57 protein-coding genes and 1 pseudogene (2 of these 58 running past the window's edge) are annotated in these 56,061 nt (G+C 58.3%); 33 read left to right on the top strand and 25 right to left on the bottom strand.

The genetic code is table 11. The features are described 5' to 3' along the window. From coaBC to ACR0LY_RS13710, 3 genes are all read right to left on the bottom strand, one after another. On the bottom strand, positions 1 to 1,138 hold the 5' portion of the coding sequence (coaBC, locus tag ACR0LY_RS13720) for a bifunctional phosphopantothenoylcysteine decarboxylase/phosphopantothenate--cysteine ligase CoaBC (RefSeq protein ID WP_170350571.1). 59 nt of this gene lie to the left of the window's left edge; the window shows 1,138 of its 1,197 coding nt (coding positions 1-1,138); the start codon lies at positions 1,136 to 1,138; the stop codon falls past the left edge of the window. 63 nt (positions 1,139 to 1,201) lie between these two features. Continuing rightward, positions 1,202 to 2,017: a ChaN family lipoprotein gene (locus ACR0LY_RS13715; RefSeq protein WP_170350572.1), complete on the bottom strand. Its 816-nt coding sequence runs from the start codon at positions 2,015 to 2,017 to the stop codon at positions 1,202 to 1,204. After that, the gene (locus tag ACR0LY_RS13710; protein WP_170350573.1) at positions 2,014 to 2,892 is read right to left on the bottom strand and encodes an RNA polymerase factor sigma-32; all 879 of its coding nucleotides are present in this window, start codon (positions 2,890 to 2,892) and stop codon (positions 2,014 to 2,016) included. Before ACR0LY_RS13710 ends, ACR0LY_RS13715 begins: the two co-directional genes overlap by 4 nt. Before the next feature lie 100 nt (positions 2,893 to 2,992). Between ACR0LY_RS13710 and cobU the strand changes: the two genes are divergently transcribed. Genes cobU through ACR0LY_RS13690 form a run of 4 tightly spaced genes read left to right on the top strand, consistent with a single transcriptional unit; the run spans position 2,993 to position 6,592 of the window. Next, positions 2,993 to 3,514, top strand: coding sequence for a bifunctional adenosylcobinamide kinase/adenosylcobinamide-phosphate guanylyltransferase (gene cobU, locus ACR0LY_RS13705; protein WP_170350574.1), 522 nt, complete (start codon positions 2,993 to 2,995; stop codon positions 3,512 to 3,514). After that, complete coding sequence (locus tag ACR0LY_RS13700; protein ID WP_170350575.1) at positions 3,511 to 4,089, top strand: histidine phosphatase family protein; 579 nt, start codon at positions 3,511 to 3,513, stop codon at positions 4,087 to 4,089. The genes cobU and ACR0LY_RS13700 overlap by 4 nt, the downstream gene beginning before the upstream one ends. Positions 4,090 to 4,147: 58 nt before the next feature. After that, the gene (locus ACR0LY_RS13695; RefSeq protein ID WP_170350576.1) at positions 4,148 to 5,032 is read left to right on the top strand and encodes a glutathione S-transferase; all 885 of its coding nucleotides are present in this window, start codon (positions 4,148 to 4,150) and stop codon (positions 5,030 to 5,032) included. Positions 5,033 to 5,077: 45 nt separating this feature from the next. Then, positions 5,078 to 6,592: a YifB family Mg chelatase-like AAA ATPase gene (locus ACR0LY_RS13690; RefSeq protein WP_170350577.1), complete on the top strand. Its 1,515-nt coding sequence runs from the start codon at positions 5,078 to 5,080 to the stop codon at positions 6,590 to 6,592. Here ACR0LY_RS13690 and gshB read toward each other — a convergent pair. From gshB to rsmI, 3 genes are all read right to left on the bottom strand, one after another. Continuing rightward, positions 6,589 to 7,521, bottom strand: coding sequence for a glutathione synthase (gshB, locus tag ACR0LY_RS13685; RefSeq protein ID WP_170350578.1), 933 nt, complete (start codon positions 7,519 to 7,521; stop codon positions 6,589 to 6,591). The two genes, ACR0LY_RS13690 and gshB, sit on opposite strands and share 4 nt — an antisense overlap. 61 nt (positions 7,522 to 7,582) lie before the next feature. Next, complete coding sequence (locus ACR0LY_RS13680) at positions 7,583 to 7,954, bottom strand: YraN family protein (protein WP_170350579.1); 372 nt, start codon at positions 7,952 to 7,954, stop codon at positions 7,583 to 7,585. Between the two features lies 1 nt (position 7,955). After that, a complete protein-coding gene (gene rsmI, locus ACR0LY_RS13675) occupies positions 7,956 to 8,813 on the bottom strand; it encodes a 16S rRNA (cytidine(1402)-2'-O)-methyltransferase (protein WP_170350580.1) in 858 nt (285 codons plus the stop codon). Between the two features lie 88 nt (positions 8,814 to 8,901). Between rsmI and ACR0LY_RS13670 the strand changes: the two genes are divergently transcribed. From ACR0LY_RS13670 to murJ, 3 genes are read left to right on the top strand one after another with little or no spacing between them, the layout of a single operon-like run. Continuing rightward, the gene (locus tag ACR0LY_RS13670; protein WP_170350581.1) at positions 8,902 to 10,074 is read left to right on the top strand and encodes a penicillin-binding protein activator; all 1,173 of its coding nucleotides are present in this window, start codon (positions 8,902 to 8,904) and stop codon (positions 10,072 to 10,074) included. Further along, a complete protein-coding gene (locus ACR0LY_RS13665) occupies positions 10,034 to 12,853 on the top strand; it encodes a [protein-PII] uridylyltransferase (RefSeq protein ID WP_170350582.1) in 2,820 nt (939 codons plus the stop codon). The genes ACR0LY_RS13670 and ACR0LY_RS13665 overlap by 41 nt, the downstream gene beginning before the upstream one ends. Beyond that, complete coding sequence (gene murJ, locus ACR0LY_RS13660; RefSeq protein ID WP_170350583.1) at positions 12,850 to 14,391, top strand: murein biosynthesis integral membrane protein MurJ; 1,542 nt, start codon at positions 12,850 to 12,852, stop codon at positions 14,389 to 14,391. Before ACR0LY_RS13665 ends, murJ begins: the two co-directional genes overlap by 4 nt. Here the strand turns inward: murJ and ACR0LY_RS13655 are convergent, their stop codons facing one another. Beyond that, positions 14,392 to 15,078 (bottom strand): rhomboid family intramembrane serine protease, encoded by a 687-nt coding sequence (locus tag ACR0LY_RS13655; RefSeq protein WP_170350584.1) that lies wholly within the window; start codon positions 15,076 to 15,078, stop codon positions 14,392 to 14,394. Between the two features lie 86 nt (positions 15,079 to 15,164). Between ACR0LY_RS13655 and trpS the strand changes: the two genes are divergently transcribed. The 13 genes from trpS to ACR0LY_RS13590 all read left to right on the top strand — a co-directional run bounded on the left by trpS (position 15,165) and on the right by ACR0LY_RS13590 (position 26,773). Continuing rightward, positions 15,165 to 16,193 carry a tryptophan--tRNA ligase gene (gene trpS, locus ACR0LY_RS13650; RefSeq protein ID WP_170350585.1) on the top strand — a complete coding sequence of 343 codons (1,029 nt, stop codon included), beginning with the start codon at positions 15,165 to 15,167 and terminating at the stop codon, positions 16,191 to 16,193. A 58-nt stretch (positions 16,194 to 16,251) separates the two neighbouring features. Further along, the gene (locus ACR0LY_RS13645) at positions 16,252 to 17,115 is read left to right on the top strand and encodes a branched-chain amino acid aminotransferase (RefSeq protein WP_170350586.1); all 864 of its coding nucleotides are present in this window, start codon (positions 16,252 to 16,254) and stop codon (positions 17,113 to 17,115) included. Positions 17,116 to 17,180: 65 nt separating this feature from the next. Continuing rightward, complete coding sequence (locus ACR0LY_RS13640; RefSeq protein WP_170350587.1) at positions 17,181 to 17,636, top strand: universal stress protein; 456 nt, start codon at positions 17,181 to 17,183, stop codon at positions 17,634 to 17,636. A 10-nt stretch (positions 17,637 to 17,646) separates the two neighbouring features. Beyond that, positions 17,647 to 18,240: a 2-hydroxychromene-2-carboxylate isomerase gene (locus ACR0LY_RS13635; RefSeq protein WP_170350588.1), complete on the top strand. Its 594-nt coding sequence runs from the start codon at positions 17,647 to 17,649 to the stop codon at positions 18,238 to 18,240. A 69-nt stretch (positions 18,241 to 18,309) separates the two neighbouring features. After that, positions 18,310 to 18,873, top strand: coding sequence for a NifU family protein (locus tag ACR0LY_RS13630; RefSeq protein ID WP_170350589.1), 564 nt, complete (start codon positions 18,310 to 18,312; stop codon positions 18,871 to 18,873). Beyond that, on the top strand, positions 18,863 to 19,447 hold the full coding sequence (gene tsaB / locus ACR0LY_RS13625) for a tRNA (adenosine(37)-N6)-threonylcarbamoyltransferase complex dimerization subunit type 1 TsaB (RefSeq protein WP_170350590.1): 585 nt from the start codon (positions 18,863 to 18,865) through the stop codon (positions 19,445 to 19,447). The genes ACR0LY_RS13630 and tsaB overlap by 11 nt, the downstream gene beginning before the upstream one ends. Further along, complete coding sequence (locus tag ACR0LY_RS13620; RefSeq protein ID WP_170350591.1) at positions 19,444 to 19,857, top strand: GNAT family N-acetyltransferase; 414 nt, start codon at positions 19,444 to 19,446, stop codon at positions 19,855 to 19,857. Before tsaB ends, ACR0LY_RS13620 begins: the two co-directional genes overlap by 4 nt. A gap of 159 nt (positions 19,858 to 20,016) precedes the next feature. Then, positions 20,017 to 21,015, top strand: a complete 999-nt coding sequence (locus ACR0LY_RS13615; RefSeq protein ID WP_058281934.1) for a BMP family lipoprotein — start codon at positions 20,017 to 20,019, stop codon at positions 21,013 to 21,015. Between the two features lie 85 nt (positions 21,016 to 21,100). Then, entirely contained in the window at positions 21,101 to 22,630 is a 1,530-nt protein-coding gene (locus ACR0LY_RS13610; RefSeq protein WP_170350592.1) for an ABC transporter ATP-binding protein, read from the top strand. A gap of 3 nt (positions 22,631 to 22,633) precedes the next feature. Beyond that, positions 22,634 to 23,728 carry an ABC transporter permease gene (locus tag ACR0LY_RS13605; RefSeq protein ID WP_170350593.1) on the top strand — a complete coding sequence of 365 codons (1,095 nt, stop codon included), beginning with the start codon at positions 22,634 to 22,636 and terminating at the stop codon, positions 23,726 to 23,728. After that, positions 23,728 to 24,738 (top strand): ABC transporter permease, encoded by a 1,011-nt coding sequence (locus ACR0LY_RS13600; protein ID WP_170350594.1) that lies wholly within the window; start codon positions 23,728 to 23,730, stop codon positions 24,736 to 24,738. The genes ACR0LY_RS13605 and ACR0LY_RS13600 overlap by 1 nt, the downstream gene beginning before the upstream one ends. A 344-nt stretch (positions 24,739 to 25,082) precedes the next feature. Then, the gene (locus ACR0LY_RS13595) at positions 25,083 to 26,003 is read left to right on the top strand and encodes a sulfite exporter TauE/SafE family protein (protein WP_170350595.1); all 921 of its coding nucleotides are present in this window, start codon (positions 25,083 to 25,085) and stop codon (positions 26,001 to 26,003) included. A gap of 2 nt (positions 26,004 to 26,005) precedes the next feature. Beyond that, positions 26,006 to 26,773, top strand: a complete 768-nt coding sequence (locus ACR0LY_RS13590; protein WP_170350596.1) for a TIGR02186 family protein — start codon at positions 26,006 to 26,008, stop codon at positions 26,771 to 26,773. Between the two features lie 3 nt (positions 26,774 to 26,776). Here ACR0LY_RS13590 and ACR0LY_RS13585 read toward each other — a convergent pair whose 3' ends face one another. The 7 genes from ACR0LY_RS13585 to ACR0LY_RS13555 all read right to left on the bottom strand — a co-directional run bounded on the left by ACR0LY_RS13585 (position 26,777) and on the right by ACR0LY_RS13555 (position 33,686). Then, positions 26,777 to 27,505: an SDR family oxidoreductase gene (locus ACR0LY_RS13585; RefSeq protein ID WP_170350597.1), complete on the bottom strand. Its 729-nt coding sequence runs from the start codon at positions 27,503 to 27,505 to the stop codon at positions 26,777 to 26,779. Next, complete coding sequence (locus tag ACR0LY_RS13580) at positions 27,502 to 29,034, bottom strand: ATP-dependent DNA helicase (protein ID WP_170350598.1); 1,533 nt, start codon at positions 29,032 to 29,034, stop codon at positions 27,502 to 27,504. Before ACR0LY_RS13580 ends, ACR0LY_RS13585 begins: the two co-directional genes overlap by 4 nt. Positions 29,035 to 29,094: 60 nt before the next feature. Further along, complete coding sequence (locus ACR0LY_RS13575; RefSeq protein ID WP_170350599.1) at positions 29,095 to 29,733, bottom strand: acyl-homoserine-lactone synthase; 639 nt, start codon at positions 29,731 to 29,733, stop codon at positions 29,095 to 29,097. An 84-nt stretch (positions 29,734 to 29,817) separates the two neighbouring features. Then, positions 29,818 to 30,537, bottom strand: coding sequence for a helix-turn-helix transcriptional regulator (locus ACR0LY_RS13570; protein WP_170350600.1), 720 nt, complete (start codon positions 30,535 to 30,537; stop codon positions 29,818 to 29,820). Further along, positions 30,476 to 30,694 carry a hypothetical protein gene (locus tag ACR0LY_RS13565; RefSeq protein ID WP_170350439.1) on the bottom strand — a complete coding sequence of 73 codons (219 nt, stop codon included), beginning with the start codon at positions 30,692 to 30,694 and terminating at the stop codon, positions 30,476 to 30,478. The genes ACR0LY_RS13570 and ACR0LY_RS13565 overlap by 62 nt, the downstream gene beginning before the upstream one ends. A gap of 206 nt (positions 30,695 to 30,900) precedes the next feature. Further along, on the bottom strand, positions 30,901 to 32,187 hold the full coding sequence (ccrA, locus tag ACR0LY_RS13560; protein WP_170350601.1) for a crotonyl-CoA carboxylase/reductase: 1,287 nt from the start codon (positions 32,185 to 32,187) through the stop codon (positions 30,901 to 30,903). 110 nt (positions 32,188 to 32,297) lie between these two features. Further along, a complete protein-coding gene (locus ACR0LY_RS13555) occupies positions 32,298 to 33,686 on the bottom strand; it encodes a 1-acyl-sn-glycerol-3-phosphate acyltransferase (RefSeq protein ID WP_170350602.1) in 1,389 nt (462 codons plus the stop codon). A gap of 135 nt (positions 33,687 to 33,821) precedes the next feature. Between ACR0LY_RS13555 and ACR0LY_RS13550 the strand changes: the two are divergent. From ACR0LY_RS13550 to deoD, 3 genes and pseudogenes are all read left to right on the top strand, one after another. Continuing rightward, positions 33,822 to 35,798, top strand: a pseudogene (locus ACR0LY_RS13550) (methylmalonyl-CoA mutase family protein); the annotation flags it as partial. A gap of 123 nt (positions 35,799 to 35,921) precedes the next feature. Further along, entirely contained in the window at positions 35,922 to 36,239 is a 318-nt protein-coding gene (locus ACR0LY_RS13545) for an H-NS histone family protein (RefSeq protein WP_170350763.1), read from the top strand. 17 nt (positions 36,240 to 36,256) lie between these two features. Then, the gene (gene deoD / locus ACR0LY_RS13540) at positions 36,257 to 36,970 is read left to right on the top strand and encodes a purine-nucleoside phosphorylase (protein WP_170350604.1); all 714 of its coding nucleotides are present in this window, start codon (positions 36,257 to 36,259) and stop codon (positions 36,968 to 36,970) included. Between the two features lie 258 nt (positions 36,971 to 37,228). Here the strand turns inward: deoD and ACR0LY_RS13535 are convergent, their stop codons facing one another. The 10 genes from ACR0LY_RS13535 to ACR0LY_RS13490 all read right to left on the bottom strand — a co-directional run bounded on the left by ACR0LY_RS13535 (position 37,229) and on the right by ACR0LY_RS13490 (position 44,850). After that, positions 37,229 to 37,369 carry a hypothetical protein gene (locus ACR0LY_RS13535; protein WP_170350605.1) on the bottom strand — a complete coding sequence of 47 codons (141 nt, stop codon included), beginning with the start codon at positions 37,367 to 37,369 and terminating at the stop codon, positions 37,229 to 37,231. A gap of 492 nt (positions 37,370 to 37,861) precedes the next feature. Continuing rightward, positions 37,862 to 38,641, bottom strand: coding sequence for a succinate dehydrogenase iron-sulfur subunit (locus tag ACR0LY_RS13530; protein ID WP_170350606.1), 780 nt, complete (start codon positions 38,639 to 38,641; stop codon positions 37,862 to 37,864). A gap of 13 nt (positions 38,642 to 38,654) precedes the next feature. After that, positions 38,655 to 40,463 carry a succinate dehydrogenase flavoprotein subunit gene (gene sdhA, locus ACR0LY_RS13525; RefSeq protein WP_170350607.1) on the bottom strand — a complete coding sequence of 603 codons (1,809 nt, stop codon included), beginning with the start codon at positions 40,461 to 40,463 and terminating at the stop codon, positions 38,655 to 38,657. Between the two features lie 22 nt (positions 40,464 to 40,485). Beyond that, positions 40,486 to 40,857, bottom strand: a complete 372-nt coding sequence (locus ACR0LY_RS13520) for a succinate dehydrogenase, hydrophobic membrane anchor protein (RefSeq protein ID WP_170350608.1) — start codon at positions 40,855 to 40,857, stop codon at positions 40,486 to 40,488. Positions 40,858 to 40,868: 11 nt separating this feature from the next. Next, positions 40,869 to 41,252, bottom strand: coding sequence for a succinate dehydrogenase, cytochrome b556 subunit (gene sdhC / locus ACR0LY_RS13515; RefSeq protein ID WP_170350610.1), 384 nt, complete (start codon positions 41,250 to 41,252; stop codon positions 40,869 to 40,871). A 207-nt stretch (positions 41,253 to 41,459) separates the two neighbouring features. After that, positions 41,460 to 42,128: a DUF1194 domain-containing protein gene (locus ACR0LY_RS13510; protein WP_170350611.1), complete on the bottom strand. Its 669-nt coding sequence runs from the start codon at positions 42,126 to 42,128 to the stop codon at positions 41,460 to 41,462. A gap of 55 nt (positions 42,129 to 42,183) precedes the next feature. After that, positions 42,184 to 43,212 (bottom strand): MaoC family dehydratase, encoded by a 1,029-nt coding sequence (locus tag ACR0LY_RS13505; protein ID WP_170350613.1) that lies wholly within the window; start codon positions 43,210 to 43,212, stop codon positions 42,184 to 42,186. Beyond that, a complete protein-coding gene (locus tag ACR0LY_RS13500) occupies positions 43,212 to 43,418 on the bottom strand; it encodes a DUF1737 domain-containing protein (RefSeq protein ID WP_170350615.1) in 207 nt (68 codons plus the stop codon). The genes ACR0LY_RS13505 and ACR0LY_RS13500 overlap by 1 nt, the downstream gene beginning before the upstream one ends. A gap of 12 nt (positions 43,419 to 43,430) precedes the next feature. Next, positions 43,431 to 43,985, bottom strand: a complete 555-nt coding sequence (locus ACR0LY_RS13495) for an NnrU family protein (protein WP_170350617.1) — start codon at positions 43,983 to 43,985, stop codon at positions 43,431 to 43,433. Between the two features lie 7 nt (positions 43,986 to 43,992). After that, on the bottom strand, positions 43,993 to 44,850 hold the full coding sequence (locus tag ACR0LY_RS13490; protein WP_170350619.1) for an HpcH/HpaI aldolase/citrate lyase family protein: 858 nt from the start codon (positions 44,848 to 44,850) through the stop codon (positions 43,993 to 43,995). A gap of 168 nt (positions 44,851 to 45,018) precedes the next feature. Between ACR0LY_RS13490 and ACR0LY_RS13485 the strand changes: the two genes are divergently transcribed. After that, on the top strand, positions 45,019 to 45,318 hold the full coding sequence (locus ACR0LY_RS13485; protein WP_170350620.1) for a hypothetical protein: 300 nt from the start codon (positions 45,019 to 45,021) through the stop codon (positions 45,316 to 45,318). Here the strand turns inward: ACR0LY_RS13485 and ACR0LY_RS13480 are convergent. Then, positions 45,315 to 46,070 carry a sulfite exporter TauE/SafE family protein gene (locus ACR0LY_RS13480; RefSeq protein ID WP_170350622.1) on the bottom strand — a complete coding sequence of 252 codons (756 nt, stop codon included), beginning with the start codon at positions 46,068 to 46,070 and terminating at the stop codon, positions 45,315 to 45,317. The genes ACR0LY_RS13485 and ACR0LY_RS13480 overlap by 4 nt on opposite strands. Positions 46,071 to 46,231: 161 nt before the next feature. Here ACR0LY_RS13480 and mdh point away from each other — a divergent pair, with 161 nt between their 5' ends. The 9 genes from mdh to odhB all read left to right on the top strand — a co-directional run. After that, the gene (gene mdh / locus ACR0LY_RS13475; RefSeq protein ID WP_170350623.1) at positions 46,232 to 47,194 is read left to right on the top strand and encodes a malate dehydrogenase; all 963 of its coding nucleotides are present in this window, start codon (positions 46,232 to 46,234) and stop codon (positions 47,192 to 47,194) included. Positions 47,195 to 47,514: 320 nt separating this feature from the next. Next, positions 47,515 to 48,708 carry an ADP-forming succinate--CoA ligase subunit beta gene (sucC, locus tag ACR0LY_RS13470; protein ID WP_170350625.1) on the top strand — a complete coding sequence of 398 codons (1,194 nt, stop codon included), beginning with the start codon at positions 47,515 to 47,517 and terminating at the stop codon, positions 48,706 to 48,708. A 42-nt stretch (positions 48,709 to 48,750) separates the two neighbouring features. Further along, positions 48,751 to 49,458 (top strand): class I SAM-dependent methyltransferase, encoded by a 708-nt coding sequence (locus ACR0LY_RS13465; protein ID WP_170350626.1) that lies wholly within the window; start codon positions 48,751 to 48,753, stop codon positions 49,456 to 49,458. A gap of 33 nt (positions 49,459 to 49,491) precedes the next feature. Then, complete coding sequence (sucD, locus tag ACR0LY_RS13460) at positions 49,492 to 50,373, top strand: succinate--CoA ligase subunit alpha (protein ID WP_170350627.1); 882 nt, start codon at positions 49,492 to 49,494, stop codon at positions 50,371 to 50,373. A gap of 3 nt (positions 50,374 to 50,376) precedes the next feature. Further along, on the top strand, positions 50,377 to 51,063 hold the full coding sequence (locus ACR0LY_RS13455; protein ID WP_170350629.1) for a hypothetical protein: 687 nt from the start codon (positions 50,377 to 50,379) through the stop codon (positions 51,061 to 51,063). After that, positions 51,060 to 51,602, top strand: a complete 543-nt coding sequence (locus ACR0LY_RS13450) for a DUF805 domain-containing protein (RefSeq protein WP_170350630.1) — start codon at positions 51,060 to 51,062, stop codon at positions 51,600 to 51,602. Before ACR0LY_RS13455 ends, ACR0LY_RS13450 begins: the two co-directional genes overlap by 4 nt. Before the next feature lie 57 nt (positions 51,603 to 51,659). Beyond that, positions 51,660 to 52,364: a sulfotransferase family 2 domain-containing protein gene (locus ACR0LY_RS13445; RefSeq protein WP_170350632.1), complete on the top strand. Its 705-nt coding sequence runs from the start codon at positions 51,660 to 51,662 to the stop codon at positions 52,362 to 52,364. 39 nt (positions 52,365 to 52,403) lie between these two features. Further along, positions 52,404 to 55,361, top strand: coding sequence for a 2-oxoglutarate dehydrogenase E1 component (locus ACR0LY_RS13440; RefSeq protein ID WP_170350633.1), 2,958 nt, complete (start codon positions 52,404 to 52,406; stop codon positions 55,359 to 55,361). A gap of 3 nt (positions 55,362 to 55,364) precedes the next feature. Next, positions 55,365 to 56,061, top strand: partial view of a 2-oxoglutarate dehydrogenase complex dihydrolipoyllysine-residue succinyltransferase gene (odhB, locus tag ACR0LY_RS13435; RefSeq protein WP_170350635.1) — the beginning only. 809 nt of this gene lie beyond the right edge of the window; only the first 697 of its 1,506 coding nucleotides appear in the window; the start codon lies at positions 55,365 to 55,367; the stop codon falls past the right edge of the window.

Genomic DNA, 56,061 nt, shown 5'->3' with positions numbered 1-56,061 from the left:
CCATGCGCGGCCATTCCTCGGCCCCGTCATCCGAGATCAGGATCACCGCATTCTCGGACCCGCCCATGATCCCGGTTGCCGGGCTGACATCATTGGCCACGATCCAGTCACAGCCCTTACGCCCCAGTTTGGCGGTGGCATGTTCGATCACATTGTCCGTCTCGGCGGCAAATCCGACAACCAGCGCCGGGCGACCGGTTTTCATATGCGATACGCGTTTTAGGATGTCGGGATTTTCGGCAAACTCCAGCGCTGGCATCCCATCGCGGCTTTTCTTCAGCTTTTTGTCCGAGGCACTGGCGACCCGCCAATCCGCGACAGCTGCAGCGAACACGCCCGCATCCACCGGCAGTGCGGCATTGACGGCGTCCGACATTTGCAGCGCGGTTTCGACCTGCACGACCTGCACCCCTGGGGGCGGCGGAACATCCGCTGGGCCGGTGACAAAGACCACGTCAGCGCCCAGTGCAGCAAGCGCCCGGGCCACCGCCGTACCCTGCGCCCCAGACGAGCGATTGGCGATATAACGCACCGGGTCAATCGGTTCATGCGTCGGCCCCGAGGTCACAAGCACGCGCTTACCGCTAAGCGGACCCTGACCCAGTTCCGCCTCAATCGCTGCGACGATCTCAAGCGGTTCGGACATACGGCCGGGGCCGTATTCACCGCATGCCATATCACCCTCGTTTGGGCCGACAAAACGGACGCCGTCCGCCTGTAATTGCTTCAAATTGCGCTGCGTCGCCGGATGGTCCCACATGCGCACATTCATCGCAGGTGCACACAGAACCGGCGTGTCGGTGGCCATCAACAGGGTCGAGGCCAGATCGTTCGCCAGCCCGGTAGCCATCTTTCCCATCAAATCCGCCGTCGCGGGGGCCACAACGATCAAATCCGCCGAGCGCGACAATTGGATATGCCCCATCTCGGCCTCATCTGTTAGATCGAACAGATCGCGATAGGCTTTCTCTCCGGCCAGAGCCGCCACGGACAGGGGTGTCACGAATTCCTCAGCCGCGCGCGTCAACACGGGCGTCACGGCCGCGCCGCGTTCTTGTAGGCGCCGGATCAGGTCCAGCGACTTATAGGCCGCGATCCCACCGCCGATAATCAGCAGAATGCGTTTCGATGCCAGCATGTTGAGCCTTTCCTGTCCCGGTCGGCCCCGACATTAGGCAAGGGGGCCTAACAGTTCCAGCCGTTAATTCGGCTTTTGAAACGCCAGACATGGGTCTTCACGTTCAACGCTGGGGCTGTCGATCACTGCGTCGAAGGTGCCGTTTACCACGCCATCCTCGGATTGACCCAGCACAAAGACCTTCAGCCCCGGGCGCAGTCGGGACAAATAGGTAGGAATGCCACGATCCTTACGCGCATGGCCATTCCCGGTAATCACCGCCACCGGTCCGCCGGTTTCATCGGTGGCGCGCAAGATGGCGCGCGTCAGCACCGCATCGCGCAGGCGCTGAATGGCCACCAGTTGCGGCAAGGCACTTTCTGGGATCGCATCGCAATGGGCGGCCAGTTGATCGGCCTCGCGCGCGGCCTGTTCGTCGGCTGGCAAAGGCACGGTCAGTCCATAACGTGCCGCATCCGCGCCCAAAGCGGTGGCTGCCCCTCGCTCCATCGCCGCACGGGCTGCGGCACGTGGAACCATCGCCCCGTAGACGGGCGCGTCTGACGCTTGAAACACCGGGTAATACATGCTGAGCGGCGGCCAGCCCGATTCAAGCCATTCCAGAATGCGCGCAAGCTCTTCGGGGTTGGATACAGCCTTATCCGCCAGTCGCTGCGCACCTTCTTCGGTTACCATCTCCCACACAACAGCCGAGGGGGTGATGGCCTTCAATGCTTCGGCCTGAATGACATGGTGTTGCGGGTTGTCGTGTATCTCGCCCAAAATGACTACATCCGCCGAGGTCATCGCGGCCAGAATATCATCGGGGATCAAATCTTCGGCCTGGCCGGGCGCGGCCATAACCATCAGTGTACAAACAAGAATCGCAAGCTGTCTCATGCGATGAAGTGTTGCACCTCGCGCGACTGGGCTTCAAGGTTCTTACGCATTTTCACAAAAGCCGCAGCCTCAAGCTGACGCACGCGTTCCTTCGACAGGCCAAGCTCTTGCCCCAGACTTTCCAGCGTGCGGGCAGGATCGCGCAGCTTGCGTTCGCGCACGATAAAGCGTTCGCGGTCGTTCAACGCCTGCATCGCCGTCACCAGCCATTCGCGCAGCTGTTCAGTATCGTGGCTGTTTTCAACCGTCTCGGCAGCCTGCTCGCGTTCATCCTCTAGTGCATCGATCCACTCCCGACCGTCTTCATCGCTCGATTGCACCGCGTTCAGTGAGAAATCCGAGCCCGAAAGGCGCCCTTCCATCATCTCAACATCACGCAAGGGCACGCCGATTTCAGCTGCAATCATCTGGTGCAACTGATGACGGTCCAGATCCATCCCTTCGGTTGCGGCCTCGCGTTCCAAACGCGCCTGAACCCGCCGCATGTTGAAAAACAGGGATTTCTGCGATGAGGTCGACCCAGTGCGCACCATCGACCAGTTGCGCATCACGTAGTCCTGAATGCTCGCCTTGATCCACCAGACCGCATAGGTTGAAAAGCGCACGCCTCGATCGGGATCAAATTTGTCGGCCGCTTTCATAAGGCCCAATCCGGCCTCTTGAATCAGATCATTCATCGGCGCGCCGTATCGTTTGAACTTGGCCGCCATCGAAATCGCCAGCCGCATATAGGCCGTGATCAACCGATGCAACGCTTGTTCGTCACGGTCGTCACGCCACGCATAAGCCAGCTTTAATTCAGTTTCTGCGTCCAGCAATTCGGCTTTCATCGCCTGCCGGGACATCGAAAAATCGGTTCCATTATCCAGTGCCATGGAAATCTCCCCTTTTCACAGGCGCGGGCCGGGCTTGCCTTACCGACCTAGGGTCGATACGCAGAACAAAACCGGGTGGATCACCAGAAAGGTAATAATAGTGTATCCGGATTTAACCTTTGTGTTGGGTGGCGCGGCCTCTGGTAAATCCGTTTTTGCCGAGCAACTTGTTGTTTCATCAGGGAAAAATCGCGTTTATCTCGCCACATCACAAGTGTTTGATGATGAGATGCGCGACAAGGTTCAGCGCCATATCGCCCAACGAGGTGCAGGATGGGCGACGATCGAAGCCCCATTTGATCTTGACCCGGCCCTGTCCGATTTGACCCCCGATCATATCTGTCTGATCGACTGCGCCACCATGTGGCTGACCAATCATCTGTTGGCTGAAAACGATCTGGAACAAGCCCAATCTGTGCTGTTGCAGGCCCTTCAATCGTGCCGGGCGCCGGTTATCATCGTCTCGAACGAAGTCGGCCATGGCATCGTCCCGGACAACGCTCTGTCCCGCCGCTTCCGCGAAGCACAGGGACGGTTGAACATCGCGCTGGCCGCACAGGCCGATCTGGCCGTGCAGGTCACAGCAGGGCTTCCGCTGGTGCTGAAAGGACAATTGCCGTGACCCGTCTGCATCTTGTTCGTCACGGGCCGACCCATGCGAAAACCATGGTCGGGTGGTCCGATCTGCCTGCCGACCTCAGCGATCACGCCGCTATCGCGCGATTGCACGACCATCTGCCAGACAAGGCGCTGGTGGTATCATCTGACTTGCTGCGGGCCACCGATACGGCATCGGCCATTCAGGGTAAACGCCAGCGCCTGCCGCATCATAGCGACCTGCGCGAGATTCACTTCGGCACATGGGAATTGCGCAATTTCAAAGAGATTGAGGCCGAAAACCCCGATCTGGCCTTTGCGTATTGGGACAATCCCGGCGACGTGCGCCCGCCCAAAGGTGAAAGCTGGAACGAGGTTTGCGCCCGCGTCGATGCCGTGATCGACCAGTTGATTGTCGATCACACGGGCCACGACCTGATCATCGTGGCCCATTTCGGCGTGATCCTGACCCAGGTGCAGCGCGCCCTTGGCGTTGACGCACAAGAGGCGTTCAGCCATCGCATCGACAACCTCTCGGTCACCGACATCACCCATCACGGCGATCGCTGGTCGGTTGGGCAGATCAATCACTGTCCGTGATCACACCCCGCACAAATCACTGATTTACTGAACGATCGCGGCGCGCCATCGTAGTCGTATGACCTATGATTTATTTATTGGAGACCGCCTGTTTTCCAGCTGGTCCTTGCGCGGTTGGCTGATGCTGGAAAAGTTCGGCCTGCCCTACCGAAACCACATGATTGGCCTCTATTCCGGCACCATGGCCGAGGATATGAAGCCGCTGGCCCCGGCGCGCCTTGTCCCTGCTCTGCGCCTGCCGGATGGGACCATAGTGGGCGAAAGCCTTGCCATGGCCGAGACCTTGGCCGAACGGCATCCAGAGGCCGGGATGTGGCCCGAAGACGTGGCCGCCCGCGCAACGGCCCGGTGGCTATGCGCCGAAATGACTGCCGGATTCGCCGCGTTGCGCGCGGAATGTTCGATGCAGCTGTTGCACTGCTGGCAGGGATTTGGTCCATCGCCTGAAACGCTGGTTGATCTGGACCGGATCGAAACCCTCTGGGCACATGCCCGCACTATATCCGGTGCAGACTCCGGGCCGCTTTTCGGCAGGTATTCTCTGGTGGATGTATTTTACACCCCCGTGGCCGCGCGGATCATTGGCTATGGTTTGCCTGTGTCCGTGGCTAATCGGGAATATTGCCTGGATTTGCTATCCGACCCTTCGGTCCGACAATGGCGCGCAATGGGATTGACCGTGACCTATGATCCGTTCCCCTACGCATTCGACCTGCCGTCACAGGCATGGCCCATCGGCGCGCAAACCGATGCCCAATCTGTAGATAACGGACCATCGATCAACGATATCTGTCCTTATTCCGGCAAAGCGGTCACCCATTTTCTGGAACTGGACGGTCAGCGCTGGGGATTCTGTAACCAATTCTGCCGCGACAAAACGGTTGCGGACCCCGGTGCCTGGCCAAAATTCTTAGCAATGACCGACACCGTTAACCATTCGTAAACCGCATCCATGGCAGCAACGACCTGTTAACCAAACAGGTCGTTCATGGTCGCCCGTTCTCATACCGTCGCTTTCCAAGGGGTTGATGCCCGCCCGGTCGAGGTGCAATGCGCCGTCTCGCCGGGCCTGCCCGCTTTTTCCATCGTAGGCCTGCCCGACAAGGCCGTGTCCGAGGCCCGCGACCGCGTCCGCAGCGCGCTGAGTTCGATGGCCATCGCGCTGCCGTCGAAACGGATCACCATCAACCTGTCCCCCGCTGACCTGCCCAAAGAAGGCAGCCATTTCGACCTGCCCATCGCCGTCGCGCTGCTTTCGGCGTTGGAAATCATCCCGCCCGACGCCGCCGAAGGCGCGGTTTCGCTGGGCGAGTTGTCTCTGGACGGCTCGCTGGTTCCGGTCGTCGGTGCGCTGCCTGCCGCCATGACTGCCGCAGCCGAGGATCGCGCGTTGCTGTGCCCCCGAGCCTCCAGCGCCGAGGCGGCTTGGGTGGATGCCACACAGGTCATCGGCGCGGGATCACTCGGCGATGTCGTACGCCATTTTTCGGGCCAGTCGCCCTTGCCTGCGGCCCAACCCGGCGAAGTGAACTTGGCGCCCAGCGCCCGCGATCTACGCGATGTAAAAGGGCAGGAACGGGCCAAGCGCGCGCTGGAGATCGCCGCCGCAGGCCGCCACCACCTGATCATGATCGGCACACCCGGATCGGGTAAATCCATGCTCGCCGCGCGCCTGCCCGGTATTCTGCCGCCTCTGACCCCGACCGAGGCACTGGAAACTTCGATGATCCAATCTCTGTGCGGGTTGCTGGACGAAGGCGGCATCAGCCGCAGCCGTCCCTTTCGCGAACCCCACCATACCGCCTCTATGGCGGCGATCGTTGGGGGTGGCAAGGGCGCCAAGCCGGGCGAGATTTCCTTGGCTCATAATGGCGTTCTGTTCTTGGACGAATTTCCCGAATTCCCGCGCACCGTGCTGGAAACCCTGCGCCAACCTATCGAGACTGGCGAGGTTATGGTCGCGCGCGCAAATGCCCATGTGAAATACCCCTGCCGGTTCATGCTGGTGGCTGCAGCCAACCCCTGCAAATGTGGATATCTGACCGATCCCGCCCGCGCCTGTTCTCGCGCGCCTGTCTGCGGAGAGGACTATCTGGGCCGCATATCAGGCCCGCTGATGGATCGGTTTGATCTGCGGATCGAGGTGCCCCCAGTCGGGTTCACCGATCTGGACCTGCCACCTTCCGGCGACAGTTCGGCGACAGTTGCAGCGCGCGTCGACCAGGCCCGCGCCATTCAGGCCGAACGGTTCCAGGACACGCCCGCTACGCGGCAGAATGCCGATGTTGAAGGTTCGATACTGGAAGAAATTGCCGCGCCGGATGCCGAAGGCAAAGAGTTGCTGTTGAAGGCCGCTGAACGGTTCGGCCTGTCGGCGCGCGCCTTTCACCGTATTTTACGGGTCGCGCGCACGATTGCAGATCTCGATGGCACACCAGATGTCCGGCGCCCTCACGTGGCCGAGGCGCTGAGCTTTCGCATCAGCGCCAAGGTTGCCTCTTAAAGCTTGGCTTCAATGGCCTGCCAGATTTTTTCGGCGATGTTCACATCGTCGAAGCGCTCAAGCTCCTGAATGCCGGTGGGCGAGGTCACGTTGATTTCGGTCAGATAGTCTCCGATCACGTCGATCCCTACGAAAATCTGGCCTTTTTCTTTCAGCAACGGGCCAATCGCCGCGCAAATCTCCCGGTCACGCTCGGACAAGCCGATCTTTTCGGGCCGCCCCCCCACATGCATGTTTGACCGCGTCTCACCCTTCGCCGGAACACGATTGATCGCGCCCACGGCTTCGCCATCCACAAGGATCACGCGCTTGTCGCCGTTGCTGACATCGGGCAGGAATTTCTGCACGATCAACGGCTCGCGCGAGAAGCCTGTAAACAGCTCGTGCAGAGAGGTCAGGTTGCGGTCATTCGCATCCAGCCGGAACACGCCCGCGCCACCGTTGCCATAGAGCGGCTTCAGAATGACATCGCCGTGCTTTTCCTTGAACGCTTTGATGGTTTGCAGATCACGCGCGATCGTGGTTGGCGGGGTCAGGTTAGGGAAATCCAGAACCAGCAGCTTTTCGGGGTAATTCCGCACCCAAAACGGATCATTGACCACCAACACCTGCCCTTTGAGACGATCCAGCAGATGAGTCGAGGTGATATAATGCATATCGAACGGAGGGTCCTGGCGCAGCCAGATCACGTCGAACTCGGCCAAATCCACCTCGCGTTCCGGGCCCAGCTCGGCCGGGTTGCCTGCCACACGCTGCACTTTCATGTCCTGACCGCGCGCGGTGATCCGCCCCTCTTGATAGGCCAACTGGTCCGGGCTGTAGAAAAACAGCATATGCCCGCGCGCCTGTGCCTCTTCGGCCAGACGGAATGAGCTGTCTGCGTTGATATCCACGGCCCCGATCGGGTCCATCTGAAAGGCGATTTTCATGGCGTGTCCCTCAGTTTCACGCCAGATACATGGCCCAGAGGGGCCGAGGGTTCAATGGGTGTCAGGCCTGACCAAACGCGTTTTCGATGATTTGAACAGCCCCCGTGGCATCCACCAACGCCGCATCAAACCGAACATTTGTCAGCTGCCCGCCCGGTTCCGTTTCCAGAAATTGCGCTGCTGAAGTAAAAATCCGGTAAATCTGCCGCTGGCTAATCCGCGCCGCGGCCATGTCGAAACTGGTGCTTTTCTTGACTTCGATGAACACAAGCCCGTCACTGCCCCGGGCGATCAGATCGATCTCACCGCCTGCGCCGCGCCAGCGATGATGCGCGATTTTGAAACCCCTACGTTCATAGTCGGCTGCGACCTGCAACTCTGCCGCCTGTCCGGCATGGTAGGAAACCGAACTTCGGACAGATCGCGAGGTCATGTCATCCCTTTCCCAATTTCAACGCCTTTTGATAAATCGGACGGCGCGGTAGTTTGTACATCTGCGACACCAGATCCGCCGCATCACGCACCGAATGGGTTTCCAAGGCGCGTGTCAAAGCCTCTTCTATGTCGGATTCGTTAACAGATTCCGAATGACCCCTGTCGACCAGAAGAACAATTTCACCTTTGACCGTCTGTCCTTGCAGGGCAGTAGCCAGTTCACCCAATGAGCCGCGCCGGATCTCTTCGAACTTTTTCGTCAACTCACGGCACATCGCGGCCTGGCGATCTCCACCCAACACCTCGGCCAAATCCGACAAGCAAGCCGCCACGCGCTTGGGTGATTCGTAAAACACCAGCGTGCCGGGAATGTCGCGCAACGCCTCGATCCGCGTCCGGCGCGCGCCGGTTGCGTTGGGCAAGAAACCCGCGAAAAAGAACGCGTCCGTCGGCAACCCCGCCAGCGTCAGGGCCATCAATGCCGCCGACGGCCCCGGCGCGCAGGTCACCATATGCCCGGCCTCGGCCGCCTGCCGCCCCAGATCATAACCCGGATCGGCAATCAGCGGCATTCCGGCCTCGGACGCATAAGCAACCGATTTCCCTTCGGCCAGAGCATCCAGAATTTTGCCACGTGCCCCCGCGCCGCTGTGGTCGTGATAAGCCAGAATGCGCCGCCCTTCGAGCGGGACGCCATGAATCTCCATTAACCGCCGCAGGCTGCGAGTGTCTTCGGCGGCAATCACATCGGCCGAGGCCAGCACGTCCAGCGCCCTGAGCGTGATATCGCGCGCTGTTCCAATCGGAGTGGCAACAAAATACAGGCCGGTGCCCAATCTGACTTTTTGGAAATTCAAAGCTGGACCCTCACAGCGTGACGTTTATTATCGCGACCCAATAGATTGGCGGCATCTCAAGCCGCCGGGACAGGGAGTTTTCATTCAGATGTTTACCGTTTGCAAGCCCGTTCGCAAACTGGCGCGCACCGCCGCCGTACTGGCAACCGCCGCATTTCTGGCCGCCTGTGACGTCAGCACCATCGGCGGAGGTCCGTCGATCGACACGTCAGACCCCGTGCCTGTTGCCCTACTGGTTCCCGCGGGATCGGGGCAGGCCGGTGATGCGGCGCTGGCACGTAGCCTGGAAAACGCCGCCCGACTGGCCATGTCAGATCTGCAGAATGTTCAGATTGATCTGCGCGTTTATGACACGCGGGGCAGTTCAAATACGGCCGCTGCGGTTGCGCAACAGGCGGTGGCGGACGGGGCGAAAATCATACTCGGTCCGGTCTATGCGCAGGCTGCAAACTCTGCAGGCATTGCGGCGCTGAGCAGCAACGTCAACGTGTTGTCCTTCTCGAACAACACCAGCATTGCAGGCGGCAATGTTTTCGTGCTTGGACCAACTTTCGACAATACAGCCAACCGCCTTGTCAGTTTTGCTGGGTCGCAAGGCAAATCAAACATGGTCATCGTTCACAGCAACGATGCTGCGGGCCAGTTGGGTCAAACCGCCATTGCCAACGCGCTTGCCGGCAGCCGCGTGAACAATGCAGGATCGGTGGGGTATGACCGTTCGCAGCAGGGCGTCATCAACTCGGTTCCCTCAGTCAAAGCAACAGTAGATGCGTCTGGCGCGGATTCGCTGTTCTTAACGGCAACCACAGCCGGCGCGCTGCCGCTTTTCACTCAGCTACTGCCTGAGGCGGGCGTTTCCACAACAAGCACGCAGTTTATCGGACTGACACGCTGGGACATCCCGCCGCAAACACTGGACCTGCCAGGCGTACAAGGTGGCTGGTTTGCGCTCCCGGACCCATCGAAGGCGCAGGCATACCGACAACGGTATAACAATACCTATGGCGAGGCCCCGCACCCGATCAGTGGATTGGCCTATGACGGCATCGCCGCAATCGCCGCACTTGTCAGCCAGGGTAAATCCAACGCTCTGACCGCTTCGGCGCTGACGCAAAACGCCGGTTTCCAGGGGGTTGGCGGTATCTTCCGCCTGCGGCCGAACGGTACGAATGAACGCGGTCTGGCTGTCGCCACGATCCAAAATAAACAGGTAGTAGTGATTGACCCTGCCCCACAAAGCTTCACAGGCGCCGGTTTCTGAGCAAACGGGTTTGAAGCTCACCCCCAGGGGTGAGCTGATCTGCCCGGCGGATGAAATTTTCGACAGCGCCGCCGTCATGGCACAGCTGTCGGAGGCCTTTGACAAGACCTCGGACAACGCAGCGCGGCGCAATGAGACCGTTCGCATCTTGCGTGATGCCCAGAAAGGCGGGCGCCAGGCCATTGCCGATGCCTTTGCCGAACGCCCGTTTGATGCACGGCCGCTGACCCATTCCTACACCTATCTGACCGATGGGCTGGTCTGTACCGCCATGAAGGTATCCAGCGAGGATCTGCACCCTCTGGCCACCCCGACACAGGGGGAAAGGATCGCTGTGCTGGCGGTGGGCGGGTATGGGCGCGGGGAAATGGCACCGTCCTCTGATGTCGACCTGCTGTTCCTGACGCCCTACAAAATCACCGCCTGGGCCGAGAGCGTGATTGAATCCATGCTGTATATCCTGTGGGATTTGCGGCTGAAGGTTGGCCATGCGTCCCGCACGATCAAGGATTGCCTGCGGCTTGGGGCCGAGGATTTCACCATCCGAACCTCGATGCTGGAACAGCGCTATCTGGCGGGGGACAGCAAACTGGCCGCCGAGCTGGACAACCGCCTGAAGGCTGACCTGTTCAAAGGCAGCGAGCGAGAGTTCATCGAAGCCAAATTGCAGGAACGCGATGAGCGTCACCAAAAACAGGGTGAGCGCTATATGGTCGAGCCCAATGTCAAAGAAGGCAAAGGCGGGCTGCGCGATCTGCAATCGCTCTACTGGATCGCGAAATACATCTATGGCGTTCAGGATGTGGCTGAACTGGTGCCTCTGGGCCTGTTTACGCCCGAAGAGTTTAAAACATTCGTAAAGGCCGAGGATTTCCTGTGGGCCGTCCGTTCGCATCTGCATCTGATCACCAGACGCCCGACCGAACAACTGACCTTTGACCTGCAAGTCGAGGTGGCCGACCGGATGGGTTATGAAGACCGGGCCGGGCGCCGCGCGGTCGAAGTGTTCATGCAGCGCTATTTCCGCGAGGCCACTTATGTCGGGGAATTGACGCGTATTTTCCTGACCAAGCTGGAAGCCTCGCATATGAAAGGTGAGGCCCTGCTTGAACGCATCTTCCGTCGCCGACCGCGGGTCAAGGCGGGCTATAGGGTGGTGCATGGTCGTCTGGACGTGGCCGATCCCGAGAAATTCCTTGCCGACAAAGTGAACCTGCTGCGTCTGTTCGAAGAAGGTTTGCGCACCGGCATGCTGATCCACCCAGACGCGATGCGGTTGGTGACCGCGAACCTGGACCTGATCGACGAAGATATGCGCGAAAACCGCGAGGCGCGGCGCATCTTCCTTGATCTGATGCTGAAACACGGCAACCCCGAACGCGCGCTGCGGCGGATGAACGAACTGGGGGTGCTGTCCGCCTTTCTGCCCGAGTTCGAGCCCATCGTGGCGATGATGCAGTTCAACATGTATCACAGCTATACGGTGGACGAGCACACCATCCAATGTATCGTCAACCTCGCCCAGATCGAACGCGGAGAACTAATTGAACCGCTGCCGCTGGTGTCGTCCATTCTGAAAGGCGGTGTGAACCGCAAGGTGCTGTATGTTGCGTTGTTGTTGCATGACATCGCCAAGGGACGACCCGAAGATCACTCGATCCTCGGCGCGCAAATCGCCCGTAAGGTTGCGCCCCGGCTTGGGCTGAACAAGGCGGACTCGGAAACCGTGGAATGGCTGGTGCGGTATCACTTGTTGATGTCGGACATGGCGCAAAAGCGCGACATCTCAGACCCGCGCACTGTGCGCGATTTTGCCAAAGCGGTGAAAACGGTCAAACGGCTGGACCTGCTGACGGTTCTGACAGTCTGCGATATTCGCGGGGTCGGGCCGAACACGTGGAACAACTGGAAAGCCACCCTTTTGCGCGCCCTGCACGCCGAAACCAAGCGCGCGCTTGAAACCGGGATGGAGGACCTCAACCGCGCCAATCGCGGGACCGAGGCCAAAAAAGCCCTGCGTGCCGCGTTGTCGAATTGGTCCAAGGCGGACCTAAAGGTCGAAACCGGGCGGCACTATGCGCCGTACTGGCAGGGCCTGAACCTGCACACCCAAGTCGAGTTTGCCGAGATGCTGCGGGCGCTGGAACACAGCGGTGATCCGGGTGAGGTAGAAATCCGCATGCAACCGGACGAAGACCGGGACGCCACACGGGCCTGTTTCGCAATGGGCGATCACCCCGGTATCTTTGCGCGAATTGCGGGTGCTCTGGCGCTGGTCGGGGCCAACGTGGTGGATGCGCGCAGCTACACCACCAAAGACGGTTATGTAACCGATGCCTTCTGGATTCAGGACACCGAAGGCCACCCGTTCGAGGCCAGCCGCCTGCCACGCCTGGCCCAGATGATCCGAAAGACGCTCAAGGGTGAGGTTGTTGCCCGCGATGCGCTGAAATCGCGCGACAAGATCAAGAAACGCGAACGCGCCTTCAACGTGCCGACCCATATCACCTTTGATAATGATGGGTCCGAGATTTACACTATCATCGAGGTCGATACCCGCGACCGTCCGGGTCTGCTCTATGACCTGACCCGAACGTTGGCCGCGGCCAATGTCTATATCGCCAACGCAGTGATCGCGACCTATGGCGAACAGGTGGTCGACACCTTTTACGTCAAGGATATGTTTGGTCTAAAATACCATGCGGAAGGCAAACAGCGCACGCTTGAAACCAAACTGCGCAAAGCCATCACCGAAGGCGCCGAGCGCGCGGCCTCATGAAGCAGATCCGGTTGTTTTCAGGCCTGTTCACGGTCGGGTTCTGGACGCTGGCCAGCCGGATTCTGGGCTTTTTGCGGGAAATACTGCTGACGGCTTATATCGGTCCAGGTCCGGTGATGGATGCTTTTGTCGCGGCCTTCCGTCTGCCAAACATGTTCCGCCGTTTCTTTGCCGAAGGCGCGTTCAACGCGGCCTTTGTGCCGATGTTTTCCAAGCGGCTGGAAGGAGAGGAAAACGCCCAAGGCTTTGCGCAGGACGCCTTCAATCTGTTGGCCGTGGCGGTGCTGGCGCTGGTCGGGCTGGCAATGGTGTTCATGCCCGCGCTGGTCTGGATCACGGCCGAAGGGTTTCACGGTGATGAACGGTTCGATCTGGCCGTGGACTATGGATATGTGGTGTTCCCTTACATCCTGTTCATGTCGCTGGCAGCGCTGTTCTCGGGTGTTTTGAACGCCACGGGTCGCTTTGCCGCCGCCGCCGCCGCACCCGTATTGCTGAACATCTTTGCCTGCACGGCCCTGATCGCCGGGGCAGCCGCTGGAGGCGAGGTGATCCGTTGGCTGATCGCCGTCATTCCCGTGGCCGGGGTCGCACAGCTGGCGCTGGTCTGGGTGGCGACCGAGCGTGCAGGCATTCGCATCCGGCCCGGCCTGCCGAAACTCAGCCCCGAGATGCGCCGCATGGTGCGCATCGCCGTTCCGGCGGCACTGGCAATGGGCGTCACTCAGATCAATCTGGTGGTGGGGCAATTGGTAGCCTCGAAAACCGAAAAGGCGATCAGTTGGCTGTTCGCGGCTGACCGGTTGTATCAACTGCCGCTGGGCGTGGTGGGCATTGCCGTCGGCATCGTGCTACTGCCCGATCTGTCCCGCCGCTTGCGCGCCGGGGACGGGGACGGCGCCCGCAACGCGTTTTCCCGCGCAGGTGAGTTCACGCTGTTGCTGACCATACCGTCGACCGTGGCGTTTGTGATCCTGCCAAACCCGATGGTCTCGGTCCTGTTCGAACGTGGCCAATTCAGCGCCGAGGACACCGCGGCCACAGCGCTGGCAGTGGCAATTTACGGAATCGGCCTTCCTGCCTTTATGCTGCAAAAGCTGCTGCAACCGCTGTATTTCGCACGTGAGGATACGCGGTCCCCGTTCCGCTATGCCGTGGTTGCAATGGTCGTGAATGCCGGGCTGGCCTTTGGTCTCTATCCGCTGGTGGGTTGGATCGCACCGGCCATTGCGGCGTCGGCTGCCGGGTGGGCTATGGTCGGTCTGCTGATCCTCGGCGCGCGACGCATGGGTGAAGAGGCGCGGTTCGACGACCGCTTCAAACACCGGGCATGGCGCATCGTGGCCGCGTCGCTGGGGATGGGTGTCGTTCTATACGCCGCCATTCATCTATTCGGCTGGGCATTCGAACTGTCCGGCTGGCGTTATCTGGCGCTGATCATCCTGATCAAGATTGCCGCGGCCACCTATTTCTTTCTGGGCCACCTGTTTGGCGCTTTCGAGGTGTCAGAGTTCCGCAAAGCCTTGCGTCGGTCGTGATCAGTCGCGGCGAATGCGCCGCACGATCCGCGCCCAGCCACCCGGGGCAAGCAGGAACGAAAGGCCAAAGCCTGTGGCAAACCCGCCCAGATCGGCCACCCAGTCGGACGTACCGCCGAACAGCAGGCCGAACACCAGTTGAATCCCCATCAGGGCCGCGATCAAACCAAAGGCGCGGTGCTGGTTTTCGCCAACCAATGACAGTTTGCGCCACAGCAACCACGTGAATGCGCCGATCAGGCCATAGACAGGCGGGAACCCTCCGACCAGCGGGTATTGGGGGTCCAGCAACAGTGCATAGGCCAGTGCCCCGCCCACGCCAGACAGCACGAAGATCACCAACATCTGAAACCCGCCAAAGACCTCGGCCACCATCTTGCCCATGGCCAGCAGGAAGACGCAGACAAAAACGGCCTGCGTGAAAGAGCCCGACACGAAGGGGTAGGTCACGAAACGCATGACATGTTCGAACGGCCAGCGCCCGTTCTCGACCATCCAATCAAAGATATCAGGCGAAAACGAATAGCTCTGCAGCGCATCCAGCCGCCATCCCACCGCCGACGGGCCGCCGATCAGCCCGCGTGTTCCCAGGGTAAAGGCCAGTTCCACCCCCATAATGAACAGCACCAAGGCCACCACAACGGGCGGCAAAGGGTTCACGGCGGGTGTATAATTCTCACTGCTCATTGGGCTGGCCTTTCGCGGCGGTTGACGTCCCTTAGCCTCATGGGTAAGCGACGGGGGCTGATTTTTCCAGACGGGAGTTCCCTTCGATGACCGAGACCCAGTTCACACCGCGCGTGTTTTCCGGCATCCAGCCGTCGGGAAACCTGCATCTTGGCAACTATCTGGGTGCGCTCAAGCGGTTTGTGGATATGCAGCAGCCGGACATGGAGACCATCTATTGCATGGTCGATCTGCACGCGATCACCGTCTGGCAGGACCCCAAGGAACTGGCCCATTCGACGCGCGAACTGTGCGCTGGTTTCATCGCTGCCGGTCTCGACCCGGATAAGTCGATCCTGTTCAACCAAAGCCAGGTGCCTGAGCATGCGCAATTGGCATGGATCTTCAACTGCGTCGCCCGCATGGGCTGGATGCAGCGGATGACTCAATGGAAGGACAAGGCCGGAAAGAACCAGCAAAACGCCTCGTTGGGTCTGTTCGCCTATCCCTCGCTGATGGCCGCCGACATCCTGACCTATCACGCAACGCATGTGCCGGTTGGCGACGACCAGAAACAGCATCTTGAGCTGACGCGCGATATCGCGATCAAGTTTAACCATGATTACGGCGTCGATTTCTTTCCGATCACCGAACCTGTGATCGAAGGGGCCGCGACCCGTGTCATGAGCCTGCGCGACGGGTCCAAAAAGATGTCCAAGTCCGACCCCTCGGACATGAGCCGCATCAACATGACGGACGACGCCGACACGATCGCCAAGAAGATTCGCAAAGCCAAGACCGACCCGGATGCGCTGCCATCCGAGATCGATGGTCTGGAAGACCGCCCCGAGGCGCGCAATCTGGTGAACATCTATGCCGCGCTCAGCGATCAGACGGTCGATCAGGTGCTGGCCAATGTTGGCGGTAAACAGTTCGGTGAATTCAAACCGATGCTTGCAGAACTGGCGGTGGAAAAACTGGCACCGATTTCGTCCGAAATGGCCCGCCTGATGGGCGAAGAAGCCGAGATTGACCGGATTCTGGGCAAAGGTGCGGAAAAGGCCCGCGCGATTGCCGCGCCGATCCTGCAGCAGACTTACGAAATTGTGGGCATGGTCAGCTCAAAACAAGGCTGATTGCGCTGGACGTTACCGCAGCGCCTTCCTAGGTTTGCGCAAAGCATGGGAGGGCGTCATGGCAGTCGGCAAGAACATCCGCACCTATTTCGAAAGTCAATGGCATGACGAGGATGCCCCGATCATGCGCGCGGCCGATCACGGTGCTTGGCTGGGATCGTCAGTCTTCGACGGTGCACGCTATTTCGACGGCATGGCCCCGGATCTTGAGGCACATTGTGCCCGCGTGAATCGCTCAGCCGAGGCACTGATGCTGACCCCGTTCGTCTCAACCCAGCAGATGGTCGAGATCATCCGCGAGGGGTTGGCTTCTTACGGACCGGACTCAGCCGTCTATATCCGCCCGATGTATTGGGGCATCGACGGCGACGCGACCGCGATTGTCCCACAGGAAAACAGCACTGGTTTTGCCATCTGCCTAGAAGAGATCCCGATGGCGCCCGAGACCGCCTCGGTCACGCTGGGTACCACAAAATTCCGCCGTCCGGTTCTGGAATCGTCGGTGGTGAATGCCAAGGCCGGGTGCCTGTACCCCAACAATGCGCGCATGCTGCAGGAGGTTCGCGGCAAGGGGTTCTCGAATGCGCTGGTCGCGGACGCACTGGGCCACGTGGCCGAGACCGCAACCGCCAACATCTTCATGGTCCGTGACGGAGAGGTGTTTACCCCAACCCCCAACGGCACCTTCCTGGCTGGCATCACCCGCGCGCGTCACATTGAAAACCTGCGCGCCGACGGGACGGTCGTTCACGAAGCTATCCTTGGCTTTGACGATTTCCACAAGGCGGATGAGGTCTTTATGACCGGCAACATGAACAAGATCACCCCGGTCACCGCGCTGGAGGATACGCAATATCAAATCGGCCCCATAGCCCGCCGTGCGCGCGAGCTGTATTGGGACTGGGCACTAAGCACCCGCTAACCAGCCGCTTATTGCCAGCACGCAAATGGTCGGGCATGATCGCCTGAAATATACGAGGACACTTCATGCGCAAATTCTTGGTCGTTCTGGATGACAGTCGCGAATGCCTGAACGCGATGCGTTTTGCCGCTATGCGCGCAGCCCACACCGGCGGTGGCGTTACAATCCTATCGGTCATTCCGCCGGATGAGTTCAACCATTGGATCGGCGTGGCCGAGGTAATGCGCGAGGAAGCACGCGAGCGTATTCACGCCCATTACGAGGTGTTCGCCAAGTGGATGCGCGACAAGCAAAACATCGACCCCGAACTGGCCATCCGCGAAGGTGAGCCGGTCGCCGAGATCATCGAACATGTGCAATCAGACCCCGAGATCGGGGTGCTGGTGCTAGGCGCAGGCGTTGAAAAGAAAGGCCCCGGGCCGCTGGTGACGCAACTGACCAAGAATTCGGGCAACCTGCCAATTCCGATCACCATCGTTCCTGGTGATCTGAGCAAGGAAAAGCTGGAAGAAATCACCTAAAAGGGCACCCATGCAGCGCAGCATCCAGTTCTGGTTCGAATTCGCATCCACATACTCTTACCTAAGTGCGATGCGAATCGAGGATCTGGCTGCGCAGAACGGGGTGTCAGTTGAATGGCATCCCTTTTTGCTTGGTCCGATTTTCGCCGCGCAGGGCTGGGACAATTCCCCGTTCAATATCTATCCCGCCAAAGGGCGCTATATGTGGCGCGATATGGAGAGGTTGTCGGCCCGTCGGGGGTTGCGATTTGCCCGGCCTGACCCCTTTCCCCAAAATGGTCTGAAGGCTGCGCGGCTAGTGATGACGATTGAAACCCACCCTCAACGGGCTGCCTTTGTTCGGGCCGTCTATGCCGCCGAATTCGTTGATGGCCTCAATATCTCGGACGACAAGGTGCTGATCGACTGCCTGTCCCAAGCCAGCCTGCCCCCAGAAACGCTGGCCGGTTGTCAAGACCCGGATATCAAGGCGGCCTTGATCCAACAGACTCAGACCGCGCAGGCCAAGGGGATTTTCGGGGCGCCAAGCTTTCTAGTGGGGGATGAACTGTTCTGGGGCGATGATCGGCTGGATGCGGCGATGCAACTGGCGGCAGAAATTTAGAATGGTTCCAAATCTTGACTTCCCCGGCCCGGACCCGCATATCAAGTACAACTGAAACGGAGCCGTGACATGTTCATCCAGACCGAATCCACGCCGAACCCTGCAACGCTGAAATTCCTGCCCGGTCAGCCGGTGCTGGAAGCGGGCACTGCAGACTTTCCTTCGGCGGAAGCCGGGGAAAAATCGCCCTTGGCGAAACGGATTTTTGCAGTGTCTGGTGTCACCGGCGTGTTCTTTGGCAATGATTTCGTCACCGTGACCAAATCGGATGACGTTCAGTGGGATCACATCAAACCGGCCATTCTGGGCGCTGTGATGGAGCATTTTCAGTCCGGTCAGCCGGTATTGGGTGAAGATGCTGTCGATGGGTCAGGTCACGCAGAACATTTCGGCGAGGATGCCGAAGTGGTCAATCAGATCAAGGACCTGCTGGATACGCGCGTGCGCCCGGCGGTGGCCCAGGATGGGGGTGACATCACGTTCCACGGATTCGACCGGGGCGTTGTTTACCTGCACATGCAAGGCGCTTGCGCGGGCTGCCCGTCCTCGACCCTGACGCTGAAAATGGGAATTGAGAACCTGCTGCGCCACTATATCCCGGAAGTGACCGAGGTTCGCCCCGTTGCCGTCTGACCCGATCATTTTAGCATTTGACACATCGGCCGCGCATTGCGCGGCCGCTTTGCTACATGGCGACACGATCGTCGCTTCGCGCGTTGAGCCCATGTCACGCGGGCAGGCAGAACGGTTGATGCCGCTGTTAGAAGAGATTCTGGTCGAGGCGGATTGCACGTGGCGCGATCTGACCGCCATTGGTGTCGGGATCGGGCCGGGGAATTTTACCGGCATCCGTATCTCGGTTTCGGCTGCGCGGGGATTGGCGTTGGGACTAGGTATCCCGGCTGTTGGAGTTACCGGTTTTGATGCCTTGGCTGAAATCGGGGATGGGATTCCCGCGATCCGCGCACCCCGCGAGCAAGTCTATGTCGCGCTGCCCGGTCAGGACCCCGCACTGATGGCGCAGGAACAGGCAGAATCACTTGGAAATCTGATTCTGAATGATGACGCCGATTTGCTGGTCAACGCCCTTGCCCGGCTGACAGCGCAAAGATGGTCCACCACGACCCAGCCCCCTGCCCCGTTCTATGTGCGCCCGGCTGATGCGGCCCCGTCAAAGGACTCACCACCGGTTCTGCTTGACGGATGACCCCGCAAGAATTGGCTCATACCCATACGGCAGCCTTCACGCAGTCGCGCCCTTGGACGGAATCAGAATTTTCTGATCTTCTGACCAATCGGTTCACGCATGTCATTGGTAACGCTGACTGTTTTGCCCTGTTTCAAGTCACTGCAGGTGAAGCTGAACTGCTGACAATCGCCACACACCCCAATCGTCAGCGCCAAGGTCTTGCCCTGCGCCTCATGCAGGACTGGCACGCAAAAGCCAAAGCTTTGGGCGCAACTCGCACCTTTCTGGACGTTGCGGCAGACAATCACCCGGCTATCGCGCTGTACCAGCGCTGTGGATACACAACCTGCGGCCTGCGCAAGGGTTACTATCTGCGCGAAAAAGCTGAGAAAATCGACGCCGTTGTCATGGTCTGCGCCCTGACCTGACCGACGCCTCCTAATTTTTTCGACCATTTGGTCAAGAATCAGTTGACCGCACCGGTTGCAAACGCCCTTAATTCCCGCCATCACAACAGTTATGCTCGCTCACAGTGAGTAATCGGGGCTATCTTGACCCCGACCAACAATAACAAACGGGAGTATGAAATGACCCTGATGAAATCCTTGATGGGCGCTGCCGCCGCCGTCGCGTTGACCGCGGGTGCGGCCCTGGCTGAACCAGCCCTGATCTTCGACCTGGGTGGCAAGTTTGACAAATCGTTCAACGAAGCAGCCCATAATGGGGCATCACGTTGGGCGGAACAGACCGGTAAGACTTATCGCGAAATCGAACTGCAGTCTGAAGCCCAGCGTGAACAAGCCCTGCGTCGTTTTGCCGAAGCAGGCCTGAACCCAATCATCACCATGGGTTTCGCAATGGCTGATCCGCTGGCGGCTGTCGCGGGCGACTATCCCGACACCAAATTCGTTGCAGTTGATGTGAATTGGCTAGATGCTCCGAACGTGCGCCAGATCGGCTTTGCCGAGCATGAGGGTTCCTATCTGGTTGGAATGATGGCTGCGATGGCATCTAAGACCGGAACAGTTGGCTTCATCGGTGGCATGGATATTCCGCTGATCCGTCACTTTGGCTGCGGTTACGCGCAAGGCGCCAAAGCCGTGAACCCCGACATCAATATCGTTGCCAACATGACTGGTACCACCCCATCGGCATGGAACGACCCGGTCAAGGGCTCCGAACTGACCAAGGCACAGATCAGCCAGGGTGCTGACGTCATCTATGCTGCTGCGGGCGGCACCGGTGTGGGCGTTCTGCAGACCGCCGCCGATGAAGGCATCCTTTCGATCGGTGTGGACAGCAACCAGAACCACCTGCATCCGGGCAAGGTTCTGACCTCGATGCTGAAGCGCGTGGACGTGGCCGTTTATGACGCCATGAAGGCTGGCGAGGATCTGCAAACCGGCGTTTTCGCCATGGGTCTGGCCGAAGAGGGTGTGGGCGTCGCCATGGATGAATACAACGCTGAACTAGTTACGGAAGAGATGAGCTCGGCCGTTGCAGATGCACGCAGTGACATCATCAACGGAAACGTCACCGTCGTCAGCTATTACGAGAACGACAGCTGCCCGGCACTGCAGTTCTGATATCGCGTGGGGCGGGGGTTGATCCTCCGCCTCATTCCCACTTGGCCGCAGCGTTCGCGGCCTTTTCGGCAATTGAGGACACGACATGACAGTCCCCGCCATTGAGCTCAAAGGGATTTCCAAAGCCTTTGGGCCGGTTCAGGCCAACAAAGACATTTCCATCAGCGTCGTCCCCGGCACGATCCACGGGATCATCGGTGAAAACGGTGCGGGCAAATCCACGCTGATGAGTATTCTCTACGGTTTCTACAAAGCCGACAAAGGTGAGATTTGGATCAACGGGACCAAGACCGACATCCCCGACAGTCAGGCGGCGATTGCGGCGGGCATCGGGATGGTGTTCCAGCATTTCAAGCTGGTTGAGAATTTCACGGTTCTGGAAAACATCGTTCTGGGCGCCGAAGATGGCGGGCTGCTGGCTCCGTCTTTGTCCAAGGCTCGCAAGGAACTGAAAGAACTGGAAGAAGAATACGAGCTGTTCGTTGACCCAGACAAGCGCATTGACGAAATCGGCGTGGGGATGCAGCAACGGGTCGAAATCCTCAAAGCCTTGTATCGCAAGGCCGAGATTTTGATTTTGGACGAACCGACAGGCGTTCTGACCCCGGCCGAGGCCGACCAGCTGTTCCGCATTCTCGACCGTCTGCGGGCCGAAGGGAAGACGATCATCGTGATCACCCACAAGCTGCGCGAGATCATGGAAAACACCGATACAGTCTCGGTGATGCGGCGCGGGCAGATGACGGCGACAGTAAAAACCGCCGAGACCAGTCCTGAAGAACTGGCCGAGCTGATGGTGGGCCGCAAGGTTCTGCTGCAGGTCGACAAAGTACCTGCAAAACCCGGCAAACCCATTCTTGAGGTCGAAAACCTGCGCGTCTTCGATTCAGCGGGCGTTGAGCGGGTCAAGGGTATCGACTTGACGGTCCGCGCGGGTGAGATCGTCGGAATCGCCGGTGTTGCGGGTAATGGCCAGTCGGAACTGCTTGAGGTTTTGGGCGGGATGCGGCCTGGAAAAGGGTCGATCAAGCTGAATGGTGAACCGCTGGCGCTTAGTGGGCATGGGTCTGACGGTCAGGCGCGGCGTGCGCAGCACATCGCTCACGTCCCCGAGGATCGTCAGCGCGAGGGCCTGATCATGGATTTCCACGCGTGGGAAAACGTGGCGTTCGGCTATCACCGCGACCCTGCCTATAAACGCGGTCTGTTCATGGACAATGCCGCCCTGCGCGCGGATACCGAGCGCAAAATTGAAAAGTTCGATGTGCGCCCGCCCAATGGCTGGCTGACCGCCAAAAGCTTTTCAGGCGGCAACCAGCAGAAAATCGTCGTCGCGCGCGAGATCGAGCGGAACCCCGACCTGTTGCTGGTCGGCCAGCCGACACGCGGTGTGGATATCGGCGCGATCGAATTCATTCACAAACAAATCGTCGCCCTGCGCGATCAGGGGAAGGCAATCCTGCTGGTCTCGGTCGAGCTGGAGGAGATCTTCTCGCTGTCCGATCGGATAGCGGTGATGTTCGACGGACATATTATGGGCGAACGCCTGCCCCATGAGACAGATGAAAAAGAACTGGGCCTGCTGATGGCCGGTGTTGCGGAAGAGGCCGCGTGAAGCATGGATAAAATGCCCAAATGGGCCGATGTCGTTCTGATCCCACTGATCAGTCTGATATTGGCCGCGATCCTTTCGGCGCTGGTTATTCTGGCCATTGGTGAAAACCCGGTTGAAGCGGTGAATCTGATGGTTACCGGCGCGCTGGGGTCGACTTATGGCTGGGGCTATACGCTCTATTACGCGACCAATTTCATGTTCACCGGGCTGGCGGTAGCTGTGGCGTTCCACGCGCGGCTGTTCAACATCGGCGGCGAAGGCCAAGCCATGCTGGGCGGGCTTGGCGTTGCCATAGTGTGTCTGTACATCGACTGGCCGCATTGGAGCATTGCCCTGCTGGCCGCCTGTGCGGCGTCGATGCTGTTTGGGGCGGCATGGGCCGCGATACCGGCCTATCTGCAAGCCAAGCGCGGCAGTCATATCGTCATCACCACGATCATGTTCAACTTTATCGCGGCGGCCTTCCTGAACTATATGCTGGTCAATGTGATGCGCCCGCAGGGCTCGCAAGATCCTGCAACTGCACGCTTCCCCGAGGCCGTGCATCTGCCGACCTTCCAGTCGATGTTCTCGACCGCTGAAAACGCGGTGTTCAAAGGTGCGCCGGCCAATATCTCGTTCTTTGTCGCGATCCTGGCCTGTTTCGTGGTCTGGGCGCTGATCTGGCGGACGCGGCTGGGGTATGAGATTCGCGCCTATGGTCATTCCGAAACCGGCGCTGTTTATGCCGGTATCTCGCCCGTACGCATCACTATCGTCGCCATGCTTATCTCGGGTGCGTTGGCCGGGTTGATGGCGACCAACAACGTGATGGGAGAGGCTGAACGGCTGGTACTCAACTCGACCGAAGGTGCGGGTTTCATCGGGATTGCCGTGGCGCTGATGGGCCGATCGCACCCGTTCGGCGTGTTTGTGGCGGCCCTTTTATTCGGGTTCCTGTACCAGGGCGGTGCCGAATTGGCGCTGTGGACCTCGATCCCGCGTGAGCTGATCGTGGTTATTCAAGCGCTGGTGATCCTGTTTACCGGGGCACTGGACAACATGGTGCGCATGCCGCTTGAGAAACTGTTCCTCGGTCTGCGGAAGGGGGCCGAGTGATGGAGATTTTCGTAACACTCATTCAGGTTTTTGATTCAACGATCCGCCTGGCAACACCGCTTTTACTGGCGTGTCTGGCCGGGTTGTATTCGGAACGCGCGGGTATTTTCGACATCGGGCTGGAAGGCAAGATGTTGATGGCGGCGTTTTTCTCGGCGGCGATTGCGGCAGTGACCGGGTCTGTCTGGTTGGGCCTGCTGGCGGGAATCGGATCCTCGCTGATTTTGTCCGGCTTGCACGGGCTCGCTTCGATAACCTTCAGGGGCAATCAGCTGATCTCGGGCGTTGCCATCAACTTTCTGGCCTCGGGCCTGACCGTTCTGATTGCGCAGAGCTGGTTCAAACAGGGCGGGCGCACGCCTTCTCTCTTTGGCGGTGGACGGTTCGAATCTGCAGAGTTTCCTTATGCAATCGGCCCCGAAGATGCTGAACTGTCGGGGAAACCGGTTTCTGAACTGATGTCTGACACCAATTCGTTTCACATGGTGTATTCCGAACTACTCTCGGGTCATTCGATATTGGTCTATGTGGCGTTTCTGATGGTGCCATTGACATGGTGGATTCTGTATCGCACCCGGTTCGGCTTGCGCCTGCGCGCGGTGGGTGAAAATCCGGCTGCGGTGGATACCGCCGGTGTCTCGGTTGTCGGCCTGAGATTTGCGGCCGTTGCCATCTGCGGCGTGCTGTGTGGGATCGCCGGGGCCTATCTGGCCACTGCCCTGCAGGCCGGGTTCGTCAAAGAAATGACCGCCGGTCGCGGGTTCATCGCTTTGGCCGCGCTGATCTTTGCGAAATGGCGGCCTTGGCATGCGATGTGGGCTTGCCTGCTGTTCGGTCTGTTACAGGCGATTGCGCTGCGTTTCCAGAACATCGACCTGGGCGGCGTGGTTATCCCGGTCCAGGCCATGGACGCCCTGCCATATATCCTGACGGTGGTTATTCTGGCCGGGTTCGTAGGCAAAGCCGTCCCGCCACGCGCCGGTGGCGAACCCTATGTGAAAGAGCGCTGATAAGTCCAGTTTAAGACTCATTTCAGTCCTGTTCGCTGCAGAGCGGCATGCAGAGTTGATTTTGCATGCCGCAACCGCTCTAAGGGGGTATGTGTTTGTTTCCTGTGATAGCCAAGATCGGATTCGTTCCTGTCACGGTGGCAAACGCTCAAAAACGTCTCGGTTCCGGGGTCCGTTTTTCAATTCAGCCAGATCGGCTTGTCGGTCACGCAGCCCGCGCGATCGGCAGGTTGGTATTCGCCATACGGCCGCATTGCGCGCGCAGTATTAAAGCCTCATCCCTGTGGTATGAGACGGGCCGGATCACTTTGTGTGACGCGTCTGACCTCATCCGGTAAATACACATGCAGATCTACCTTCCAATCGCCGAAGTCTCCGTCAACGCCTTTTTGCTGCTGGGGCTGGGTGGGATGGTTGGCATCCTGTCGGGCATGTTCGGTGTAGGCGGCGGGTTTTTGATGACGCCGCTGCTGTTCTTCATCGGCATCCCCCCCGCTGTCGCCGTCGCAACCGAAGCCAATCAGATCGTCGCCTCGTCCTTTTCCGGTGTATTAGCGCATTTTCGACGAAAGACCGTAGATCTGAAAATGGGCACGGTCTTATTGATCGGGGGCTTAATGGGTGCGGCCCTTGGGGTGGTGGTGTTCAACTATCTCAAAAGCCTGGGCCAGGTCGATCTGCTTGTCACGCTATGCTACGTCGTCTTCCTTGGCGTCGTTGGTGGCCTGATGTTCATTGAAAGCTTGCGGGCACTGCGCAAGGCCAAAAAGGGCGGCGGCGCACCAGCAAAACGGCGCCAGCGTGGCTGGGTTCATGCGATGCCGTTCAAAATGCGCTTTCGCACTTCGGGCCTGTATATCTCGGTCATTCCCCCAATTCTGGTCGGGCTTTGCGTCGGTGTACTGGCGGCCATCATGGGCGTCGGCGGCGGCTTTATTATGGTGCCTGCAATGATCTATCTACTGGGCATGCCCACCAAGGTGGTGGTTGGAACATCCTTGTTTCAGATCATCTTCGTGACCGGCTTTACCACCATGTTGCACGCAACCACGAACTATACGGTTGATGTTGTTCTGGCCGTTCTGCTGCTGGTCGGCGGTGTCGTGGGCGCGCAGATTGGCACGGTGATTGGCGCGAAGATGCCCGCCGAGCAGTTGCGCGTTTTGCTGGCAGCCCTGGTTCTGGTGGTCTGCGGCAAGCTGGCACTGGACTTATTGATCGAACCATCCGAGCTGTATTCCATTGGCAGCGAAGGAGGGCACTGATCATGCTGAAACGCTTGATTGCCCTGCTGGTTTTCTGCTGCTCGCCAGCTCTTGCGCAAGAAGAGCAGGTGGTGCTGGGTCTCAGCCAGGACCGGGTCGCCATTACCGCGACATTCGATGGTTCTGAAATCCTGATCTTCGGTGCCGTCAAACGAGAAGCACCGATCCCCGCCGGCCCACCGCTTGAGGTGATCGTGACTGTGGCCGGGCCGTCCAGCCCAGTGACAGTCCGGCGCAAGGAACGCAAACTGGGCATCTGGGTCAACACTGACAGCGTTCTGGTCGACCTTGCGCCAAGTTTCTACGCCGTCGCCACAAGCGGGCCGCTGGATAATATCCTTTTGGACACCGAGGACCTGAGATACCGGATTTCAATCGAACGCGCCATCCGATCGGTCGGGGCGGCCATGCATATCCGAGGCGCGCAGGATTTTGCAGATGCCGTGGTGCGCATTCGCGAGGATGAGGGGCTGTATTCCATTCGCGAAAACACAGTGGCCGTGGATGAGCAAACCCTGTTCCGCACCTCAATTGCAATGCCTGCCGACCTGACCGAAGGCGACTATGCTGCGCGCATCTTCCTGACCCGCGGCAAAGAGGTGATCTCGGAATTTGAGACAACCATCGACGTGCGCAAAGTGGGGCTGGAGCGGTTTTTGTACAACATGTCCCGACAGCAACCTGTGTGGTACGGGCTGATGTCACTGGTCATTGCGATTGCAGCGGGCTGGGGGGCGTCGACTGCGTTCCGATTGCTGCGTGAAAACTAACCTCTAACCGCGCCCGATATAGGGCATCGTTGTTGCCATCACGGTCATGAACTGCACATTCGCCTCGGGCGGCAGGGTCGCCATATGCAGCACCGAGCGTGCTGCATCTTCAACCGCCATGGTCGGGTCGGGCGTCTGACCGGCCTCAACCGCGGCATCCACCAGTCCCTGTACCATCTGCGTGCGCGCGTTGCCGATGTCGATCTGACCGCAAGCAATTCCGAGGTCCCGCCCGTCCAGCGACAGACTGCGGGTCAGACCGGTGATGGCATGTTTCGTGGTCGTGTAATGCACCGAGTTCGGGCGCGGCACATATGCGGCAATCGAGCCGTTGTTGATGATGCGCCCGCCCTGCGGCGACTGGTGGCGCATGATCCGAAAAGCCTCGCGCGCGCATAGGAACATGCCGTTCAGATTGACGTTGACGGTTTGATACCAATCCTCCAGCGCGATCTCGTCGATGGTTCCGCCGGGCGCAAAGATGCCCGCATTGTTGAACAACGCGTCCAACCGGCCAGCCTTTTCCTGAAACGCGCCAAAGGCCGCATGGACCGCATCCGCGTCCGTTACATCCGCAACCAATGGGATCGCGTTTGTGCGATCCTTGGCCATTTCGTGCAACGTATCGGCACTGCGCGCCAACAGGCCCACTGTCCAGCCTTCGTTCAAGAACAAGTCCGCCGTGGCCCGCCCAATGCCCGAGCTTGCGCCGGTTACTATGATGGATGTCATGTATCTTCAGCCTCCAATGTCAAGGACGCCGCCGGAACCGCGCGCAGATCATCCACACGCAGCGGATGGGTGGGCTTGGCCAGACGGTTGCGCACAACCCAGATCAACCGCTCTTGCGCGCGGGTGATGGCGACATAGGCCAGCCGCTTCCAAAGCGGCTGCCCGGCCTCGGTCCTGCCCATGCGGGCGGCGGCGTAAATGTCCGGCGCAAAGACCTGTACCGTGTCCCATTGCGAGCCCTGCGCCTTGTGAATGGTTACCGCCGCGCCATGCAGAAAGGTGGCACCCATGCGGGCGGCGAAGGGGATAAAGGGTTCTTCTTCATCCGGTTTTTCGATCTTGACGATCGAGGCCGCACTGACCTGTGGGTCCTCGGCGCCCATCACGTGCAGGCGTGAAAAGCCCGGCTTGCGCCCCGGTCCCAAATAGATGACTTGCGCGCCTTTGATCAACCCGCGCGCCTCAAGGTCCAAACGTTTCTTGCGGTGTTTCAACGGCAGTTCGATGCCATCACAGATCATTGGTTCACCTTCCAGCAGCTCGGTCTCCGGCGCGCCGTGAACTTGCCGAAACGCCTGAATCAACCGAATACGTGTGGCGTTGCGCCAGACCAGAACCGGGCTGCGGGCCATCAGATCAACCTCGACCCGCTGACCCCAGACCACGCGGTCATCCTGACGGGCGGTTTGTTCTATAAGACGTTCGAAATCCTCGAACCCCATCTTAGGGTCCGCCAGCGCGTGGGCCAGGTCTAGGATAGGATTGTCCGCCTCTTGCCGGTGGACCCGGTGCAGGATCTGTTTGCGCGGCTCGGGCAAAGCGTCAAACACCATGCTGCCCGATTGATTGACGGGGGCCAGCTGCGCAGGGTCACCAAATAACAACAAGGTCGGAAAAATCTCTTGCAGGTCCTCGAATTGCCGGTCGTCCAGCATCGAGGCCTCATCGACGAACCCAATATCCAAAGGCTCGTCCCGACGTTTCCAGCCGGTGATGAAATCGGACCCGCGCAGTCCGGCGGCGGCCAAGGCACCAGGGATCGATTTATTATTCGCATAAAACGCCGCTGCACGGTCCAACGCCTCGTCCGTCAGACCTTGGACCTCGGGGCGTTCGTCATTGCCCGCCAGCCATTCGGCGATGCGTTCATATTCCGGGTCATAAACCGGGGTATAGAGAATGCGGTGAATGGTCGTTGCAGGGACCCCGCGCAGACGCAACACGCTGGCAGCCTTGTTGGTGGGGGCCAGGATCGCAAGGCTGCGCTTTTCCTTCGCTTTGCGGCTTTCGAAATCACCCGACACAATCTGAACACCGGTTTCGGCCAAGGCCTTGTACAGCTCGGCCAGCAACAGGGTCTTGCCCGAGCCGGCTTTGCCGATCACCGCCATCACACCGGATTTGCCGTTGCCTGGCAATTTCAGCAGGGCATCATCATCCAGATCTACACCGGCTGATCGCAGCATTTCAGAGATGCTGTCATAGGCGGCGGCCTGGTCGTCAGAGAAGGTCACGGGGGGCAAAGACATGGCGCGACCCTACAGGGCCGCGCCAGCTATCACCAGAGAGGGATTGGGCTTTTCGCCTGATCAGGCCGACAGAGAAAAGCGATGCTGCCGTCCGATCCCGAATGCCGTCTTAAACCACAGCCGCGACAGCTCTCGCGGGATCCCCGCGCGTTCGGCCACGCGGTTGCAATCATCGGCAGAATAGGGCCACAGCCCGACCGAAATCTGATCACGCCCATGCCCTTCGGTCCCCAGAACCACCGGGGACGATCCGATCAGGCGGTAAATCCGAATCATGCGTGCATCAAAGACCCCGGCGATATGGGTCAGGCCGAACCCTTCCATCATCTCACCGCCGCTTAGCATGATGGCGCCTGCGGTGTGCGGGCTGGCCGTGCGCGACAGGCAGAACCTTGTGACCTCCCAAATCAGCGGGCTGCAGACTGGTTTGCCACCGGTCAGATGGCCGAACACCTCGTTCACCATGACCGGGCCGGTGGTCGGCAACACGCGCATTGAGCCTCCATGACTGCCGTCTTCTTCTTCCCAGATGACATAAAGCGGGTTCAGATCGTCATACCGATCCCGCTCTTCCCCTTTTTCGTTAACGTGTACGTCCCAACCCAACCGGGTTTTGAACTGATCCGCGCGATCCCGGAACATCCCTTCGGCCAGATCCGGAAACTTGTGCAGCTCATCCGCATACAAATAGCGCAACATGACTTTTTTCCCCTTGTCGTCCTGTGCAGGAACGAAGGGGGTACAAAGTCATAGTTAATTTCCCGTTCTGAGGGCGCGCGCCTCTTAAACCACTATTAATCCTCGGCTGAGCGCTGTGGCGATGGCGTGAGTGGTGTTCTGCGCCCCAAGCTTCGCCCGGGCGCCTTCGATATAGACCCGTAGTGTATGTTCAGAGATAGACAGCGAATGGGCCACCTGGGCCCGGCTGTACCCCAGCGCCAGCAAGGTCATCGCGTCGACTTCGCGTGGCGACAGACTGCGGGCAGAGTCGGGCTGTCGGTCAACTTCGAATTCCAGCGCTTTGCGGTTGAAATAATGCGCGATCAGGATCAGCTCACGACCATGACGCTCGATGAAACGCTGCCAGGTTTCATCATCACAGGTATGGTTGACCGTAAACAAGGCGAATTGCCCGTTCGGCCCCCGGATCGGGATGGAATAGCCTTGATTGCCGACACCGTGGCTTTGTGCGTCTTGCAGAAATGCCTTGGCCACTTTGCTGGACCAATCCAGCGTTTTCCAATCGACCGGGTGGAACCGCTGAAAGCACCCCAGGATGACCGGATCAATGCGGTGATAACTCTTTTCCAGATATCGCTCTGCCCAAGCATCGGGATAGGTCGTATAGCCGTACTGATCCCCGGCACCATCGACCCAGTGGTATATTAGGTGCTCGACTTTCAGCCGGTCACGCAATCGGATTGCGACGCCACTTAATTCATCAAGCGTGCTGGTGCTTTCCAAGTCCTCCAGGACTTGGCTCATATCGAGTATTTTTCCCATCCGCCGGCGTCCGTACCTCAGCCTTCATGGACGCGATCTCGGCTGCGGCGATCAGCTTGGTGTCGTCCAGCTGTTCGGCCAGCGCGATCATACCATTCTCAACAGCGAAGGCGTTGAGGTCCGACAACACGTCCAGTATCCACTCATTCTGCGCCATCAGGGTCTCTCCGAAACGGTTAACGAAGGGTTAACACAACCATAACATGTGCAGTATTTTTTTGCCTATTCGCTGCTTTCTACTCCCCCAAAACAGTGGGGTTAATATCTATAACCCCTTAAAATGAATAGACTTACCCTTGAAAAAGTGACTCCCGCGAACCATTAACACGATTCGCGGGCACCATTACCTGATTTTGGTGCGGCTCAACCGCGGGCGTCCAAAACCTCTTCCAGAGTCCGCATTCCGGTCTGCGGAGCTTGAACCAAGACCGACATGTTGCCCGGCTTATGCTCGTTGCGCATCATCTTCATGTGCGCATCGGGTAGTTCATTCCACGAGAACACCTCGGACATGCATGGGTCCAGGCGACGCTCGACCATCAGCTGGTTCGCAGCAGCCGCTTGTTTCAGATGCGCAAAGTGCGAACCCTGCAGACGCTTCTGGTGCATCCACATATAGCGCACGTCGAAGGTCAGGTTATAGCCGGTGGTGCCGGCGCAGATCACAACCATACCGCCCTTTTTCACCACGAAGGTCGACACCGGGAAGGTGCTTTCGCCGGGGTGTTCAAACACCATGTCGACATTGTTGCCCTTGCCGGTAATGTCCCAGATGGCCTTTCCGAACTTGCGTGCTTCTTTGAACCAATCGGCATATTCCGGTGTGTTTACTGTGGGCAATTGGCCCCAGCAGTTAAAGTCTTTGCGGTTCAGAACACCCTTAGCACCCAGACCCATTACAAAGTCACGTTTGCTTTCGTCCGAGATCACGCCGATTGCGTTTGCACCCGCAGTGTTGATCAACTGGATTGCATATGAGCCCAGACCACCCGACGCACCCCAAACCAGAACGTTCTGGCCCGGCTTCAGATCGTGTGGTTCGTGACCGAACAGCATCCGGTATGCGGTGGCCAGCGTTAGCGTGTAGCAGGCGCTTTCTTCCCAGGTCAGGTGCTTGGGGCGCGGCATCAGCTGCTGTGCCTGAACATTAGTGAACTGAGCGAACGACCCGTCCGGCGTCTCATAACCCCAAATCCGCTGGCTGTCCGAAAACATCGGATCGCCGCCGTTACAGGCTTCGTCGTCACCGTCATCCTGGTTGCAGTGGATTACGACTTCATCGCCCACTTTCCAGCGCTTGACCTTGTCGCCTACGGCCCAAACGATGCCCGACGCATCCGATCCAGCAATGTGGAACGGCTGTCCGTGACCATCAAACGGGCTGATCGGTTTACCCAACGACGCCCAGACGCCGTTGTAGTTGACGCCAGCGGCCATCACCAGAACCAGCACCTCGTGGCTGTCCAGCTTGGGGACATCGACCACTTCCAGCTGCATGGCCGTGTCCGGCTCACCATGGCGTTCCTTGCGGATCGCCCATGCATACATTTGTTTCGGGACAAACCCCATCGGAGGGATTTCACCCATCTCATAGAGGTCTTTTTCCGGTGCCTCGTACGACGCGATGCCGCTATCGGTGTCCAGAGCCATGTTGGCCTCCTTTTCTAAAATCCTTGCCGCAACGCAGAATCGGCGGCTTTACCCGATGAGTATTTTCCATCGAGCAATATTGCAACCCATTTTGAGTTCATTTTGTAATTTTATGACCCAGCGGGTGCAGAAATTTCTTTTGCAGTCGCAGAAATCACTTGCCCTGCATCCAGTGGCGCCGAGGCTGCATAATAGTTCAACAGGTCAACTCTTTGACCTGACGACGATAATTTCCCGCCCTCGCGTTTCAGAATGCGGCGATCCACCAATTGCTGAATACTAGCCTCGATTGCACTATGCTCCAATGGTGCAGAACTTCCGTTGCGTCGCAGCAGTTGGTCTATCAGCGCCACCGCGTCTGTTTCGGCAATTTCGCCCTTTTCACGCACCAACCAACACGTAGCAGGCCCCGGAACCAGCGGAATCGCTTTACCAATGCCCACCATCAAGTCCCGCGCCAGATCGGTCATCAGGTTGGTATTGTGGTCCGCCCGGAACGCCCGCAGCGAAACAGGCTGGCCGTACCGCACCGAAGCCACGCCGAATCGCTGATAACGACCTACCAACCGTCGGCCGACCTGTTTGATAATCCACCAGGCGATGACCCCGATCCTGGCCCGAAACCTGCGTTCATTTCCCAGCGCCGCTTTGGTCAGGATTGTATCCTCTAGCACGCGGTCATAATTCAGCGCGACGGGTACAAAAACAACGTCCCTACCGTCGGGGGTGGTGGCATCAATGATGTATTTGAGCAGCCCCAGCTTTGGCCGACCCAGTGCGCCGGTCAAGCTAAGACCGCCCTCGGGGAACATAGCTTGTGTCACGCCCGCTTCGGTCGCGTGCCGCACATAGCAAGCCAGCACCTGCCGATAAAGCTCACTGCCCGATTTGCGGCGGATAAAGTAGGCACCCATTGCCCGGATCAAACGGCTAAGCGGCCAGACGCGCGCCCATTCCCCAACCGCATAAGACAGCGCAGATTGTTGCGCCGCCAGATAGGTCACCAACACATAGTCCATATTGCTGCGATGGTTCATGACGAAAACAACCGTCGCCTCTGGGTCAATGTTGCGCAGGGCTTTTTCGTCCATATAGCTAAGACGCACGTTATAAAACGCGTTGCTCAGCATACGAGTCAGGCGGATGGCGATGCTGAAATAGGCTACCGCTGAAAAGGACGGAACGATTTCGCGCGCATAACGACGGGCCGTTTCAAAGGCCACGGCCTCGGGAACACGTTCCTCGCGTGCAAAGTTCTGAACCGCCTGCCCGACCTGCGGGTCATAAATCAGCCGCTGAATCATGTCATGTCGATGCGCCAGCTTGAACGGTTGGATGGGTCGCTGCAGGCGTTTGTTCAGGCGTTTGACTGCCCGCTCAAGCCGGCGGCGAAAAAACCAGCGCACCGAAGGAAACAGAAAATGCGAGGCCAGAGTGACCGCGGCAAACACCACGATCAGCAAAAACAGCCAAAGCGGAAGTTCCACGGTCTGAGTCATGCACGCACCCTGCCACCAAACCGGGCCACCTACAATCTGAAGAACCTGAAATGCCGCGACGCAGCGAATTGACATATCCCGAAAATTGCGCTTTAGAGGCCAGTGACGTAATTTTCTTGCCCACCCGCAACACGAGGCCCAGCTATGACGCAGACGCAGAAAGATCGCCCTTGGCTCATCCGAACCTATGCCGGTCATTCCACCGCCAAGGCCTCAAACGCGCTGTATCGCGGGAATTTGGCGAAGGGACAGACCGGTCTTTCCGTGGCTTTCGACCTGCCGACGCAGACCGGTTACGACAGCGATCACACATTGGCGCGCGGCGAGGTCGGCAAGGTTGGCGTTCCGATCAGCCATCTGGGCGACATGCGGGTATTGTTCGATCAGATTCCGTTGGAACAGATGAACACCTCGATGACGATCAACGCCACCGCCCCTTGGTTGCTGGCGCTTTATATCGCTGTGGCCGAGGAACAGGGCGCGGACGTGTCCAAGCTGCAAGGCACCGTGCAGAACGACCTAATCAAGGAATACCTGAGCCGCGGCACCTATGTTTGCCCGCCAAAACCGTCGCTGAAGATGATCGCGGACGTGGCCGAGTATTGCTATACCAACGTGCCGAAATGGAACCCGATGAATGTGTGTTCCTATCACTTGCAAGAAGCCGGCGCGACACCCGAACAAGAGCTGGCCTATGCACTGGCCACGGCCATCGCCGTATTGGATGAGCTGCGCCCCCGCGTCCCAGCCGAGGATTTCCCGGCGCTTTGCGGTCGCATTTCGTTCTTTGTGAACGCGGGCATCCGCTTTGTCACCGAAATGTGCAAGATGCGGGCTTTCGTGGATCTTTGGGACGAAATTCTGCAACAACGCTATGGCGTCGAGGATTCAAAATACCGTCGGTTCCGCTATGGTGTTCAGGTCAACTCGCTGGGCCTGACCGAGCAGCAGCCCGAAAACAACGTCTATCGCATCCTGATCGAAATGCTTGCCGTGACCTTGTCGAAAAAGGCCCGCGCCCGTGCTGTGCAATTGCCCGCATGGAATGAAGCGTTGGGTTTGCCACGTCCGTGGGATCAGCAATGGTCGATGCGGATGCAGCAAATCCTGGCCTATGAAACCGACTTGCTGGAATATGGTGACCTGTTTGACGGCAACCCCGTCGTGGACGCTAAGGTTGAAGTGCTGAAAGCAGGCGCGCGGGCTGAATTGGGCAACCTCGAATCGATGGGCGGCGCGGTGGCGTCGATCGAATACATGAAATCCCGTCTGGTCGATTCCAACGCCGAACGCCTGAACCGGATCGAACGCAACGAAACCGTCGTGGTCGGGGTGAACAAATGGACACAGGGCGAACCCTCACCACTGGAGACCGAAGATGGCGGTATCATGGTTGTCGACCCTGCCGTTGAGCAAGAGCAGATCAACCGCCTGAATGAATGGCGCGCAGATCGTGACGACGCAGCCGTCAAGGCGGCTTTGGCCGCACTACGTGAGGCGGCGCGATCCGGCACCAACGTGATGGAACCGTCAATCGCCGCCGCCAAGGCAGGTGTCACCACCGGCGAGTGGGCTGAAGAAATGCGCAAGGTCTACGGTACCTACCGCGGCCCAACCGGCGTCTCAGGTTCGGTATCGAACAAGACCGAAGGGCTGGAGGATCTGCGCGCTGCTGTTGATGCGGTCAGTGACAAACTGGGGCGCCGCCTGAAATTCCTGGTGGGTAAGCCGGGATTGGACGGCCATTCAAACGGAGCCGAGCAAATCGCCTTCCGCGCCCGCGATTGCGGCATCGACATCAGCTATGAAGGCATTCGCCTGACACCCGAGGAAATCGTCACGGCTGCCATTGAAGACAAGGCCCATGTCATCGGTCTGTCGATTCTGTCCGGCAGCCACATCCCATTGGTGCAAGACGTCATGACCCGCCTGCGCGAAGCCGGGCTGAACGATGTCCCTGTCGTGGTTGGAGGGATCATTCCCGATGATGATGCAGCGAAACTAAAGGCAATGGGCGTTGCCAAAATCTATACGCCCAAGAACTTTGAGTTGAATGTAATCATGGGCGATATCGTAACTCTGGTCGATCCGCAAAATATCGCAGCTGAATAATTCAACCCTTTTTGGGAAATCTCTGTTTCTATTCCCCTTCACGAGGGGATAGATAAATTTCGGATTTGGAATTACGGTGGGCTATTGCGTCCACGTATGACGAAGTGCGGAACGGAGAAAAAAATGGCGATCAGCCTAGATAAAATGTCTCGAAAAGAACTGCTTGAATTGCGCGACAAGGTGGAAATCGCGCTTAAAAATGCGGAAAAGCGTGATCGCAAAGAGGCTTTGAAAGCGGCCGAAAAGGCCGCCGCTGAGTTCGGATTTTCACTTTCAGACCTGTCTGGCAATGGCTCAAAGCTACCTAAAAGCCCGAAAGCCAACGCAAAATACAAGAATCCGTCCAATCCTGAACAAACCTGGTCGGGCCGAGGCCGCAAACCGCAATGGGTTCATGACGCGTTAAAAGCCGGGGCAGATATTTCGGATTTGGAAATCTGACAGGAATTGAGTGAAAAATGACAATTCATATTGGCGCAGAAAAAGGTGAAATTGCTGAAACCGTTTTAATGCCCGGTGATCCCTATCGGGCGAAATGGGCGGCAGAGTCCTTTTTGCAGAATGCCAGGCTGGTCAATAATGTGCGGGGCATGCTGGGTTTCACCGGAACCTGGAAAGGACACCCGGTTTCAATTCAGGGCAGCGGCATGGGGATGCCGTCCTTGTCGATTTACGCCAATGAACTGATCCGCAATTTTGGTGCCAAAACCCTGATCCGCATCGGATCGTGCGGCGGGATGCAGGACAGCGTCAATATCCGCGATGTGATATTGGCGATGACCTCGACCACGCTCAGCACGCCATCACGCGGCATTCTGAAAGAACTTAACTTTGCCCCCTGCGCCGACTGGGGTTTGCTACAGGCGGCGGCTCAGGCGGCGGCTGCGAAAGGGACACCCACGCATATCGGCGGGATTTATTCGTCGGACGTGTTTTATGACGAACGACCTGATTTGAACGAACAGATGGTGCGACACGGCATTCTGGGGGTCGAGATGGAGGCCGCCGAATTGTATATCCTCGCCGCGCGTCACAATTGCCGCGCGCTGGCGGTTCTGACCGTGTCCGATCACCTGCTGACGGGTGAGGCACTGCCGTCGTCCGAACGCGAAAGCAGCTTTGGGGATATGGTGGAAATCGCGCTGCAAGCAGCATTTCCCGACGCGGCATAGCCACAGACAGGGCGAAAGATCGCCCTGCTGTCCTATTTCCCTTTCAGGCAACTGGTCGGTGTATCCGCGCCTTCGTGCTGTGCCCCGCAATAGGCACAAACCCAAACGCCTTCCTTGCGGTGTTGCCGCCATCGGCAATCACGCGTCAACGACGACGTACGTGATCGCCAGATAAAATAGGCGAACACTCCGGCCGCCAGTACTAACAACAGAATGGGCATGCTTATGCATTGCCCAATCCAAGGATAAATTCAAGCGTTAGGCGGCGTTTGCGTATTCGAACAATTCAGGCTCGTGAACCTCAGCCACCGGCGCAGGTTCCGGCGTGTAATAAGCCCAAGCTTGTTCCAACAGTTCCAGAGCTTCAGCAGCGTTCGTTTTTGAGTTTTGGTCGTGCATCGGAGCGATCCCGTTTCGGTTCCATCACTCCTCCCCTGTTGAAAGGTTAAGCAGTCCAACAACTGACTTCATCACATCTTTTTGCAATCTCGGCATGACAAAACTGCATAAAAGGCTGGCACTTGCATCTGCCAGCCTTTCTCGTCTTTCGCCAATTACGCGATCATACAAGCATTCGCTTTAGCGGCTTGTTCTTCGCTGACGCCGTTGCCGGAAACGAACACCTCAGTCTGCTTACCATCCTGAAGGGTGTATTGAGTGGTAAATGCCCCCCCAATTCCGGCCTGTTTTGCACAGTCTACCTGTTTGAATGCTAAGTCCGCCCGGTCGCTGCCCGATCCACCACACGCTTAAAGAATGGTGATGGCAGAAATTGACAAGGCTTTTAGTAGTCTATGGGTCATTGATGTACTCCGACATTGCAATGCCCGCATAACACGAAATAACCCGAAGTGTTGCCACCCCGGATTTTGTCTTCTTTTGTGGCTGTGATCAAACGGACCGATCGACCATCATCTTCTTGATCTCGGCAATTGCCTTGGCCGGGTTCAGCCCCTTGGGACAGGTCTTGGCACAGTTCATGATCGTATGGCAGCGATACAGCTTGAAGGGATCTTCCAGCTCGTCCAGACGCTCACCCGTGGCTTCATCGCGGCTGTCGATGATCCAACGATAGGCATGCAGCAACGCGGCGGGCCCAAGGTAGCGATCGCCGTTCCACCAGTAACTCGGGCACGAGGTCGAGCAGCTGGCGCACATCACACATTCATACAAACCATCCAGCTTTTTGCGGTCTTCGATCGACTGCTTCCACTCTTTTGCGGGGCGGTTGGTCTTGGTTTCCAACCACGGCATGATCGAAGCGTGCTGGGCATAGAAATGTGTCAGATCGGGGATCAGGTCTTTGACTACCGGCATATGCGGTAGCGGATAGATTTTCACGTCACCCTTGATCTCATCCATGCCGTAGATACAGGCCAGCGTGTTGATCCCGTCGATATTCATTGCGCAGGAACCGCAGATGCCTTCGCGGCACGAGCGGCGGAAGGTCAGGGTCGGATCGATCTCGTTCTTGATCTTGATCAGCGCATCCAGAATCATCGGCCCACAGCTGTCCATATCAACGAAATAGGTGTCGAGCTGGGGGTTTTTTCCATCATCCGGGTTCCAGCGATAGATCTGGAACTTACGCACATTGGTCGCGCCTTCCGGCTTCGGCCAGGTTTTGCCCGTCGTGATGCGCGAATTCTTGGGGAGGGTTAGTTGTACCATAAAGTTCCTCTCCTTAGAACGTCCGCGCCTTCGGCGCGATTTTCTTGAGGCTGATGCCACCTTCTTCTTCGGTGGTCAGCGGATCGGCAATAACCGGGCGATAGCTGAGGTCAACCTTGTTGCCCTCAACCCGCGAAACGGTATGGACACGCCAGTTTTCGTCGTCACGCTCGGTGAAGTCTTCATGCGCATGGGCACCGCGGGATTCCTTGCGTGCCTCGGCACCAACGATGGTGGCCAGCGCGCTTGGCATCAGGTTGGTCAGTTCCAGAGATTCCATCAGATCACTGTTCCACACCAACGAGCGGTCGGAGACCTTCAGGTCGTCCATCTTGGCCGCGATCACCATCATCTTTTCGACGCCCTCGGCCATGGTCTTGGCGGTCCGGAATACGGCTGCGTCTTCCTGCATGGTCCGCTGCATCTCAAGCCGCAGATCGGCGGTAGGGATTGCGCCGCTCGCATTCCGCACAGCATCAAACCGGTCAAACGCCTTGTCGACCGACGCTTGGTTCAGAACCGGGTTCGACGCTTTGGCATCGACAACCTCACCGGCCCGGATCGCTGCCGCACGGCCAAACACCACAAGGTCGATCAGCGAGTTCGAGCCCAAACGGTTCGCCCCGTGAACCGAAGCACAACCCGCTTCACCCACGGCCATCAGGCCCGGCACAACAGCCGTTGGGTTATCGGCTGTGGGGTTCAGAACCTCGCCCCAATAGTTGGTCGGAATGCCACCCATGTTATAGTGCACGGTCGGCAGAACCGGGATCGGTTCCTTGGTCACGTCCACACCGGCAAACACACGCGCCGATTCCGAGATGCCCGGCAGACGTTCCGCCAGCGCTTCGGCCGGTAGGTGGCTGAGATTCAGGTGGATGTGGTCGCCATTGTCACCATGGCCACGGCCTTCACGGATCTCCATGGTCATCGAACGCGAGACGTAGTCACGTGGCGCGAGGTCCTTGTATTGGGGCGCGTAACGCTCCATGAACCGTTCACCTTCCGAATTGGTCAGGTAGCCACCCTCGCCCCGTGCGCCTTCGGTGATCAGGCAGCCCGAACCGTAGATGCCGGTCGGGTGGAACTGCACGAATTCCATATCCTGCAGCGCCAGGCCCGCGCGGGCCACCATACCGCCGCCGTCACCAGTACAGGTATGGGCCGACGTCGCGCTGAAATAGGCACGGCCGTAGCCGCCGGTCGCCAGTACCACCATCTTGGCGTTGAAGACGTGCATCGTTCCGTCGTCAAGCTTCCAGCAGACGACACCCTGACACTGCCCGTCCTCGGACATGATCAGATCGATGGCAAAGTATTCGATGTAGAACTCGGCGTTGTTCTTCAGCGACTGACCATACAGCGTGTGCAGGATCGCATGGCCTGTCCGGTCGGCTGCGGCACAGGTGCGCTGCACGGCAGGACCTTCGCCGAATTCGGTTGTGTGGCCACCGAAGGGACGCTGATAAATCTTGCCTTCTTCGGTCCGGCTGAAGGGCACGCCGTAGTGCTCCAGCTCATACACCGCTTTGGGTGCTTCACGGGCCAGATATTCCATCGCGTCGGTGTCACCCAACCAGTCCGAACCCTTGACGGTATCGTACATGTGCCACTGCCAGTGGTCCGGTCCCATGTTAGACAGAGATGCCGCGATGCCGCCCTGCGCCGCAACCGTGTGCGAGCGTGTCGGGAACACTTTGGTGACGCATGCAGTGCGTAGGCCCTGTTCGGCCATGCCCAGCGTCGCCCGCAGACCTGCACCACCTGCGCCTACGACAACGACGTCGTATTCGTGGGTTTCATATTCATATGCTGCTGTCATTGTTCTTGTTCCTTACCGCGCATCACAGGGCGAGCTTGACCAGAGCGAACAGCCCGGCCGCGATCAGCGTGTAGCCCAGGGCCCACATTGCAACGAGCGAGACTTTCTCGAGAACACCATGGACATAATCTTCGATGGTTTCCTGCGCCTCATACATCAGCTGTTGCATGCCCACGACCAAAGTCAGAGCGGTCACAATTGCCGGGAATGGGCGGCTGAAATAGGCGACGACTTCTTCGTATGTGCCGCCGATACCGGCCCCGAAGGTGAAGATGAAGATCGGAACCAGCACGGTCAGGATCATCGCCCGGACCATGGTGCGCCAATGTGTTTGTGTGCCGGATTTCCCTGCGCCCAGACCCTGCGCGCGTTTACGGTCAGTCAGATATCGCATGTGCCGCCCCCTTAAACCGCAATCACAGTGATAATGGTCAGGATGGTCGCACCGACGAACATGCCTAGACCCAGTTTCTCAGAGACCTCAACATCAAGGCAGTAGCCGAAATCCCAAAAGACGTGACGCAGACGACCCAGCGTGTGATACCAAAGCGCCCAGGTGGCCAAGGTCAGGAGGATGTCGCCGAACCAGCTGCGCAGAAAACCGTCGATGGCCAGAAACGCGCTTTCCGATGTCGAAGCGGCCAACAGCCACCAGACGATCAGGATTGCAACGGCAAAGGCGCCCAATCCCGAGAGGCGAACCATGATCGACGACAACGAAGTCATCTGGGGGCGATAGATCATAATGTGTGGCGAGAGCGGGCGGTTGCCCCGATTGACATCGGCCATGTCGGCTCCTCTTTCGTTGGCTACCGGTCGTTTTACTGTTTTTTGCCCTTCTGTCACGTGCTGCATGCGCAAAAATGGGTAAAAAGGGTTCAAAATAGCAGATTTCATCAGTTTGTGATCACGCAAAATAATACTGTGATCACGAAAACCCTTCCAAGCCTTGAATGTTAGCGTTTTCAGGGAACAAGCATTGTGATCACGAATCTGCTACTGCTGCTCCAAAGCCGCTGATTGCTGTGTAACTTCGCGCAACAGCTTCTTTCGAATCCGCTCGGGGTAATCGGCAAACCCCGCTGCCGACACCACAAATGCGCCCTCGCCGACAATGACATTTTCAAAGAAATAGGCGGTCAGGTCCGGTTCGCTTTCCTCGATCGCAATTGCGTTTACCGTCACCCCGCGTGTGCGCAACGCCCTGTGCGTCTCGGTTGGTTCGACACCCTCGTTCGACACCCCATCGCCCGAAATATCTATCAGATGCCGTTTGCAATCCGCCACCGCATCGAAGCTGGACATGGTCATCTCAAGCGCCTCACCGATTGCGGTTGAAAAGTTGCGCCAAACCCTGGGGTCGTCGGCAACTTGATCGGCAAACCGTTCAAGCGTGTCAAAGCTATCGATCCGGGTCCACGGGATCGTCACCTTTTGACGCGAGGACCCGGTCCACTGCACCAGCATCAACTGTGCCTCCCCCCGCACCAGCGCCTCGGACACCAAGGGGTCGCGCAGCCCGGCGGCCAGCCCATCCATCTGTATCCGGTATTCCGTCGTATCGACCGAACCGGATACGTCCACTGCCAAAGCCAACGCCAGATCGCACGCGACGGCGGGCGGCGTCAGAAACAGGAAGGCAGCAAGTGATCGAAGTAGGACCATGATCGCAGCCTAGCATGATTGACACAGGCTGCGATCAAATGAATGTGGGGCGTGCTCAGATTGGCATCAGCGCCCAATAATCAAGGTCCAACAGGACGTTCGGCTGATACCGGCCAGCTTCGTTTTTCAGCGCAAACGGCTCTCCACCCTTTGTCGCGACCAGCCGCAGACGGATGGCACCCACGCCCGGCACACCAGTTTCGGCCTTGTCCAGAACCTCGGACCAGGCCTTGATTGTGTCGCCTGCGAAGCAGGGGTTGGCATGGACGCCGCCGTTCAGGCCGACAATCATCTGCGCATTGGCCAGGCCGTTGAACGACAATGTCCGCGCCATCGAAATCACGTGGCCACCATAAATCAAACGACCATCGGGCCGGAAGGTCAGGTCGAAATGTACCTTGGCTGTGTTCTGCCACAGCCGGGTGGCAAGCATATGCTCGGCCTCTTCCACCGTCACGCCGTCGACATGATCAATGGTTTCGCCAATCTCGTAATCACCCCAACGATGCGCCTCGCCCGACTGGGCAAAATCGTAATTCGAGAAATCCAACCCCGCGGGCACCACCAGATCTTTTGGCTCAAGTACCTTTTTCAGGTCCGGCACAACCGCCTCGGGCGCGGGGGCGTCAAGGTTCGATTTGCGCACCATCACCCAGCGGACATATTCGATCACGACCTCATCGCGCTGATTCAGGCCACGCGTGCGTACCCAGACCACGCCGGTCTTGCCGTTCGAATTCTGCTTGACCCCGATTACCTCGGATTCAGAGCGCAGCGTATCGCCGGGATAGACCGGCAACAGCCAGCGCCCCTCGGCATATCCCAGATTGGCAACCGCGTTCAGCGAGATGTCTGGCACGGTCTTGCCAAACACCACGTGGAAAGCAGCCAGATCGTCAATCGGGCTTTGCTGCAAGCCGCAATTCCGAGCAAATTCATCCGACGAATACAGCGCGTGCCGCGCCGGGTAGAGCCCATGGTACAGCGCCCGCTCTCCGTCGGTTACAGTACGCGGCACGGCGTGATGCAGCACCTGACCAACAGAGTAGTCTTCGAAAAAGCGGCCCGGATTTGTCTTTGCCATTATTGCTGTCCCAGTTTCATATCGGAGGAATAGTCGGCCTCGACCTCTTTGGTCACAGCCTGCGCACATCGCATCATGCGGCTGTTTTCGTCATAGGCGTAAGACGGGTCGCCATACAGCTCCCACCCTTTTGCTAAGGCGTCTGACACTTTGTGGCAGAAGGCGGATGTGTCTTCCTCGGTCAGCAGGCGATAGAGTTTTGCCATGATGTCATTTCCTTAAGATGGGAACGGAGACGGACCAACCAGCCCGTGAATATAGCCGATCACACCCAACAACACGATCGAGGCGACAAAGAACATCGCGTCCTTGCCATAGGTACCGGGTTCACCGGGCGTCCAATCGGGCTCGGATTTGTTGATCACAATGACCTCTACAACAGCCCAGGCCAGAAGCCCGCCGAACAGAATGATCGAGGCCAAATCGCCGTTAACCAGCAAATGCGCAAAAGCCCACAGCTTGAACCCGCCCAGCATCGGATGGCGAAGCTTGTTCAACAGGCGACCCTTAGTGCCTGCGGGGCTCATCATATAGATCGCGATCAACACCATCAGGTTGTTTATGTGGGTCATGAAAGATGGTGGCGCCCAGACGAAAACGGTATCGGTCATGCGATAGCCGAAGATCATCAGCAGGATTGCCGCGACCAGCGCCAGCGCGACCGCGCCTTTGCCCGCGCTGCCCATCGCCGCGCGCTGCGCCGGCATGACGCGTTGGAACAGATGAGCGGCCCACCACAGCGCCACCCCAAGGATCAGAAGAACAAAGCCCATTGCTGGCTTACCCCGCTTGCAAAGCTGAAATCGCCTCTGCTTTTGCCAGAATTTCGCGGGCTGTTACAACATGCAGGTTTTCAACGATCTTCCCATCCACGACGGCAACGCCCTGCCCTTGTGCCTCGGTCTCTTCAAACGCTGCAATCTGACGGCGGGCCAAGTCGATCTCGGCCTCTGACGGCGCATAGGCCGCGTTGGTGATGTTGATCTGCGCCGGGTGGATCAGCGTCTTGCCGTCAAAACCCATGTCACGGCCTTGTTCGCATTCTGCGGCCAGACCAGCCTCATCCTTGAATGCGTTATAGACACCATCCACGATGATCAGCCCATGGGCCTTGGCGGCCAACACGCACAGGCCCAGCGACGTCATCAACGGCAGACGGTCCGGACGGAACCGGGTTTGCAGATCTTTGGCCAGATCGTTGGTGCCCATGACAAAGCCTGCCATCAACGGATGCGCTGCAATCTCGGCCGCGTTCAACATCCCTTGCGGAGTTTCCATCATCGCCCAGATCGGCATGTCGCCGGTGATCGCGGCCAGCGCGTCCACGTCAGCGGCCGAACCCACCTTGGGCAACAACACGGCATCCGCGTCCATCTCGCGTACGGCTTCGGTGTCAGCACGGCCCCATTCGGTATCCAGCCCGTTGATGCGCACGATCCTGACCCTGTCACCATACCCGCCAGCAGCCAGTGCCGCCCTGAGAGTTTCGCGCGCATTGACCTTTTCGTCGGCGGCAACGGCATCTTCAAGATCAAAGATGATCGCATCCACTGGCAGGGTGCGGGCCTTATCCAGCGCCCGATCGCGCGAGCCGGGGATATAGAGAACGGAACGATAGGGGCGCTGACGGGGGTCCATTGGCCTCTCCCTTTGAAAGAATGTTGCGCGGAATGGGGCATTTTTTGTCGGAAAGTTCAAGAGCAAAATCGCCGCGCTGCAGCATTTACGACGCAACGTGCGGAGCTTTAACCGGATTTCTGCCCGCCAGACGCACCCTGATTACGTTGGAATCGAAAGGGGTGACTGATGAAAACGACGTTGTTTAAGATGACGATGGGCCTTGGGATCATGGTTCTGGCCGCACAACAGGTACAGGCCCGCACCTGTGCCCCGCGCGAGGACATAGTGAGGCGCCTGACCGAGACCTACGGCGAAACACGCCGCAGTATCGGCGTCGCGCGGCAAGGGACCGTGATGGAGGTTTACGCTTCGGATCAAAGCGGCAGCTGGACGATCACGGTGACATTGCCGGACGGGGTAACTTGCCTGGTCGCCTCAGGCCAGGCCTATGAAGATATGGCCGAGGCGCTGCCGCCCAACGTCTAGGTTAACGCGTCCCAGATCAGCTTGCTGCCGGTCAATGTCAGCAGCACATAGGCAATGCCAAAGAACAGGCGCTCGGACAGCATGAAATGCGCCCGAACGCCCAGCCAAGCACCCAGAATAGCAAAGGGCGTCAGCAAAAGGTCAACCCATGCGGTGTGCCAGGTGAACAAACCCAGATAGGCATAAGGCACAAACTTCGCGATATTGATGATCCAGAAGACCAGCACGGTCGACGCCTGAAACTGAGTCTTCGTCAAGCGCTGTGACAGCAGGTAGACCGCGGCCGGGGGCCCTCCGGCGTGGCTGACGAAACTGGTGAACCCGGCGATCAGACCCGCGAACAGCCCGGCAGGCGGTGGCAGGCGGTTGGCAAAGCCGCGCACCCAGCCTTTGGTCTGCGAAAAATGCCAAATCACAAATCCGACAGAAATTCCGCCAATAAGCAATCGCAGCAGGTCATCGTTTGTGGCGCGGTACAACCACGCCCCCAGCGCAACCCCCGGCACAGCGCCCAGTATTAACAGGCGTGAATCCGGCCAGCTCCACCGTTTCCAGTATGGGCCAAGGGTGGCCACATCGATCACCATCAGGATCGGCAACATCAGCGCAAGCGCCTGCCCGGGTTCAAGTATCAGGGCCAGAATCGACGAGGACGCAAACGCCACCCCCGACCCGAACCCGCCCTTCGAGATTCCGGCAAAGACCACCGCAGGGATCGCCACGGCAAAAAACATCAAGTTCAATTCGAACATGTGGCGTCCTGCAAATTGGCCTGTCTAAAAGGCCGTTTAGCGCAATCACACGGCCGGGTGCAAATGGTATGCGGTTGCATGCCGCGCCCAAGGGTACTTGCGCGAAACCCATTTAACGACTAGCAAAACCGCGATTTCAAAACCGACCGGAGATAATCCAAATGGCCAGACCCAAGATCGCGCTGATCGGCGCAGGTCAGATCGGCGGCACGCTCGCCCACCTCGCAGCAATGAAAGAACTGGGTGACGTCGTCCTGTTCGACATCGCCGAAGGCACCCCCGAAGGCAAGGCGCTGGACATCGCTGAATCCGGCCCGTCCGAAGGCTTTGACGCCAAGCTGAAAGGCACTCAGTCCTACGAAGATATCGCTGGCGCCGACGTCTGCATCGTGACCGCTGGCGTCCCTCGCAAGCCGGGCATGAGCCGCGACGACCTGTTGGGCATCAACCTGAAGGTCATGAAATCTGTCGGCGAAGGCATTGCGGCCAACGCACCCGACGCGTTCGTCATCTGCATCACCAACCCGCTGGACGCGATGGTCTGGGCGCTGCGTGAATTCTCGGGCCTGCCGCACAACAAGGTCTGCGGTATGGCAGGTGTTCTGGATTCGGGCCGCTTTGCTCATTTCCTGGCCGAAGAGTTCAACGTCTCGATGAAAGACGTCACCGCGTTTGTTCTGGGCGGCCATGGCGACACTATGGTGCCGTCGGTCCGTTACTCGACCGTCGCTGGTATCCCGCTGCCCGATCTGGTCGAAATGGGCTGGACCACGCAAGACAAGCTGGACGCTATCGTACAGCGCACCCGTGACGGCGGTGCCGAAATTGTTGGCCTGCTGAAAACCGGTTCGGCCTTCTACGCACCGGCCACGTCGGCAATCGAAATGGCCGAAGCCTATCTGAAAGACCAAAAGCGTGTTCTGCCCTGCGCCGCCTATTGCGATGGTGAGCTGGGCGTCAGCGGCCTGTACGTGGGCGTACCCACCGTGATCGGCGCGGGCGGTATTGAAAGGATCGTCGACATCAACTTGAACGAAGAAGAGCAGGCTGGTTTCGACAATTCGGTCAACGCGGTGAAGGGCCTGATCGAGGCGTGCAAAGGCATCGACAGCTCGCTGGCCTGATCCCTTCTGTGAGAATTCTGAAAGCCGGTCCTTTTCAGGTCCGGCTTTTCTATTGCCCGTTTGCCCAAGTCCGAATGGAGCTACCGAAAATGTTGGCGCAAACGTTTTAAATTATGTTTTTGAATGTGTTTTTGGCAGGTTTGGTTTCAGATTCGAATCAAGTAACTGCCCGAGAATGAATTGTGATCACACCCCAAAAAACTGTGATCACAAATAACAAAAATCTACGCTAAAAAGCTCTTCGCCGTCAAAAAAGCCTTTATATTTGCGCTCTACAGCCCTCTATAACGGTGTAATCGTAGTCAGACGGGACAGTGTTGATGAACATTCACGAATATCAGGCCAAAGCTCTTCTTCGCAGCTATGGCGCTCCGGTCTCCGAGGGACGCGCGGTTCTGCGCGCCGAGGAAGCCAAAACCGCAGCCGGTGAACTGGACGGCCCGCTTTGGGTTGTCAAAGCGCAAATCCACGCAGGTGGACGCGGCAAAGGTAGCTTCAAAGAGGCCGATGCCGGTGAAAAAGGCGGTGTGCGTCTGACCAAATCGGTGGAAGAAGCCGCCGAAGAAGCCAAGAAGATGCTAGGCCGCACGCTGGTTACGCATCAGACCGGCCCGGCGGGCAAACAGGTTAACCGCATTTATATCGAAGCCGGTTCCGGCATCGAGCGTGAACTGTACCTGGCCCTGCTGGTGGATCGCCAGACCAGCCGCATTTCCTTCGTCTGTTCGACCGAAGGCGGCATGGACATCGAAGAAGTGGCCGCAGCCACGCCCGAGAAAATCCTGTCCTTCTCGGTTGACCCTGCAACCGGCTATCAGCCCTATCACGGCCGTCGCATCGCCTTCTCGCTGGGTCTGGAAGGCGCTCAGGTCAAGCAATGCGTCAAGCTGATGGGTCAGCTCTATAACGCTTTCGTCGAGAAGGACATGGAGATGCTGGAGATCAACCCGCTGATCGTGTCCGACAGCGGCGACCTCAAGGTGCTGGACGCCAAGGTCGGATTTGACGGCAACGCGGTCTACCGCCACCCCGACATCGCCGAACTGCGCGACACGACCGAGGAAGACCCCAAGGAACTCGAAGCCTCGAAATACGACCTGAACTACATCGCGTTGGACGGTGAGATTGGCTGCATGGTCAACGGCGCCGGTTTGGCGATGGCGACGATGGACATCATCAAGCTGTATGGCGCTGAGCCTGCCAACTTCCTCGACGTGGGTGGCGGTGCGACCAAAGAGAAAGTGACCGAGGCGTTCAAGATCATCACCTCGGACCCGCAGGTCAAAGGCATTCTGGTCAACATCTTCGGCGGCATCATGCGCTGCGACGTCATTGCCGAGGGCGTTGTCGCCGCGGTGAAAGAGGTCGGCCTGCAGGTTCCGCTGGTCGTGCGTCTGGAAGGCACGAATGTCGAGAAAGGCAAAGAGATCATCAACACCTCGGGCCTGGACGTGATCGCGGCGGACAACCTGAAAGACGGTGCCGAGAAGATCGTGAAGGCGGTTAAGGGGTAATCGCCACAGCTCATCGAACCTTAAACCAAACGGAGAACCGCTATGCGCAGTGGTTTGAGAGACACTTTTGAAACGCTGAGCTGGTCCGGACGCGGCAACGGACCGCGCTCGGGGCATGGGTCGACCCTTGCGGCGACCCGACCGCTGCGTGATGCGCTTCCGCGTATTTTTGACGAGTACAATGTCAAAACGTTTCTTGACGCGCCATGTGGTGATTGGACTTGGATGCAACATGTGGACCTGACCGGCATTCAATATGTCGGCGGGGACATTTCGCTGGAGGTTCTGGAAGAGGTCAAACAGCAGCATGCTGCTCCGGGACGCGAGTTCATGCACCTCGACATCACATCAGACACTCTGCCAAAGGCGGATATGATGATGTGCCGCGACTGTCTTTTTCATCTAAAATGGTGGTTGCGGTGGGCCTTTTTTGAAAACTTCGTCGCCAGCGGAATCCCGTATTTGCTGACGACGCGGCATTACATCCCCCAAAACCCCAGACTGCCAAGAAACGGAGGTTTCAAACGGTTCAACCCGTGCGTTGCACCCTTTAACTTTTCAGAACCGATCGAGACCGTCAGTGAAACGGGCGAAATCAACCTGGACCCCGAGTTTATGCTGACGCGAGAAGGTCAGAAACAACGGTCTTTGGGGATTTGGTCCCGAGACCAGGTCATCGACGCCGTGGCACGACGCGGTTCTGATCCCGACCAAAACGAGACTCGCAGCGCTGGTGATCAAAACATCTAGCGCGCTAACATTAATCACTATGGAGGCCACGAAATGGCAGTCCTCATCGATGAAAATACCAAAGTGATCTGTCAGGGCTTTACCGGCTCGCAGGGCACATTTCACAGCGAACAGGCCATCGCCTATGGCACCAAGATGGTCGGCGGCGTGACCCCTGGAAAAGGTGGGATGACCCATCTCGACCTGCCCGTGTTCAACTCGGTCCACGAAGCCAAGCACGTGACCGAAGCCAACGCCTCGGTGATTTACGTTCCGCCTCCATTTGCGGCTGACTCGATCCTCGAAGCGATTGATGCCGAGATGGAGGTGATCGTCTGCATTACCGAAGGCATCCCGGTTCTGGACATGATGAAGGTGAAACGCGCGCTGGAAGGCTCAAGCTCGCGCCTGATCGGTCCGAACTGTCCTGGCGTGATCACGCCGGATGCCTGCAAGATCGGCATCATGCCCGGTCACATCCACAAGCGCGGTTCGGTCGGCGTTGTGTCCCGTTCGGGCACCCTGACCTATGAGGCCGTCAAGCAGACCACCGATGTGGGTCTGGGCCAGTCCACCTGCGTGGGCATCGGCGGCGACCCGATCAAAGGCACCGAGCATATCGACGTGCTGGAATGGTTCCTGGCCGATGACGAAACCGAGTCGATCATTATGATCGGTGAGATCGGTGGCTCAGCCGAGGAAGAAGCCGCGCAGTTCCTGGCGGATGAGGCCAAGAAGGGCCGCAAAAAGCCAACCGCAGGTTTCATCGCAGGCCGTACGGCCCCTCCGGGCCGCCGCATGGGCCACGCGGGCGCAATCGTCGCCGGCGGCAAAGGTGGAGCTGAGGACAAGATCGAAGCCATGCGCTCGGCCGGTATCGTCGTGGCCGAAAGCCCGGCGCAACTGGGTGAGGCGGTGCTGGAAGCGATTGGGTAAACTGTGAACTGGGGTACAAGAACCCTTATTGGCCTTGTGGCTGCCGTCTCGGCAGCCACAACTGCCCCAGCTGTCGCCGACAGCTCAAAATTCGCTTCGGAAACCGTGGCGGCTTGTCAATCCGCCATTGATCTGGTGACGGTAACGGATAACCTGATCAAGATTGGTTGGACTCACGCTGTTCCAGCAGAACTTGATGACCGCGCAATAAAGTCTTTTGCCGCATCGTTGCTTTCAGAACAGTTTGGTTATGGGGACGTTGCTGATCCGCGCATAGTAAGAACATGGGAACTTGCGTTAAAAAATGCCGCCGGTACACGCAATCTAGTAACTTTCGAAGGCACAGAACAAAAAGACCGTTGGTTTGTAAAATTGCAAACTGGGAGTGTTTTACGCATCAGCACTGATGAGTATAACACCTACAGTCAATTACGTTGCCTGATTGCACTCAAGGATGAAGACTCGCCAGTGACATTTGAGCGTTTGCTTGGGGGTTCAGGACGCGACCCTGCGACTTTGCCTCCGGTGTACCGTCTCAGATCTCAATCTTATGAAAGCAATGGCCTAAAACGGGTTCTGAACAGTGCAGTACTGAACACCGAGCGCATTTCAACCGTTTCGGACATTGGGATAGATGTGTCCTCCATTTTCTCAACCTATGTCACGAAACAGGCAGAGAACTCAAAATGACCTTCTCCGACGCCATCCGCACCTGTTTCTCGAAATTCTTCACCTTCTCGGGTCGTGCCTCGCGGTCTGAATATTGGTTCTTTTTCCTGTTCATCGTGATCTGGAGTATCATCGCCGGGATCATTGATGCACAGTTCTTCACTCAGGTTGCTGTGACTGAAACTGAAACATCCAAATCTGTCACCGCCACGTCTTCGGCACCCGTGCAAAGCATCGTTAGCCTGATCGTTTTCTTCCCGCATCTGGCGGTCGCTTGGCGGCGGATGCATGATACAGGGCGCAACGGGCTATACGCATTGCTGCCGATCCTGCTGATCCTCGGGGCCTTTGCGGTTCTGATCTTTGGTATCGGTCTTGCGTCGCATTTTCAGCACGGCGGCAGTCTGGACATCCTGTTCACCCGCGCCACGCTGCTGATCGTAGTTCCGACGTTGATCGTTCTGTTTGTGTCTCCTCTTCTGGTGTTGTGGTGGCTAACCCGCCCAAGTCAGCCAGGTGTCAATAAATACGGCCCCAATCCAATTGAGGTGCCCCAGTGAACGGACTTGGTATGCAAAAAAGGTCGCGGCCATCTTCTTCCGGAAAGGACCGTTGAAATGGTTCTTGTGTGCCACAAGCATAAATTCATCTACCTCAAGACTACAAAGACGGCTGGCACGTCGACGGAAAAGGTCCTTCAGCCGCTTTGCGAAAAGCCGGGTCTGGGGGAACTGGAAAACGGCAAGGTCAGGATCTCAAAATACGGGATCGTCGGGGCACGGGGGCCTGGGCGGCTTGAACCGCATCCGGATTGGCAGTTCTGGCGCAAGCACAAATACCCATGGCGCAACCACATGCCGGCCTGGGAAGTCAAAGAGAACCTTGGGGCCGAAACATTCGACGAATACACCAAAATCGCAAATGTCCGCGATCCTTTTGACCGAGCGGTGTCTCAGTTTCATTTCATGAAATACCAGCAGAACCTGCCCTCGGAAGATCCGAAAACGGAATTTGAGCAGTTCAAATCGTTCATCTTGTCGGGAACCTGGTCCATCGATTGGAAGATTGTCTCGATCGACAACATTTTGATCGTGGATCGCTTTATTCGAAAGGAACATCTGGTTGCCGACCTGAACGGTATTTTCGCTGATTTTGGCCTGCCGGAAAACAGTTTTAACCTGGGGCATGACAAATCGATGAAGGAACGACGAAAAGGAATACCTGTGCCAGAGTATTATGACACCGAAACGATCGATACTGTCCGACGAAACATGGCCTGGGTGTTTGACAAGCTGGGCTACCCCGACAGCCCGCAGCACTGAGACCAAAACCGAAACCGCCAGCCCATTCGAGGTTCGCACATGACCGAACATACGCCCAATTCCGCATTTCACGCCTCTAGCTTTATGCAGGGGCACAATGCCGAGTATCTGGAACAGCTTTATGCCCAGTACACCAAGAATCCCGGCGCGGTGGATGCCGCCTGGGCCGAGTTCTTCAAGGCCATGGGTGACGCTACGCCGGACGTGCAGCGTGAGGCCGAGGGGCCATCCTGGGCGCGCACCGACTGGCCGCCGATGCCAGCCGATGACCTAACCGGCGCGCTAACCGGCGAATGGGCCGAGATCGACGCCAAGGCAGCGGGCCAAAAGATCAAGGAAAAGGCTGCGGACAAGGGCGTTGCCGTCAGCGACGATCAGATCAAGCGCGCGGTGCTGGACAGCCTGCGGGCGCTGATGCTGATCCGGGCCTACCGTATCCGGGGCCATCTGGCCGCCAATCTGGACCCGCTGGGCATGCGCACGGCCAGTACACACCCCGAGCTGGACCCCAAAACCTATGGCTTCACCGAGGCTGACATGGACCGTCCGATCTTTATCGACAACGTGCTTGGCCTGCAGATGGCAAGCATGCGCCAGATCGTTGAGATCGTGAAACGCACCTATTGCGGCACCTTCGCGCTGCAATACATGCATATCTCTGATCCCGAACAGGCCGCGTGGCTGAAGGAACGGATCGAAGGCTATGGCAAGGAAATCGCCTTCACCAAGGAGGGCCGCAAGGCGATCCTGAACAAGATGGTCGAGGCCGAAGGTTTTGAGAAATTCCTGCACGTCAAATACATGGGCACCAAGCGCTTTGGTCTGGACGGCGGCGAGGCCCTGATCCCGGCGATGGAGCAGATCATCAAACGCGGTGGCGCCCTGGGCGTTCGGGACATCGTGATCGGCATGCCGCACCGGGGCCGCCTGAACATTCTGGCCAACGTGATGCGCAAGCCCTATCGCGCGATCTTCAACGAATTCCAGGGGGGCAGCTTCAAGCCCGAAGACGTGGATGGTTCGGGCGACGTGAAATATCACCTCGGCGCCTCCAGCGACCGTGAGTTTGATGGCAACTCGGTCCACCTGTCACTGACCGCGAACCCATCGCACCTTGAGGCGGTGAACCCGGTGGTGCTGGGCAAGGTCCGCGCCAAGCAAGACCAGTTGAAAGACGATGACCGCACGACAGTGATGGGCATCCTGCTGCATGGCGACGCGGCATTTGCCGGTCAGGGTGTTGTGGCCGAAGGCTTTGGCTTGTCGGGTCTGCGCGGGCACAAGACCGGCGGCACCATGCACATCGTGGTCAATAACCAAATCGGTTTCACCACCGCTCCGCACTTCTCACGCTCCAGCCCATATCCCACGGATATCGCGCTGATGGTCGAAGCACCAATCTTCCACGTGAACGGTGACGACCCCGAGGCCGTCGTGCACGCCGCCAAGGTCGCAACCGAGTTCCGCCAGAAGTTCCACAAAGATGTCGTGATCGACATCTTCTGCTATCGCCGGTTTGGTCACAATGAGGGCGACGAGCCCATGTTCACCAATCCGATCATGTACAAGAAGATCAAGACCCATAAGACCACGCTGTCTCTGTATACCGAGCGCTTGGTCAAGGACGGCCTGATCCCCGAGGGTGAGATCGAGGATATGAAAGCCGCCTTTCAGGCCCATCTGAACGATGAGTTCGACGCGGGCAAAGACTATAAACCGAACAAGGCAGACTGGCTGGACGGGCGCTGGTCGCATCTGGACAAGAACAAAGAAGAATATGTCCGCGGCGAAACCGCGATCACGCCGGACACTCTGGTCGAGATCGGCAAGGCCCTGACGCATGCACCCGCCGACGTTGCCCTGCACAAGACCGTCGGGCGGTTGCTGGATCACAAGAAGAACATGTTCGACAGCGGCAAGGGCTTTGACTGGGCCACGGGCGAGGCGCTGGCCTTTGGCTCGTTGCTGACCGAAGGGTTCCCGGTGCGCCTGTCCGGTCAGGACGCAACACGCGGCACCTTTAGTCAACGTCACTCGGGCTTTGTGCATCAGGAAAGCGAAGAGCGGTACTACCCGCTGAACAACATCCGAGCAGGCCAGTCGAAATACGAAGTGATCGACTCGATGCTCAGCGAATACGCTGTACTGGGTTTCGAATACGGGTTTTCATTGGCCGAACCGAACGCACTAACCCTGTGGGAAGCGCAGTTCGGAGACTTTGCCAACGGTGCGCAGATCATGTTCGATCAGTTCATCAGCTCGGGCGAAAGCAAATGGCTGCGCATGTCCGGTCTGGTCTGCCTGCTGCCGCACGGGTTTGAAGGGCAAGGGCCCGAACACTCGTCCGCACGGCTTGAGCGGTTCCTGCAGATGTGCGGCCAGGATAACTGGATCGTGGCGAATTGTACGACGCCTGCGAACTACTTCCACATCCTGCGCCGTCAGTTGCACCGCACCTTCCGCAAACCGCTGATCCTGGTGACGCCGAAATCGCTGCTGCGCCACAAGCTGGCGGTCAGCACTGCCGACGAATTCACGACAGGCTCAAGCTTCCACCGGGTGCTGTGGGATGATGCACAACACGGCAATTCGGACACCAAGCTGGTCAAGGATGACAAGATCAAGCGGGTCGTGATGTGTTCGGGCAAGGTCTACTATGACCTGCTGGAAGAACGCGACGCCCGCGGGATCGACGACGTCTATCTGATGCGGATCGAGCAGTTCTACCCCTTCCCCGCCCACTCGCTGATCAATGAGCTTGAGCGTTTCAAAGGGGCCGAGATGGTCTGGTGTCAGGAAGAACCCAAGAACCAGGGCGCCTGGACCTTTATCGAACCCAATATCGAATGGGTGCTGACCCGCATCGGCGCCAAACACACAAGGCCGATTTATGTCGGCCGCGCAACCTCGGCTTCGCCCGCGACGGGTCTGGCCAGCCAACACAAAGCTCAACAAGAGGCGCTTGTGAACGAAGCGCTGAGCCTCGAAGGAAAGTAAACGATGACCATTGAAGTTCGTGTACCTACGCTAGGCGAATCCGTCACCGAAGCTACGGTTGCCACCTGGTTCAAGAAACCTGGTGACGCTGTGGCCGTGGATGAGATGCTCTGTGAGCTTGAAACCGACAAGGTAACGGTCGAGGTTCCAGCCCCCGCTGCCGGTGTGATGGGCGAAATCGTCGCTGCCGAAGGTGAAACCGTAGGCGTTGACGCATTGCTGGCCACCATCACCGCAGGCGAAGGTGCTGCACCGGCACCCGCCGCTGCCCCGGCCCCTGCTGCCGCGCCTGCAGCGGCCGCTCGTGGTGGCAGCGTCGATGTGATGGTGCCCACTTTGGGTGAATCCGTGACCGAGGCTACCGTTTCGACCTGGTTCAAACAGGTTGGCGATGCCGTGGCGCAAGACGAAATGCTGTGCGAATTGGAAACCGATAAGGTCTCGGTTGAGGTTCCGGCACCGGCTGCTGGTGTTCTGGCGGAAATCGTAGCGCCCGAAGGCACCACCGTGGACGCCTCGGCCAAGCTGGCCGTGATTTCGGGTTCGGGTGCTGGAGCCGCCCCGGCCGCAGCCCCAGCCGCCGCAGCAGCGCCTGCAGCAGCCACCGCTGCTAAAGACGTGGCCAATGCACCCTCGGCTGAGAAAGCGATGGCCGAGGCTGGTTTGTCCGCCGATCAGGTTACAGGTACTGGCCGCGATG

This window comes from Ruegeria sp. BC5 (assembly GCF_056539205.1).
This window is presented reverse-complemented; position numbering and strand designations above follow the sequence as displayed.

Coding starts and splice junctions, on each gene's coding strand:
- ACR0LY_RS13715 (WP_170350572.1), bottom strand. CDS start 2,017: ATGAGACAGCTTGCGATTCTTGTTTGTACACTGATGGTTATGGCCGCG.
- ACR0LY_RS13710 (WP_170350573.1), bottom strand. CDS start 2,892: ATGGCACTGGATAATGGAACCGATTTTTCGATGTCCCGGCAGGCGATG.
- ACR0LY_RS13695 (WP_170350576.1), top strand. CDS start 4,148: ATGACCTATGATTTATTTATTGGAGACCGCCTGTTTTCCAGCTGGTCC.
- ACR0LY_RS13690 (WP_170350577.1), top strand. CDS start 5,078: ATGGTCGCCCGTTCTCATACCGTCGCTTTCCAAGGGGTTGATGCCCGC.
- gshB (WP_170350578.1), bottom strand. CDS start 7,521: ATGAAAATCGCCTTTCAGATGGACCCGATCGGGGCCGTGGATATCAAC.
- ACR0LY_RS13680 (WP_170350579.1), bottom strand. CDS start 7,954: ATGACCTCGCGATCTGTCCGAAGTTCGGTTTCCTACCATGCCGGACAG.
- ACR0LY_RS13670 (WP_170350581.1), top strand. CDS start 8,902: ATGTTTACCGTTTGCAAGCCCGTTCGCAAACTGGCGCGCACCGCCGCC.
- murJ (WP_170350583.1), top strand. CDS start 12,850: ATGAAGCAGATCCGGTTGTTTTCAGGCCTGTTCACGGTCGGGTTCTGG.
- ACR0LY_RS13655 (WP_170350584.1), bottom strand. CDS start 15,078: ATGAGCAGTGAGAATTATACACCCGCCGTGAACCCTTTGCCGCCCGTT.
- trpS (WP_170350585.1), top strand. CDS start 15,165: ATGACCGAGACCCAGTTCACACCGCGCGTGTTTTCCGGCATCCAGCCG.
- ACR0LY_RS13645 (WP_170350586.1), top strand. CDS start 16,252: ATGGCAGTCGGCAAGAACATCCGCACCTATTTCGAAAGTCAATGGCAT.
- ACR0LY_RS13640 (WP_170350587.1), top strand. CDS start 17,181: ATGCGCAAATTCTTGGTCGTTCTGGATGACAGTCGCGAATGCCTGAAC.
- ACR0LY_RS13635 (WP_170350588.1), top strand. CDS start 17,647: ATGCAGCGCAGCATCCAGTTCTGGTTCGAATTCGCATCCACATACTCT.
- ACR0LY_RS13630 (WP_170350589.1), top strand. CDS start 18,310: ATGTTCATCCAGACCGAATCCACGCCGAACCCTGCAACGCTGAAATTC.
- ACR0LY_RS13620 (WP_170350591.1), top strand. CDS start 19,444: ATGACCCCGCAAGAATTGGCTCATACCCATACGGCAGCCTTCACGCAG.
- ACR0LY_RS13615 (WP_058281934.1), top strand. CDS start 20,017: ATGACCCTGATGAAATCCTTGATGGGCGCTGCCGCCGCCGTCGCGTTG.
- ACR0LY_RS13610 (WP_170350592.1), top strand. CDS start 21,101: ATGACAGTCCCCGCCATTGAGCTCAAAGGGATTTCCAAAGCCTTTGGG.
- ACR0LY_RS13605 (WP_170350593.1), top strand. CDS start 22,634: ATGGATAAAATGCCCAAATGGGCCGATGTCGTTCTGATCCCACTGATC.
- ACR0LY_RS13600 (WP_170350594.1), top strand. CDS start 23,728: ATGGAGATTTTCGTAACACTCATTCAGGTTTTTGATTCAACGATCCGC.
- ACR0LY_RS13595 (WP_170350595.1), top strand. CDS start 25,083: ATGCAGATCTACCTTCCAATCGCCGAAGTCTCCGTCAACGCCTTTTTG.
- ACR0LY_RS13590 (WP_170350596.1), top strand. CDS start 26,006: ATGCTGAAACGCTTGATTGCCCTGCTGGTTTTCTGCTGCTCGCCAGCT.
- ACR0LY_RS13585 (WP_170350597.1), bottom strand. CDS start 27,505: ATGACATCCATCATAGTAACCGGCGCAAGCTCGGGCATTGGGCGGGCC.
- ACR0LY_RS13580 (WP_170350598.1), bottom strand. CDS start 29,034: ATGTCTTTGCCCCCCGTGACCTTCTCTGACGACCAGGCCGCCGCCTAT.
- ACR0LY_RS13575 (WP_170350599.1), bottom strand. CDS start 29,733: ATGTTGCGCTATTTGTATGCGGATGAGCTGCACAAGTTTCCGGATCTG.
- ACR0LY_RS13570 (WP_170350600.1), bottom strand. CDS start 30,537: ATGGGAAAAATACTCGATATGAGCCAAGTCCTGGAGGACTTGGAAAGC.
- ACR0LY_RS13565 (WP_170350439.1), bottom strand. CDS start 30,694: ATGGCGCAGAATGAGTGGATACTGGACGTGTTGTCGGACCTCAACGCC.
- ccrA (WP_170350601.1), bottom strand. CDS start 32,187: ATGGCTCTGGACACCGATAGCGGCATCGCGTCGTACGAGGCACCGGAA.
- ACR0LY_RS13555 (WP_170350602.1), bottom strand. CDS start 33,686: ATGACTCAGACCGTGGAACTTCCGCTTTGGCTGTTTTTGCTGATCGTG.
- ACR0LY_RS13545 (WP_170350763.1), top strand. CDS start 35,922: ATGGCGATCAGCCTAGATAAAATGTCTCGAAAAGAACTGCTTGAATTG.
- deoD (WP_170350604.1), top strand. CDS start 36,257: ATGACAATTCATATTGGCGCAGAAAAAGGTGAAATTGCTGAAACCGTT.
- ACR0LY_RS13535 (WP_170350605.1), bottom strand. CDS start 37,369: ATGCACGACCAAAACTCAAAAACGAACGCTGCTGAAGCTCTGGAACTG.
- ACR0LY_RS13530 (WP_170350606.1), bottom strand. CDS start 38,641: ATGGTACAACTAACCCTCCCCAAGAATTCGCGCATCACGACGGGCAAA.
- sdhA (WP_170350607.1), bottom strand. CDS start 40,463: ATGACAGCAGCATATGAATATGAAACCCACGAATACGACGTCGTTGTC.
- ACR0LY_RS13520 (WP_170350608.1), bottom strand. CDS start 40,857: ATGCGATATCTGACTGACCGTAAACGCGCGCAGGGTCTGGGCGCAGGG.
- sdhC (WP_170350610.1), bottom strand. CDS start 41,252: ATGGCCGATGTCAATCGGGGCAACCGCCCGCTCTCGCCACACATTATG.
- ACR0LY_RS13510 (WP_170350611.1), bottom strand. CDS start 42,128: ATGGTCCTACTTCGATCACTTGCTGCCTTCCTGTTTCTGACGCCGCCC.
- ACR0LY_RS13505 (WP_170350613.1), bottom strand. CDS start 43,212: ATGGCAAAGACAAATCCGGGCCGCTTTTTCGAAGACTACTCTGTTGGT.
- ACR0LY_RS13500 (WP_170350615.1), bottom strand. CDS start 43,418: ATGGCAAAACTCTATCGCCTGCTGACCGAGGAAGACACATCCGCCTTC.
- ACR0LY_RS13495 (WP_170350617.1), bottom strand. CDS start 43,985: ATGGGCTTTGTTCTTCTGATCCTTGGGGTGGCGCTGTGGTGGGCCGCT.
- ACR0LY_RS13490 (WP_170350619.1), bottom strand. CDS start 44,850: ATGGACCCCCGTCAGCGCCCCTATCGTTCCGTTCTCTATATCCCCGGC.
- ACR0LY_RS13485 (WP_170350620.1), top strand. CDS start 45,019: ATGAAAACGACGTTGTTTAAGATGACGATGGGCCTTGGGATCATGGTT.
- ACR0LY_RS13480 (WP_170350622.1), bottom strand. CDS start 46,070: ATGTTCGAATTGAACTTGATGTTTTTTGCCGTGGCGATCCCTGCGGTG.
- mdh (WP_170350623.1), top strand. CDS start 46,232: ATGGCCAGACCCAAGATCGCGCTGATCGGCGCAGGTCAGATCGGCGGC.
- sucC (WP_170350625.1), top strand. CDS start 47,515: ATGAACATTCACGAATATCAGGCCAAAGCTCTTCTTCGCAGCTATGGC.
- ACR0LY_RS13465 (WP_170350626.1), top strand. CDS start 48,751: ATGCGCAGTGGTTTGAGAGACACTTTTGAAACGCTGAGCTGGTCCGGA.
- sucD (WP_170350627.1), top strand. CDS start 49,492: ATGGCAGTCCTCATCGATGAAAATACCAAAGTGATCTGTCAGGGCTTT.
- ACR0LY_RS13450 (WP_170350630.1), top strand. CDS start 51,060: ATGACCTTCTCCGACGCCATCCGCACCTGTTTCTCGAAATTCTTCACC.
- ACR0LY_RS13445 (WP_170350632.1), top strand. CDS start 51,660: ATGGTTCTTGTGTGCCACAAGCATAAATTCATCTACCTCAAGACTACA.
- ACR0LY_RS13440 (WP_170350633.1), top strand. CDS start 52,404: ATGACCGAACATACGCCCAATTCCGCATTTCACGCCTCTAGCTTTATG.